Genomic DNA, 56,821 nt, shown 5'->3' on the forward strand with positions numbered 1-56,821 from the left:
CCAGCGGGAGGACACCCTCCGCGACCGGGATCTTCTCCTTGCCGCAGACCTCGCCGAGGTACTCCCGGAGCGTGCCGGGGGGCACCAGCCGGAACGGATAGTGGTGCGTACGCGACCGGATCGTGCCGATGACCTTCTCTGGCTCGGTGGTCGCGAAGATGAACTTGAGGTGCTCCGGCGGCTCCTCGACGACCTTCAGCAGCGCGTTGAAACCGGCCGACGTGACCATGTGGGCCTCGTCGATGATGTAGATCTTGTACCGGCTGCCCGCGGGCCCGAAGAAGGCCTTCTCTCGCAGCTCACGGGCGTCGTCCACACCACCGTGCGAGGCCGCGTCGATCTCGATGACGTCGATCGACCCCGGTCCGGTCCGTGCCAGGTCCTGGCAGGACTGGCACGTTCCGCACGGCGTCGGCGTGGGCCCCTGCTCGCAGTTCAGACACCGGGCGAGGATCCGCGCGCTGGTCGTCTTCCCGCACCCACGCGGCCCGCTGAACAGGTACGCGTGATTGACCCGGTTGTTCCGCAGCGCCTGCTGCAGCGGGTCGGTGACATGCTTCTGCCCGATGACCTCGGCGAACGACTCCGGGCGATAACGGCGGTACAGCGCGAGAGACGACACGCGTACGAGGTTATAGGCGCCCACTGACAACACGGACCGCCACCGAAGCGGACCAGGACCGAAGCGGCCCTTGAGGCGTGGCCGGGCCCCTCGGCGATCGGCCCGGGATCATCGGCTCCGGGCGGGAGCCATCGGCCCGGGGTGGTGGTCATCGGGCCATCGGCTCGGCGCGGGCCCGGACGCACAAGACCCCTCACGCACCCGCCAGAGCCAACCTACCCTTGCTGCCTTCCGGCCCTGGGGGAGTTCAGTCAGATAGCGCCGCGTGAGGGGCTGAGCCCAGCCTACCCGATCCCCGACGCCCGCCGACCCGCCTCCCCGCCCCTCCCTCCCGCATCGATCACCCGCCGCCGAACGGGTTCGCAACCACCCTCCGACGTCATGTAATGTTCCCGGCGGAGGATTCGCCTAGAGGCCTAGGGCGCACGCTTGGAAAGCGTGTTGGGTTCACACCCTCACGAGTTCGAATCTCGTATCCTCCGCCAGTGCCTCACCGGGCACGATGTCGAAGGGCCCCACCGTTCGCGGTGGGGCCCTTCGCTGTGCGCTGGTTGCGGTTTTGGTTGCGTTTATATCCGCCCATTAAGGATGTTTCGGCAGCGGGTAGCCAGTATCTTCTCCTGCCGCCGGGCTGGGCCCGCGGGACGAGCCCGGCGGGGAGGTGCCCGGGACTCTGTCTTCGTCCGGCATCCGCGGATCATGGAACTGCGCCATCCTTGACCTTGGCGCCGAAGCGGCTTCGGCCCGCCCGTGACGTTCCCTGTCTGTCGAGGTGCACCCTCATGAAGTCCCGATCGACGCTCGTGACCTGGCTGAGCGAACTCGACGGTTCCCGCCTGGCACGCGTACTCGCCAATCGGAAGGACGCAGCCTCCTCTCCGGAACCACGCTCGGTGGGGGAACTGGCGGACCGTCTCCAACGTCCGGGGTCCGTGGCACTCGCCCTGCCCCAACTCACGCTGCCGTGCTTGCAGGCCACTGAGGCGCTGGCAGTCCTGGGAGCACGAGCGACCCGGGACAGCCTCGCGGAGTTGCTCGGCTCAAGATCCCCTACGGCGGTACACGCGCTGGACGCGACCCTGGAGGCGCTGTCGGATCGGGCGCTCGTGTGGCAGGACGGAAACGAGGCACTGCGCATGCCCACGCCCTTGCGGCAGGCGTGGAGCACACCCCTGGGACTTGACGCCCCGCTGGGCGAGCTGCTGGCCGGCACCACCTCGGAGGAACTGCGCGGCATGCTGGCGGTCCTGGGTATCAAGCCACCCGGCACCAAGCAGCAGCGACTCGCGGCTCTGGTGGAGCATCACAGTGACGCGGAACGGGTCGCCGCGTTGGTGGCGGGGGCACCGGCCGCCACACGGAAGTTGCTTGAGCGGAGCGCCAGATCCACGCCGCGTCAGTCACTGTTCGTCGTGTTCGGGACTCCTGGCCGCGACCTCCAACCAGGCGCCCGATGGGCACTCGACCGCGGGCTTCTGCTCCAGGACCGTCACCGGTACGGGCCCGCCCGGATGCCGGTCGAGGTGGCCTTGGCTCTGCGGGGCCCCGATTGGCACGCTCCGTTCGAACCTCTGCCGCCTGTCACACAGTTGGTGCCCATCACCTCCTCGGAGGTGGAGCGGGAGGCCGCGGTGGCCGCCACCGCGTTCGCGGCCCATGCCGCCTCCGTCCTTTCGGCGTGCGCGACCGCTCCACCGACCCGGCTGAAGTCGGGCGGGATCGGCGCGCGTGAACTGGCCCGGCTCGGCAAGGCCGCCCAAGCGGACGACGCCGTCGTACGCATCGCCCTGGAGACCGCGTACGCCGCCGGACTGCTGGCCCGCGACGGCGATCGCGTACCTCCCACCGAGGCGTACGACGTCTGGGCCGAGCAGGAGCCCGCAGAACAACTCGCCGTACTGCTCCGGGCATGGCGGGACCTGCCGCTCACCCCCACCCGGGCACGCGACGAAGACAACAAGGCGCTTCCCGCGCTCGCCGGTGCGCCTGACTGCGGCGGCTGTCTGCAGGCCCGCCACGGGCTGCTCATCGCGGCGGCGGGGCTCCCGGCAGGACAGGGTGCGAAGGTCGCTTCGGAGCTGGGGCCGCTCGTGGCCTGGCACCGTCCGCTCGCCGACGACGCCTCGCCCCAGGACACGGCACCGTTCAGCACCGTGATCCGCGAAGGCGAACTACTGGGCGTGCTGGCACGGGGTGCGCTGTCCCCGCTCGGTGCGCACCTGGCGGCCCACACCGACGAAGAGCTCGACATCACGGCCCGGCGGCTGCTGCCCCCCGCGACCACGACGGCCCGGATCGGCGCCGACCTCACCGCCGTCGTCACCGGCACCCCGTCCGCGCGACTCGCGGCGCTGCTGGATTCGACGGCCGACCGGGAGACCAGTGGCACAGCGTCGGTATGGCGCTTCAGCGCCGGTAGTATCCGCCGGGCCCTGGACGCCGGCCGCACCCCGGACGACATCACGGCCGACCTGGCAGCCGGCTCCGCCACGGCCCTGCCACAGCCGCTGACCTATCTCATCGCCGACACCGCACGAGGTCACGGACGGGTGCGCATCGCCCCCGCGGCCTGTGTCATCCACGGCGACGAACCCGCGCTCCTGGCCGAACTCGCCGCCCACCGCGCACTGTCCAAGCTCGCCCTGCGGCGGCTCGCCCCGACGGTCCTGGTCAGCGGCAGCCCACCCGTGACGACTCTCGCCGCGCTCCGTGCCGCGGGCTACGCCCCGGTCGCCGAGACCGCCGGGGGAACGGTACGCATCGAAAAGCGCCTGCCGCAGAGGGCCGCCGCTGCCGTCCCACCCCCGCGAGGGAACGTCGGGCGGCGCGGCCCCAGGACCACCGCGACCCACGCCTCGGAGATGCTCATCGACGCCGGGACGGACGTGGACGTCCTGGCCGACCGGCTGCTCAAGGCCCCACCGAACGCCCCGGAACCCGACCCGTTCGGCAGCGGGGTGCCTTTCGCGACGGACACCGAGGAGATCGTCGCCGGATACGCGAAGCACTTGTCGTACAGCGACGTCCGCCAGGTCGCCCATGCCATCGACGCCGGTGCGGCCATCACGGTCGAGTACATCGCCACCTCGGGCAGCCGGACCGTACGCACCCTCAGCGACCTCGAACTCGACCCGCCCTACCTCAACGCCTGGTGCCACCTGCGCGAAGCGGAACGCGTCTTCACTCTCTCCCGCATCCATGGCGTGATGCCCGCCTAGGACTCGGCGGCCAAGGCCGGGTGCCCCGGCGAGCCACCCCCGCGGGCACCTCACGAGATATACTTGACTCCACATTTGATATCAGGAGGCGTAGATGAGTCGGACGGTTATCGACCTGGACGACGACCTGGTCGCGGACGTGGCGAAAGCCCTCGGGACGAACACCAAGAAGGAGACCGTCAACACCGCTCTTCGCGAGGTGCTGGAGAGCCGGCGTCGTGCCCTGGCTCTCGCCCGGCTGCGGGCCGCGGCGGGCGACGGCGCATTCGATCTGGAACTGTTCGAGAACAAGGAGATCTACCGCCGGTGAACGCGGCCCAGTTCCTGATCGACACCAGCGCGTTCGCACGGTTCATGCGCGGGGAAGCAGAACAGTACGGCTGGGACCAGGCCGCCGCGGCCGGACTCATCGCGACCTGCCCGATCACCGAGCTCGAGTTCTTCTACAGCGCACGGTCAGCCGCCGACCGGGCGCGCGGCATCGAGGACATGCGGCTGATCTTCGGCTGGGTTCCCGTCGACGACCGCGCCTACGACCGCGCCTGGCAGGTCCAGGAAGCCCTCACCAAGCAGGGGAAACACCGAAGTGCCGGACCTGTCGACCTGGTCGTCGCCGCGACCGCCGAGCTGCAGGGGCTCACCCTGCTCCATCGCGATCACGACTTCGAGTGCATCGCCGCGGTGACCGGACAAGCCCTCCAGTGGTACGGCCCGGAACACGGCAAGTAGGTCAGCGGTGGTTGCAGTTCTGGTTGCGTTCACCGCCGTACGACATCGTTCAGAAGCCCCACCCGAGTTGGCTGCACCGCAGGTCAGAACGCTCCCGCACATCCCCGTACCCCCGGACGAACATGTGGAAAGCGTGTTGGGTTCACACCCTCACGAGTTCGAATCTCGTATCCTCCGCCATTGCTCTCACCGGGCAATACGTCGAAGGGCCCCACCTCACGGTGGGGCCCTTCGATGTTGTCCGTCAGCCCTCGTTGTCCTGGTTTTTGTCCACAGCGGGTGTCTCCGGGGTTCCCCAGATGGCATCGGCGATCTTCCGGGCCACGTCCTTGAGCATGGCGTCCGGCACGTGGAGGTACCGGGCCCGCATGCCTGCGGAGGTGCCCGGCTCCCACCCCATGATCTGATCGATGACCCGGGCCGGGACACCGAGCAGCATGAGCACAGTGGCGGCCGTGTGCCGGGCGTCGTGCAGCCGACCGTCCCGAACCCCCGCCTCTTCCAGCAGACGCTTCCAGTCGTGGTAGTCCGTGTTCGGGCTCAAGGGGCCACCCAGGGGCTTGGTGAACACGTAGTCCGACTCGGCCCACAGGTCGCCGGCCACCTTGCGCTCGCGCTCTTGCGTCTCGGCGTGTGCCCGGAGCATGGCGACCAGCGGGCCCGGCAGGGGCACGGCGCGGCGGCCCGCTCGGGACTTGGTGTTCTTGGTCTCGCGCCGGACCTGCACCTTGGCCGGGCAGTACCCCGCCTTCCGGCCGCACGGTGAGGCATCCGGGCACCCGTGCTCGTACCGGGGGCGCAGACGGTTCCGGCGCAGCTTCAGGTACTCGTTGGCGAGGTCGACGTCAGACCAGCGCAGTCCGAGCGTCTCGCCTTGCCGAAGCCCGAGCGCCAGCGGCAGCGGCAGCGCCAGCGCCAGCGCCAGCGGCAACATCCAACGGGCGCTGTTCCGGCGCTTGTTGGCCTCCAACAGCAGGCACTGAACCTCTTTCGTGGGGATCCACAACGAACGCGGTCCTCGCCCTGCGGGAACACCTGCTCGCCGTGCAGGTGACACTGGGCAGCGAGCGTCTACGGCGTTCCGCGCGGCGGGCGTTGGCGAGGCAGCCCCGGGCCACGCCGTAGCACCAGGGCAGTACGGCGTCGGGGGCGCTCTCCGCCCTCACCTCCACCAGACCCGGTACGTCCTTGATGCGGCGCCACAGCACCAGCAGTGTCTCCGCGAGGACGTCCTCGACCTGGTCGGGAACCGCGCCCCCACCGCTGTACCGGCGCCTCTACACAGTGAAAGGTCAGCACACACACCGGCAACAGCACCACGTAGAAGGCCACTTCGACCACCACACTGTCCTGCCGCCACCGCCCGAACCTGTCGTCGCTCACCGCCAGCAGTACCGGATGTATCAGGTAGACCGAGTAACTGATCGTTCCCAGCCAGATCAGCGGGCGCGGTATCCGGCGGTGGCGCAGTGCCAGGCCCACGCCGAAGGTGAGTACGGCCAATAGGAACGCCGTGATCCAGCCGCGACGGGTGAAGTTGGACGTGTCACCGTGCCAGTACGCGCTTCCCACGGCGCAGAACAGCACCACGACCGTCGTCCACGCCGCGTACCGCCACGTGCTCTGGCCGTGCTCGGCCCGGTACGCGGCGGTGCCCAGGAACATCACGGCGAGGATGACCAGTCCCTCCCACATGGGGACGGTGCCGTTGAAGGCGACGAGGACGAGGGCCAGTACGCCGCCCAGCAATCCCCCGAGCAAGCGCAGTGCGGGCGATGCCGCGCTCGCGCAGCAGACGGCGAGCAGCATGGTGACGGCGGCGAACGCGATCAGTGGGCCCCTGCCGACCGTGTCGGAGACCGCGGAGGCCGGCAATGCGACCCCCACCGCCACGCTCGTGGCAGCGAGTACGGCGAGTGGCGGAGATCGCCGCCGACCGCTTGTGCAGACGGACCGTGAAGAGCGCCACGACCAGCACATAGAAGGCCATCTCGTACGAGAGCGTCCACGGGACGAGCAGGAGATTGGGCGTGTCCAGCAACTCCTGGAGCATGGTCACATGAGCGAGGGCGACCGCGGCGACGCTCTGCCCGTCGAACTGACGCCGCTGCGCGAAGCCCAGCATGTCGAGGGTGAGGAGAGCGGTGACGGCGACCGCCCACAGCGGGTACACGCGGAACAGTCGTCCGACCCAAAACGTCCGGACGCTGCCCCGGCGTTCCAGGGAGGCAGGGATGATGTAGCCGCTGACCAGGAAGAACACCATGATGCCGTAGCGGCTGGTGTTGAACTGCGGCATCAACTCGTGCCGGAACTCGGCCATATAGGAGTACGAGGAGTGGTCGAACACCACGACGAGTGCGGCGAGGCCGCGCAGCGCGTCCAGCCAGCCCAGCCGCGAGGGGCCGGCCGACGCGACGGACACGGGCCTTCGTGACCGAGCGGAGCTGAGCTCCTCCATCGGTTGAGGTGCGTGGCGTGGGGATCCCACACCAGTGATGACGTGTCTTCCCCTGTCGATGTTCAGCTGTTCGCCGATCACCCGCCGGCAGGTCTCGTCGCCGATGAACCGGAGAGTGTTCGGCGTCTTGCGGACGGCCGTAGCGCGGAACACGTCCCCTGGAAGTTCCTGTCGGCTCCTGGCGTGCCGGTTACTGGACCAGTTCGATGTGGGGATGGTCCGGTGATACCGGGCAGGCGTGGAGTTGCAGGCTGTAGGCGCCGGCGATGTCGAGAAGAGTGAAGTTCGAGGGCGGGGTGCCGATCAGGAGCGGAGTCGGGTTCGTCCGTTCCTCGTCGGGCATCCAGCTCTTGCTGCCGGAGTTCCATTCCGAGGACGCGATGGTGAGGAGCGGGGTCGCCTCGGTGCCGCATTCGGGGCAGGGGCGCGGCATGGGGTCGGTGAGGCCCCAGCGGGTCCAGCCGCCGGTCTTCCACCCGGGGGCGTGGCACAGGTTGCGGAAGTAGAACTCCTGCGGGTCCAACGCGCCGGTGCCGTCCCACGCGAATCCGGCCGTCTCCCACAGGTTCACGTCGCCCAACTGCTGCTGCAGTTCCTTGCTCAGCTCCAGGGGGCTGGGGTACTCGGTGACCTGTTCCGGTGCGAGCAGGCACGGCTCCGGGAGGTACCAGTCGAACTGGATCACGGGCGGCTCGGGCGGGGCCTCGAGGACGTCGGTGACGGAGGCGGAGGAACGCCAGACGAGGGCGGTTCGGGGGTGTGCAAACTCCTCGTGGTCGCAAGGGCACCACAGAACCTGGAGAAGATCGGCACCGGGAGGGCTGACCGGGAGGGGGACGTCGCGGGTGTAGATCTGGGCCACGGGAATCATGGGAATCGGGCCGTCGAACCACGGGTGGCCCTCGCGGAGCCGCTGCTCGATCTCCCGTTCCTCTGGCGTGATCGCGGGCGCCTGGGGGTCGCGGAGCCGGCGCTCGGCCGCCGCTGTACGGATGCGACGCAGGAGCCGGATCTCGTCCGGAGAGTGCATCTCGTCCGCCGCTTCAGTGTCGTGCGGCTCTACGCAGTGGGGCCATGGCTCGTCGGCGGGCCACAGGAGCGGCCCGCCGACCGAGTTGTCGTACACGGACGGAGACCCGGGCCGGGGATGCAACCGGGTCGCCGTGCGCGCCAGCGGGACCAGTTGAGGGAAGAGCGCGGTCACGTCGAACGGCCGCGGCGGGGTGGTGAAACTCATGCTGGCTCCCGATGGAACAAACTGACGGTAAATCAGTTACCCAGGTTGTACAACCCGGTGTTCTTCAGGGTGTTGGGAACATAGACGTTGGGGAACAGTTCCTCGGTCGTCCCATCCGCCTGTTCGATTTTAGCGTTCATCGTGACTCCCACCGGGATCGTGCTGGTGTCGTCGTTGTAGACGGGCGTCACCTGGTAGAAGACCGCGTCGTCCGTTCCGAGACTGGAGGAGGAGCCCCTGATCATTTTCTGCGCCATGGTCTCGAAGGTTCGCATGCTGGGCGTGCCGGTGTTCATCCCTGACTGCCAGCATGGGACGAGATTAACCTGTATACCCCTTCCGCCGGTGACCTTCGGAATCAGGTGACACCGGGCCTGCCCGTTGGTGAGCGAGTTGTCAGCCTTGAATTTCTCCGCGTCCTGCCAGCCCGGGATGTCTCCCTGTGCGTCGGTGCCCTCGGGAGCCGTCCTGTCCAGGCATGCCTGTGCCTGCGTCGGCCGCTGCCCGGGCGGGCCCAGCGGGGTGGTCGTCTTGTTGACGTGGGCGACCGGTTCGGTGGTGTTCAGGATCCACCCGTTGCCGTTGGGAAGCGCACCAAGCAACGTGGTGTCCAGGCAGCGGGCGTGCGGGCCGGTGTCTGGCAGAGTGAACTTCACCTCGAACTGGTCGGCGTCGATCACCCGTTGGTCCGCGAAGCCCTTGGTGAGCTGTGCGTCGGCGAACTGCTTGTCGGCGGCCGTGGCATGGGCACGCACACAGGGCGAGGTCCGATCCAGCTTCTTGCTGTTGCCGAGTACGTACGTGTCCCACTCGCCGTTGCCGAGGTTGGGGATCACCTCGACGCACTGGGCGCCGTCGGTTCGCCCTTCCTTCGTCTCGGCGAAGGGGAACTCGCTGCAGGTGTCGGTGCTGACAAGATCCGTCCGCGCCTTGAAGCTCCCGCAGGTACGGGCCGTGCGGTCGGCCACGCCGCTCGTCGACCGGGTCAGCGGCTTGCCCTTCTTCCCCCAGCCGCCGTCGAGGATCTCCAGATGGCGTCCCTCGGGCAGAGCGAAGGCATTACTGGGGTTTCGGTAGGAGTGCCCACCGTCGTTGATCCAGACGCCGTCTGCCGACCTCCAATGAGCTGGAGCCCATTGGCCCTGGTTCTCAAGGATCATCCGCGCGATTTCGGCGGGCTCCTCGAAGCGGATCGCCGAACTGTCCCGGTCGCGGATCGCGCGGGAGACGATGGCCGAGGTGCCGGGCGGACGGCCCGGGCGGGGCCGGTTCCGGATGCGGAGGCCGCGGCGCTGTCGGCGGGGCGGAGGTGTCCGGGGGGATGTGCCGGTGACCTCGGAGGCGTATCGGCGCCGGCCGGTACGCACGCCCGCGGAATCGCGAAACCGGCCACGATCAAGGCGCCTGGGCTCGTTCGCCAGGCCGGCGGCCACGTCAACGATCTGACCGGCGCCGGGGTCGGCCGTAGGCAGGTCGCCGAGTGGGCAATCGCCGCCTCGATCCGCGGCCGCCGAACAGGCCGGGATCGCCGTCGGCCACCTCAAAGGCATCGACGACGCCGTGGCCTACCTCACCGACAAGGCCGCCTACCTCCGCGACGACACCGCGTCGGCCGTACGGCCGGCCGGTCGCGACGGGCATCACCGAGGGAGCGTGTCGCCACCGGAGACCTCCGAGGCCTGGCCGGAGCCGGCGCCGTGCTGGGGCTCCGTGTCCGACACGCCGCCAACCACTGGGCCCGATACCGCAGCACCCTCATCCTGCCGCCTGATCAACCAGCACCCTCATCGCATACGCACCCTCACGTGCGGTGCGTGATGTCGGTCCAGCGCCAGGCTCGCAGGGACGAGTCGGTGAAGATGCGGTCCAGCGCCCTGCCCAGATCCGGGTCCGTCTCCGTCTCCGGGTCCGTCTCCGTCTCCGGGTCCGTGGGCCACCGAAGGCGAACGGTGAAGCGTTCGCCCGCGAACTCCGGTTCGTAGTCCCAGCCTTCGGGCAGCAGGGCGATGAACCGTACGGCTGCCAGTTCCGGGGCACCGGCCGCCTCGGTGGAGCGGGGTTCGATCAGGACGACGCGGCGGCCCGTCATGAGGGGCGCCGGCGGGAGGACGGGAAGAACGGCAGGCTCCCGCCCGAGCCCAGTGCCTCGTCAAGGGCGAGCAGGACTCCCGCTGTGCCGGTGGCGAGGTCGGTCGACAGGCGCAGGGTCTGGTCGCCGAGGAAGGCGGGGTGGCCCGCGTACGGGATGGCGTGCCAGCCGAAGGCCACCAGGTGGCGGCGTACTGCGGCCTCGGTCTCCGACTTCGGCTCCAACACCGACTTCGGCTCCGACCCCGGCTCCGGCTCCGGCGTTCTGTCGCGCAGGTGACGCAGGGCGAGCGTCGCCCCGGCGCGGCCCTGGAACAGGCCCGCCTGGGCTTGGTAGAGGGCCGCCACCGATGACTGGAGGAGGGGGAAGGAGTCGTTCAGCTCCGGCTCGGGGAAGGGGAGATGAGGGAGTACGTCGCTCACGACCATCGCCACTCCCGCCCCGCCCACCGCCAGGTACGGCATCCGGCTGATGCCCGGCCCGGCCGACAACTCGGCGAGGTCGTGACGCAGCGCCTCCACCGCCCCGTGCAGCAGCTTCCGGTCACCCGTCTTCTCGTACAGCCGCAGCAGGAACAGTGCCGCGCCCGTCGCCCCGTACAGCAGGCCCGGTCGTGGGCGGGCCGCGTAGCCGCCCGGGGTACGGTCCGCGACCAGCTCCGCGAGGCGTTCGGCCGCGTCGAGGTGGCCGAAGTGGAGCAGGGAGAGGCCGATTCCGGGGAGGCCGGCGAAGAGGGAGCCGTCCAGGTCGTCCAGCGGCAGGGCGAGGGCACGGTCCAGGACTTCACGGGCCTCGACCGTACGGCCCAGGGCGTCGAGGGCGTACGCGATGCCGTGCAGGCCGTCGTAGAAGCCGGGGCGGGGGTCGGCCCAGCGGCGTACGCGCTCGGTCAGCCAGTCCACGTGTGCGGCCGGGATCTCCGTACCCGCGCCGCCCAGCGCCCACAGGACTCCGGCGGCGCCGTGGGCGAGGTCGAGGCCGCCGCCCGGGTCGGTGAACTGGGCGATGTCGCCGGGGAAGAGGCGGTCCTCGCGGTCCGGGGTCGCGGTGGCCAGGATTCCGGCCGCGAGTGACGCGCGCAGGGACGGCCAGTCGGCGGGGGTGAGGGTCTCGGGCCAGACCGGGGCAGCGGCGCGCTCGGCGCTCACTGCGGCCTCGGTGTCCGCCTCGGTGTCCGCGTCGGTGTCCGCCTCGGTGTCCGCCTCGGTGTCCGCGTCGGTGTCCGCCTCGGTGTCCGCGTCGGTCTCAGCGTGCGCGTCGGCCGCGTCGGCCTTGGCGGCCTCGGTCGCCTCGCCGCCCTCCGGGCCCGCCAGATCCGCCGCCACCCGCTCCGCGAAGTCCGCCGGTACCGGGAAGTTCTCCGTCACCAGCGCGATCAGCTGCTGTGTCTTCTCCCGGCCCCAGCCCACCACCACCGTCAGCGGCAGGAACACCGCGAGCCGCAGGCAGCCGAGCGCGTACCGGTCGACCGCCGCGCCCACGTAACCGGCCGGGGCGCGGAAGCCGGGCGCGCCGATCGCCTGAGGTGCCTCGTCGTCTACCGGGGTCGCCGTCTCCAGGTCGATGAAGGCGATCGTGCCGTCCGGCCGGACCAGGACGTTGTTGGGGTGCAGATCACCGAAGACCACACCCCGGGCGTGCATGGCCCGCACGCCCGCGTCGATCTGGTCGATGACGGACAACGCCCACGAGGTGTACGCCGCGAACGACCCGGGGGAGGCGTCGGCATCCGGGTTCAGCAGTGGGTTGGACTCGTGGATGCGGGTATGGAGCGATGCACCGGGCACGAACTCCCGTGCCAGGAAGTAGTGTTCGCGGCCTTTTCGGTAGTCGATCAGCGGCGGTACGCAGTCCAGTCCCGCCAGCCGCTCCAGCGCCCAGCGCTCCCGCTCCAGCCGGGCCACCGCGTCCGCGCCCTCCTCGTCGAGGCCGGCCAGCGGGCGGGCCTCCTTGAGGAGCACGGAGGCGGAGGCCTCGGTACCGGGGCCCTGGCGCAGGTCCGCGGCCTCGTACACGCCGCCCCCGTTGGAGAAGTGCAGCGCCCTGACCGCGCGGAACGGGAAGTCGCCCATCGTGCTCGCGTTACGGGCCGCCAGCGACTCGGCGAGGCAGTCCGGCAGCGTCACCCACGCGGGCGGCCGGAACCCGGGGCCGCGCACATCGGGGACGAGGCGGCCGTCCGGGTCCTCGATGCAGTGCACCGGGTCGCCCTTCGCGTCCCGGCCGAGGCGTGCGACGAAGCCGCCGTAGCGGACGTAGAGCGGGCCGGAGCGCCAGCGCAGGTCGCTGAGGATGTACGGGCCGGGCTCGCCGCCTATCTCGGCGTCCAGCTCGACGAGCACCCGCTCCAGCTGGGGCTCGTCCAGCGGGTAGACGGTGATGAACTTGCCGCTCGCGCCGCGGTCGCCGTACTTGCTGTTGCGCCGGCTCAGGACCTTGGCGCTGCGGATGTACTTGAAGGTGAGCCGCTCGCGTACGCAGTAGGCGCGTACGACGTCGAGGATGTGGTCGGCGTTGTCCCGGGTCGCCGAGACATGGATCTTCCAGCCCTGGCCGGGGAGTTCGGTGCGCGGCGGGGTCAGCACCACCCAGTCGCTGTTGACGGTCCGGGTCCAGCCCGCGGGGGGTTCCGCCACGACGTCGGCGGGCTCGGTGGTGGCAGCGGCGGTCGCCGGGTCCTCGTAGAACGCGTTGCCCGCCTGGCAGTAAGTCACATACCGGAGATCCATGATCGTTCTTCCTGTCCCTCTCCGTCTCGGCTTCTCGGCTTCTCGGCTTCTCGGCTTCTCGGCTACCAGCGCCAGGCCGGCGCGACGTACTTGGTGTAGAGCCACTCCCAGCCCGGCCGGCTGCCCGCGTCCAGCTGGGCCGCGCCCGAGACGTCGGCGGGAGTTCGGCCCTGCCCATCACGTGTCTCCAGCGGAAGGCCGAGCGCCGGGGTCGGCAGGGCCTCGCTGCGGACCGGGATCAGGGCCGACAGCGGGGCCATGGCGTCCGTGCCGTCCGCCCCGTCGACGGCGACCGTCGCGGCGCCGGTCTGCTCGCGGGTCGCGATGCCCGCGCGGTAGAGGCGTACCGGGGCACCGGCCTCGATCAGCGAACGGTCGGTGGAAGGGGGCAGGAGCAGCGTGATCCGGCCGTCCTTGGCCGTCGTATAGCCGCCGTTGACGGTGTACGGGACCTGGACCAGCTGCCCGAGTACCGCGATGGCGGCAGCGGCGAGGGCTAGCACCGCGCCGAGGCGCCAGGGGAGCCCGCCCGCCGTACGGGCCTCGCGAGCGAAGCGGCGTACGCCACGCGCCAGGTGGTGGAGGAAGTAGCCGATGCCGCACAGCACGAGGAGCGCGCCCAGGGCGCCGAGGCGCTGGAGGCTGTCCGACCACAGGGTGATCGCGCCCGCCACGATGTAGAGCGGGAAGGTCATGCAGAGCAGGCCGAAGGGGACCGCCCAGCGCACGCCGGGCAGTTCGCGGCGGTAGCCGGTGCCGCCGGCCAGCAGGCGGGCCAGCCATCTGCGGGCGTCGGTCATCGCCCGGTCGCGCAGATGCGGGATGTCGAGGTGACTCATCAGCGCGATGTAGCCGTCCAGCTTCACGAACGGCAGGAGGTTGAGAACGCCGGAGAGATAGGTGACGACGGCGTACACGAGGACCCCGTCGCGCGCCGCCGAGTCGCCCATGAAGAGGGTGGCGAGGGCGGCGCCCCCGGCGATGACGGTCTGTGTGGCGATTCCGGCGAGTGCGACCCGTACCCGCTGTTCCTTGCGCGGCAGCCGCCACCCGTCGGACACGTCGCAGAAGAAGGCCGGCGACATGTAGAAGAGCATCATGCCCATCCGGGTCGGCCGTCCGCCGTAGTACGTGAGGACCGCGCCGTGGCCGATCTCGTGGACGGCGGTGGTGGCGAGCACCGCGCCGATCACGCAGAGGTAGAGCAGGGGCGCGAAGGGGCGCCCCAACGCGCCCTGGAGATCGGCCGTCTGGAGGGCCAGGGCGAGCAGTCCGCCGATCGTGACGGCCGAGGCGACCAGGGCGGCCTTACGGTTCGCGGCGGCCTCGACCAGCGGGGCGAGCCGGGCCAGCAGCCGGTCCGGCTTGAGGAGGGTGAACTGGAGGGTGAGCGGCGGGACGAACCGGAACCAGGAACTCCGGTCCTTCTTCGGCACCCCGTCGTCCAGCACCTTCGCCCCGGCGAGCGTCCGCACCGCCGAGCCGACATCGGCCTGGGTCCAGGGCGCGCCGAGGGCGTCGGCCAGGTCGTCGTGGTCGCGTACGCCGTCGACGGCCCGGACGAGGCGGGCCAGGTCCTCCTGGAGGCGGAAGTACTGGTGGCTGCCGCGCTGCACCACCCAGGGCGCACCCGGCTCGGCCGGCTCGTGGACCACCACGTCGGGGGCGAGGCGGGGACGGGCCAGCCGCTCGGGGGCCAGTAGTACGGCACCGGCGGGTGTGCTGGACATGCCTGGTTCTCTCCTCAGGACGGCGGGACGTGGCGGGTTTCAGCGGACTCGGACGACGCGGGATGTCGTCGGGCGGCATCGGGCGGCATCGGGCGACGTCAGTGGCCGCCAGGCGGACTCAGACAGCAACAGATGCCGTCGGGCAGCTCGGACGAACGTTGGACGAGGGCAGGCGGCATCGGACGACATCAGATGTCGTCAGGCAGCATCGGACAACAACAGATGTCGTCAGGCAGCATCGGACAACAACAGATGTCGCCAGGCAGCTTCGAACAAGGTCAGACGACGTCAAGCGGCTGCGAACGACGTTCAGACGACGTCGCGGGCGGTGAACAGCTTCCGGGCGAGCAGCCCTGCGGCCGCGAGCCAGCCCGCGATCACCAGCAGCGCGAGCGGCGTGGACAGCAGCTCGGGCTTCATGTCCCGGTAGACGGAGCTCTGGGCGATCGTCATCAGGTATTTGCCGGCGTCCGGCACCAGGACCTGCACCGCCGGATCGACGACCAGGGTCAGCGCGACGACGGTCACGACGGCCCCGACCTGGTGCCGGACGATCCAGCCGATCAGCGCGCCCCAGGGAGCGGCGAGCGTGTTGACGGCGAAGACGCCCAGCAGGATCAGCCAGGTCTCGCCGTGCCACGCGGGCTCGGTCCCGTTGGCCGCGAGTGCCCCCCAGGCGGAGGCGAGGGACAGCGCGGCGGTGAACAGCGCGGCGAGGGCGCCCACGGCGGTGGCGATCAGCACCTTGGCGGCGAGCAGGCGGGTACGGCCGCCGCTCATCAGCACGGAGCGGCCGATGGCGCCCGAGGTGTACTCGCGGGACACGAAGACCGCGCCGAAGAGGGAGGTGAACAGCGACATCATGAACCAGGAGCGGACGATGTCATCGGTGACGGCTGCCCGGCCCATGGTGCCCTCGTCGATGGCCGTGGCGCCCTGGGAGGCGTAGCCGAGGGCACCGAGCAGGGACATCAGGACGCCGCACCCGGCCAGGATCAGCCAGCCGCGGCCGGTCCAGGCCTTGGCCCATTCGCCGGCGAGCAGGTTACGCATGGTTCTGTCCTCCGACAGCGGATGATGCGGTCGTCGCCGTGCCGACCAGGGAGAAGAACCGGTCTTCGAGGCGTTCCCCTTCGCCCGCGCCGACGAGTCCGTCGAGCGGACCGGCGTACCGCAGCGAGCTCTGGATGATCACGACGTCGTCCACGGTCTGCTCCACCTCGGAGAGCAGATGGCTGGAGACGAGGACGGTCCGGCCCTCGTCGGCCAGGCCGCGCAGCAGGCCGCGCAGCCAGCGGATGCCGTCCGGGTCGAGGCCGTTGGCGGGCTCGTCCAGGACGAGGAGTTCGGGGTCGGGGAGCAGGGCGGTGGCGAGCGCGAGGCGCTGCTTCATGCCGGTCGAGTAGCCCTTGACGGGGCGGGAGGCCGCGCCGTCGGCCAGGCCGACCAGTTCGAGGACCTCCTCGACGCGCTGCTTGGGCAGGCCCAGGGTCCGGGCCCAGATGGTGAGTTCGCGTCGGGCACTGGCTCCCGGCAGCGGTCCTACGGCGTCCATGCTGACGCCCACCCGGCGAGCGGCGTGGGGCAGTTCGGCGTACGGGCGGCCGAAGACGGCCGCCTCGCCGGAGGTCGGCCGGCACAGGCCGAGGAGCATCCGCAGCGAGGTGGTCTTACCTGCTCCGTTGCGGCCTAGGAGGCCGACGATCCGGCCGGGCTGCACCTCGTACGTCAGGTCGTCGACCGCCGTGACCTCGCCGAAGCGCTTGGTCAGGCCGCGCAGGGCGACGACGGGGGCGGCACCGGTGCTTGAGGCGTTCGCGGTACTCAACGGCGCGCCTTACGGAGGTTGGCACCGATCCGGACCAGGCAGCTCAGCATGACGACACCGAGGCCGGCCATGACGAAGATCTCGAGGCCGCCCGTCAGCTGCGTGGTCGCGACCGCCATGCCGAGCGGGATGAGAGCGCAGGCGAAGGCGAGGTTCTTGTTCTCGGCCGCTGCCTTGTCTCGGCTGTTGGCCATGCTGGACTCCTTGGTGGGGCGAGGTGGTGGAAAACGAAGCGCGGATTCCGCGGTGGCGGCCCAGGGTCCTGTGAGGTCCCAGGGACGCCGCCGCGGAAATCCGTATGCGGTTCAGTCGCCGCTGATCAACTGGATCCGGTGGATCCGGTGGATCCGGTGGATCCGGTGGATCCGGTGGATCCGGTGGATCCGGTGGATCCGGTGGATCCGGTGGATCAGGTGGATCAGGTGGATCAGGTGGCGATGACCGCGCTGGCGACGGTGCTGATCACGACGCCGGTCTTGAAGCCGCTCCAGAAGCCCGGGGCTTCCATGGCCTCCAGCTCCTGCATGCCCAGCTCCAGCGATGCGTCGAAGCCGTTCGGCTCCTGCGTGACGGTGTCCTTCATATCCGTTCCCCTCCCGTTGAGTTGAGACTGAATCGAGTCGAGTGAATCAGGTCCACCAGCCGGGCCTTCATGGCCTCCTGCTGCACGACCACGGGCCGATCAGGTGATGATCGAGACGGCGACGCCCGTCGAGACACCGACGGCCGACACGACGGTCGCACCCACGACGACGCCACCGGCGGTCCACCAGCCCGGGGCCTCCATCGCCTCGAGCTCCTGCATACCCAGCTCCAGGTCGGAGCTGAAGTTGTTGTTGTCGAAGTTCTCCTGCATGGGAACTCCCCCTTTTCTCATGAGTGTCGAGAGCCGTTGCTCTCTTTTCCGCCCGCTCCCGGGATCGGGAGCGGAAGTCTCAGGTGTGCGCGGGATGCGCAGTGCGGGCGGTGTGCGCGGTGCGGGCGGTGTGCTTGGTGCTCGTGGGGTGCACGGTGCTCGTTTTGGTCGCGCCCAGTGCCGCGTCCAGCAGGCGGCGCACGTCCTCCGCCCGGAGCCCGCCGAGCATCGGCAGCCCGGCGCCCCAGGCCCGTACGGTCCGCTCGGCCAGGGCCTCGATCTGCCCCGGGCCGCCAGCGGTGAGCCGCCGGCCCACCCGCCAGTCGTCCATCAGGGCCTCGATCCCGTCGGCCGGGTCCGCGGGCAGGGCCTGCGCCCGGTCCCGCGGTGCGGCGTCGCGCAGCCCCGCCCACATCCGGTGCAGCCGCGGCGCGGAGCCCAGTCGTGGCTCCCCGTCGAGCACGGCCCGCCACAGGTGCGGCAGCAGCGCGGCGACGGCGGTCATCTTCCGTACGCCCAGGGCCGACGACATCTCGTTGGCGATGAGCCAGCCCTTGACCGCGTACGGGTCGCGGCCCTGGTGCAGCCATTCACCGTGCGTGAGCCCGCTGAGCTTCGCGATGTCGAGGCGGAGCGCGTCGCCCGGCTTTTCCTCCCGTACCGCCTCGTAGCCGAGTTGGACGAGCCGCCGGGCGACCGTCTCCGTCAGACGGTCCTCGGTGCGGCGGTCGTCCCGGTGGTCACCGGCGTACGGACTGACCGCCCGGAACAGCGCCTCCAGGACGCCCTCCACGACCAGTTCGCGGGGCAGTGTGGCGGTGGCCGACGGATCGAGCAGTGCCGCCTCCGGCCGCAGTACGCCGCCGAGGATCAGCCGCTTGCCCTGCGGGTACGCCAGGCAGGCGACCGCGCTCAGCTCGCTGCCGGTGCCGAGGGTGGTCGGTACGGCGAGCAGCGGGACGGTACGGGTGACCTCGCCCGGCAGGCCCATCAGACCGCCGCGCTGGGGCACGGTGAGGCGGGTGTACGCGACCGGGTTGGCCCGCAGCAGAGCCGCGATCTTCGCCTGGTCGAGCACCGATCCGCCGCCGATGGCGACCACCAGGCCGATGCCGGCGAGCTTGTCGGCGAGGCCTTCGGCGATCGCGGCAGCCGTGCCGAGATCACCGGGGCCGGTGGTCAGTGGTGTCTGGGTCGTCCGCCAGTGGGCCCGGCCGAGGCGGTCCCGTACCAGGGCCGTGATCCCCGCCGTCGCGACAGCGCTGTCCACGAGGAGGGCGGCCGTGCGGCCCGCCCCGTCGGGGAGCCATGCCGTGAGGGCGTCGGGACCGATCAGCGCCCGGGTCGGTCCGCCCCGGCCGTAGCTCATGCCGGTACCTCCGTGTGCGCTTCCGCCGGCGCCGACTGGCCGGTGAACAGGGCCAGTCCGGCGCGGATGCGGTCCATCAGCTCGGTCAGTTCCGCGTCGGTGTAGGTCAGCGCGGGGAAGAGCTGGATGCCGTGGACGCCGGGGTGCACGATGGCGCCCGCCGTACGGATCGCGGCGACCAGTTCCGGGACGCGTGCCTGTGGCAGCGGTTCCCCGTCCGGGGTGGTCAGCCGCAGCGAGCGGAAGCAGCCCAGACCGGTGGTGCCCGTCACCCAGGGGTGCTCGTCGACCAGCCGGGACAGCTCCGCGTCCAGCCGTTCGCCCAGGGCCCGGCCGAGGGCGACCGCGTCCAGGCGGCGCATCTCGGCGATGGTGGCCAGGATGGCGGCGCAGGTGGCGGGGGTGCCGGCCTGGGTCTCGCCGTGGGTCAGCATGGCGCCCGCCGTGTCGAAGGCGTCCGCGACCGTGTGCGAGGCGATGACGGCTGCGGCGGCGCTCGTACCGTTGGTGAGCCCCTTGGAGGTCACCAGGAGGTCGGGCCGGGCGGACCAGCGCTGGGAGGCGAAGAAGTCGCCGGTACGGCCGAAGCCGGTGGCCACTTCGTCGGCGACCAGCAGGAAGCCGTACTCCTCGCGCAGCCGCAGCAGTTCTTCGACGTACTCCTCGGTGAGCGGCACCGCCCCCGAGCCGAGCACCGGCTCGACGACGACGGCCGCGACCATGGCTCCCTGACGTTCCATCAAGGTACGGATACCGAGCGGGTCGTTGGGGTCGACGTGGCGGATGAGGCGCTGGTCGACGCCGTACACCTGTTGTCCGAGGTCCTCACCGGTCAGCGCGAAGCTGCCGTACGTCAGACCGTGGTAGCTGCCGCGCAGCCCGACCACGAGTTTGCGGCGATCCTCGCCGCGCAGTGCGTGGTAGTGGCGGGCGAGCTTCATGACCAGGTCGTTGGCGGCGCCGCCGGAGGTCGAGAAGAGGACCCGGCCGTAGGTGTCGGCGCCGCACAGCTCGACGAGGGCGGCGGCCGCGGCACGGGCGTAGCTGTTCTCGTAGCGGAAGACGCTCAGGTACGAGGCTTCGCGGAGCGCTTCCGCGGCGGCCTGGGCGATGGCTTCGTTGCCGTAGCCGATGTTGGTGTTCCACAACCCGCTGGAGGCGTCGAGGAGTTCACTGCCGTCGGCGTACCGGACCCGTACCCCGTGCGCGGAGACCGCGCAGAGCGCGTCCGAGCCGTGCAGGGCGGGGGCCAGGAGGGACGGCCACAGCGCGTGCTTCGTGCTCTTCGTGCTCTTCGTGCTCTTCGTGTGTACGGGACTCATGGCGTGACCTCCGTTTCGAGCAGTACTTCGAGCAGTACGTCGTGGTGGCGGGAGCCGACGGCCGGCAGCGGGTGCCGGGCGTGGACGGCGAATCCGGCGGCGCCCAGTTCGGCTTCGAGGAGGGCGGCGGGCAGCACGCCGACGCTGGTCGTGGTGACCTGGACGGGGCTGTCGTCGTCCGGGATCCGCGCCGGGAAGACGGTGACCGTGCGGGCGCTGTCGCCGACCGCCCAGTGCTCGTACATCCGGTAGGCGCGGCCGGCTTCGGCTTCCACCACCAGTTCGGCCTCGGCTGGCTGGCCGGAGTCCGTGTCCATGCCGACGGTCGACAGAAGGAACCGGCCGCCGGGCGCGAGGTGCTGGCGTACGGCCCGGTAGAGACCGGTCCGGCCGCGCTCGTCGAGGAGCGAGACGGAAGTGGTGCCGAGGACGATCACCGGGAAGGTGCGGCCGAGCGCGAAGGCGCTCATGTCGGCCTCGACGACCGTGCAGCGCTCGCTCAGGGCGGCGGGCGCGGCGGCCAGCCGGTCTTCGAGGAGCTGCAACATGTACGGGGAGAGGTCGAGGGCGGTGACCCGTCGGCCCAGTGCGAGCAGCGGCATGGTCAGCCGCCCGGAGCCGGCCGCCAGGTCGAGGACATCGCCGGGCAACGTCCTTACGAGGCTGGTCAGTTCACGTACTTCGTGGGTGCTGCGGCCGGCCACGTCGTGGTAGACCTGCGCGCCCGCTTCGGCGTAGAGGTCGCCGGTGACGGCTCGGGAGCCGAGTTCGGCGAGCAGCTCCCCGGCCCGTCCGGGGATGGTGACCGGGCTGGTCGGTGTCGTCGGGGTGGTCAGGGTGGTGGTCATCGTGGTCACACTCCGGCCCGTGCGAGGAACCGCTCGATGCGTACGGTGTGGTCCGGATCGGCGAACTCCGCCGCCGCCTCGGCCGAACCGCAGGCCAGCAGTGCCTCGACCGGCGTGGCGGCTGCCCGTTCCACACTGAAGGTCCTGCCGGGGGCAGGAGCGTGGACGTACACGTCCTGGTCGGTCCACAGGAGGAGCGGCGCGTCCGCGTCCCGCAGGTCGGCGTCGGCGCCGGCGCCGGCGGCCAGCGCGTCGGTGATCCGCCCGCCGAAGCCGGAGACCCGGATGCTGCCGTCCACACCCCGGGCGCGCAGGGCCCGGATCGCGGCGAGGGCGGCCAGGTAGCGCCCGAGCCAGGGCCGGGCGGCCAGTTCGGTACGCCGAAGGTCGTGGTCCACAGCCGTCCCCAGGCACACCGCGCATGTTGTCCGTGCGCCGCTGTTGAGCCGCTGCCACTGTGCGTCGAGGAGTTCGGGCCCGTCGCCCGCCGTACCGAGGCGGGTACCGCCCGGCGTGGTGGAGACGGCTCCGTCCGCGTCGACGTACAGCCGGTACCGGGGTCCGGCGGCCGGCGTGCGGTCGGCGCCGAGGCCGGGGAGGTCGGCGAGCTGGATGGCGGGGTGGGTGAGGAAGTCGGGGAAGGTGCCGTCGAGCAGGGCCCGGTCGGCGTCGGCGAGGAAGACGTCGAAGTCCGTGTCGTCGGCGATCCGGACGAGGGTCGGCCCGGCGACGGACATGTACTCGCTGATGCCGTAGCCCTGGATCTGGAGGTAGAAGCCCGCGCCTGGCGAGAACTCGCCGCCGGCCCCGGCCAGCGACCCTTCGTACCCGACGATGCGGCGGCCGTCCGTCGTCGTGTCCTCGCCGGGCACACCGGGCACGAGTACCAGCGTGTCCGTTCCGACGACACCGGAATTCATCATCGCCGTAAGGTGCTCCCGGTTTTCCAGTACGACGGTTTCCACACCGTCGTACGAGAATTCACCGGTAGTGGTGCCGGCACTGGCCGTACCAGTCCCCCAGCGGATGAGCCGCTCTTTCAGATCAGCCATTGTTTCGTCTTCCCCCACGGTCAGGCGGCCAGGGCGGCCAGAATTCGCTTCGTTTCGTCCAGGGCCGCTTGTGGGCCGTACAGATTACAAACGCCGGTCAGGTTCAGGACGACCTCGTCCACCCCTGCCTCGCGGAACGCGCCCAGTTTTCCGACGAGTTCGTCCGGGTCTCCGCTGAGGAACGCCCCGCCGTCGACGAGCGCCTTGGCGTTCGCCGCCGGGTCGTCACCGGCAACATCCGTTCCGGACCGGCGCAACATGTCGATGTAGTGGGCGCCCTGGAGATGGGCGGCGTTGCTCGCGAGCGCCAGTTCGGCGGGTTCGCGGTCGGGCCGGGCGAGGGCGAGCGGCACGATGGCGGTGAGCCTCGGGGTTCTGCGCCCCCTGCCCCCCTTGCCGTCCGCCGCGTTCACCGCGTCCGCCGCTTTCACGGCGTTCACCGCGTTCGCCGCGCCCTCGCGCATCGCCGGGAGCACGGTGTCCCGCAGGTAGTGCGCCGGAGTCAGCCAGGTCACGGCGACATCGGCAACCTCACCTGCGAGCTTCGCCATGCCGGGCCGCAGCACACCGAGCCCGATCTCCACACCCGGCACCGGGTAACGAGGCATCTCGGCCCGGCAGCTGAAGTACTCGCCCCGGGTGTCGACGGTCTCGCCCGCCAGCAGTCCGCGCACGATCGAGAGGTACTCGCGCGCCGCCGTGAGCGGACTGCGGTACGCCTCGCCGAGCAGCGACTGCTGCAACTGCCGGCCGCCGGGCCCGAATCCGGCGATCACCGGCTGCCCGGTGGCCATCGCCAGCGAGCGGGCCTGGAGAGCGGCCTCGTACGGGTGGCGGAGCGGCATGAGCGTGACGCCGAGTCCGGTCGGCACGCGGAATCCCGCTCCCGCCGCCGCGACGAATCCCTGGTGCGGCTCGATCATCACGGACTGCCCCTGCCAGAGGCGGCTCGCGTTGCTCCAGTGCACCAGTCCGGCGTACGGAAGGATTTGTTCCGGCCGGCGCGGGAGAAAGGGCAGGAGTACGGAATAAGAAGTCATGCCCTGTCCTCCATTTCGCGACGTAATTGGTTGATGCCGGCAGGTACTGCTTGTCCTGCGTTTCTCTTTCTTCTGTCGGCGTTCGTTCGTTCCGACACAGAGAACAATGCCAAACCGGAGCACGTCATCGGGCAGTTCCAGGGCGCTACTTGCTGCCAGTGACCGTGCAGCTTGTTGCAGGTACCCTCACTGTGATCACACCGCCGGATTCAGGCCGTCCTGCGCGCCTGACCAGCGCGCCGACTTGCGACCGGCGACCGATTGCGTTCTGTACGGAGGCACCATGGGGGAATTGTCCGTACTCGGGCTCACCGATACGGAAGAGGGCATCTACCGGCACTTTCTACGGAACCCCGGCACCACCGCCGAGGACATCCAGCTGCTGCTGCATGTCCCGTTGGACGAGATCGGGAGCGCGCTGGAGCACCTGTCCGAGCTCGGCCTGCTGCACGAGACGGAAGGGACCGGAACCGGAACGGACGGCGGGCCCGGGGCGATGTCCGCCGCCGACCCCGAGATCGCCGTGGACCGGCTCACCGACCTGCGGCTGCGTGAACTCCACCAGCAGCTTCAGCAGGTCACCCAGTCCCGGCACCTGATAGCCGGCCTGCGCGCCGAGCAAAGCGTGAAGGAGCAGCCGGACACCGGGAGAATCGAGCGCCTGGAAGATCTCGGCCAGATCCGGGGCCGAATCGACGACCTGGCGTTCTTCGCCCGCGAGGAGATCCTCTCGGTCGAGCCGTACACCGAGCTGACTCCGGCGAACATCGCGCACGCCCGGCCGCTCGACACCCGCTGTCTGCGGCGCGGGGTACGGATACGCAACGTCGTCCTGCGCGAAGCCCTGGACCATCCGCCGACCGTCGGCTATCTGCGCGACCTCACCTCGCTCGGCGCGCAGATCCGGGTCGCGGACACCATCGCGGAACGGCTCCTCGTCTACGACCGCCGCACAGCGCTCGTCCCGGTCGACCCGGCCGACACCCGGCGCGGGGCTCTGCTCGCCCGGGAGGCGGGGCTGGTCGCGAACATCCTCGCGCTGTTCGAGAAGATCTGGGACCAGGCCACCGATCTCACCGTGCTCATCGACGAGCGGGCGGGGGCGGAGGGCGGAGGGCTCTCGGAGATGGAACAGCAGGTCCTGGAAGCGATGTGCCACGTCGGCAAGGACGAATCGGGGGCACGCTCGCTGGGTGTGTCGGTGCGGACGTACCGCCGTCATGTCGCCGACGTACTGCGCATCCTGGGCGCGAGCAGCAGGGCGCACGCGGCGCTCCTTGCACGGGAGCGCGGCTGGGTGTGAGCCGAGGTAGGACCCTGGGCGCAGCAGCAGCAGTAAGTAGCAGCAGTACAAAGGGGGGTGCCCCGGCGGTCTGACCGCCGGGGCACCCCCCTTTGTACTGCTGTCGACTACTGCCGACCTTTGTACTGCTGTACTGCTGTACTGCTGTCGACTGTTCTCGCTGTCGCTACGCCTTCGGCTTCTCGATCTGCCACCCGTTGACGGGCTTCCCGGTGTCGCCACCCTGCTCGCCGCAGAGCGGCAGCCGCACCGGCAGCGGAGTCGCGCAGACGCGCTCGGCGATGGAATCGACGACCCCCAGAGCAGTCACCCCCGACTGCGCGGCCTGAACCTGTGCCTGAACCTGTGCCTGTGCCTGTGCCTGTGCCGGCCCCTGGCCACCCACCACCGCGAACGCGAGCGCCGCACCCGCCACCACGGCGGCCTTCTTGAACCCGGTGAACGCAGTGAATCCCTTGAACCCCATGACGTACTCCCCCGTTTGCTGTTCCCACGTGTTCCGGGCCGGTCGTGCCCCCGCGGTGTTCCCCACTCTGCCAACGGAAGCCGCGGACAGGGCGGCGAATCCTGTCAGCTTGCTGCACACGCTCACTCAGCTTCATGCCATGCACGCGCGACAGCGACGCCGCCCCTGGTCGCGCACGTCGTGACCGGGCGGGACAGCCCCCGCTCATCAGTGGGCCGGGGGCCAGTCCGGCAGCTCGGGCGTGGTTGGGGGCGGCTGGGCCGTGGTGAGGCGGCGGTAGGCGGCGCGGGCCTGGAGAAGGCGGGCGAGGGTCGTGCCGGTGAGGGCCGCGGTGAGGAGGCAGACCAGCCAGAAGGTGTCGCGCGGACTGGTCCAGGTCAGGACGCCGGCGGGTGGGATGGCGAACCCGTTGAGGAAGAGCCAGCACAGGGCGGCCGTACCCGGGGCCGCGGTGAAGCGGGCGTGCACGCCCAGGAACGCGGCGAGCAGGGACAGCGCGGTCAGCGCCAGGCCGGGGCGGTCCGTGCCGACCAGCGCGTTGAGAACGGCCACCAACGACATGGCGCCCGCGAAGGCCGTGGCCCACACCAAGGGGGTTGCCACAGGCTGGGGGACGGGGCGGGGGCCGGTCCCCAGGGAAACCCACTGGATCACGGGCACGCTCCGGGGGTCTTGGGGGCGTGGGCTCCGGAGGGCGTGGGACCTACAGACGTCGCGGGGCCTACAGACGTCGCGGGGCCTACAGGCACCGTGAGTGCTCCGGGGGGCGTGAAGCCACCGAGCGCCGCAGGCCCTCGGGCGGGAACGGGGCCTCCGGGGGGCGTGAGGTCTTCTGCCACGGAGGGAACGGGTATCACCGTGGCCTGGGGCTTGCGGACACCCACGCCACGGGTCGTGAGGGCATCCACGCCGCAGGCCCTGGGGGCACCCATGCCACGGGTCGTGAGGGCACCCGCGCCGCAGGTCGTGAAGGCACCCACGCCACGGGCCCTGGGGGCACCCACGCCGCAGGCCCTGGGAGCACCCACGCCACAGGTCGTGAGGGCACCCGCGCCGCAGGTCGTGAAGGCACCCGCGCCACAGGCCCTGGGGACACCCGCGCCACAGGCCGTGAGGGCACCCGCGCCACAGGCCGTGAGGGCACCCACGCCACAGGCCCTGGGGACACCCACGCCACAGGCCCTGGGGACACCCGCGCCGCAGGCCCTGGGGGCATCCGCTGCAGCCGGTCCGCCGGTCGTCGGGGTGCCCGGGCCGCGGGCCCTGAAGGCAGTCGGTCCACTCGTTGTCGGGGCGCCCGCTCCGCGCACCGGGAAGGCGTCCGCCGCACGGGTTGTGGGGGCACCCGTTGGGATCATGAGGGTGGTTCCTTTCGGTCATCCCGGGTGGCGGGTCGGGAGGCCGGTCCGGGGTTGAAGGGGGATTGTTCCATCGGGGTGCCGACCTCACGGCCGGCAGCCGGTTTCCGGGGTCTCGTTAGGGTGGCACCGACGGTTGTCCGATGACATATCCGAATCAGACAGGGGGCCAGCCGTGGGTGCTCCGCGCCTCAGTAGTACGCCGTTGCCGGGGATCGGGGTCCGTTACGACCTCACGACCAAGGAGCAGCGGCGGATCTCGGTGGTCGCCCATCGGGACGGTGCGCGCACGTTGAGCGCGTACCGGCAGGACGATCCGGACGCGTGTGCGCTGTCGGTGCGGCTGACGACGGGAGAGGCGACCGCCCTCGTCGACGCGTTGACGCCGGACCACCACAGCCCGAACCTGTTGTCCACCACGGAGCTGGGGCTGGTCGCGGAGCGGATCGAGCTGACGTCGACGTCCCACTGGAACGGGCGCGTGCTGGGCGACACCCGGATGCGGACCGAGACGGGCGCGTCCATCGTGGCCGTACTGCGGCGGGCCGAGGCGATTCCGTCGCCGACGCCGGACTTCCGGCTGGCCGGCGGTGACACGCTCATCGTGATCGGCACCCGGGAGGGTGTGGAGGCGGCCGCGGCGATACTCGGGCGGGAGTGAGCGGTTCGTGTACGCCTCCGCTCAGGCCGCAGCCCAGTCCGCCGGGCAGTCAGCCGCGCAGTTCCTCGCTCAGTCGTCCACCACGCACTCCTCCGCCGTCTTCCTGGTCGAGTTCGGCGCGATCATCCTCGGGCTGGGGCTGCTGGGGAGGTTCGCCGGGCGGTTCCGGCTCTCGCCGATACCGCTGTATCTGCTGGCCGGGCTGGCGTTCGGGGAGGGCGGGCTGCTGCCGCTGGGGACCAGTGAGGAGTTCGTGGCGATCGGCGCCGAGATCGGCGTGATCCTGCTGCTGCTCATGCTCGGGCTGGAGTACACGGCGAGCGATCTCGTCTCCAACCTCAAGACCCAGTACCCGGCCGGCCTCGTCGACGCCGCCCTCAACGCCCTGCCCGGCGCCGCCATGGCACTGCTGCTCGGCTGGGGACCCGTCGCCGCCGTCGTACTCGCCGGCGTCACCTGGATCTCCTCCTCCGGCGTCATCGCCAAGGTCCTCGGCGACCTGGGACGGCTCGGCAACCGCGAAACACCCGTCGTGCTGAGCATCCTGGTCCTGGAAGACCTCTCCATGGCCGTCTACCTGCCGATCGTCACCGCGCTGCTGGCCGGGGTCGGTCTGGCGGCGGGCAGCGCGACCCTGGCCATCGCGCTCGGTACGGCCGGGGTCGTGCTGCTGGTGGCGGTGCGCTACGGGCGGCACATCTCCCGCTTCGTCTCCAGCGACGATCCCGAGAAGCTGCTGCTCGTCGTGCTGGGGGTGACGCTCGTCGTCGCCGGGCTCGCGCAGCAGTTGCAGGTGTCGGCGGCGGTGGGCGCGTTCCTGGTGGGCATCGCGCTGTCGGGTGAGGTCGCCGAGGGCGCGCACAGTCTGCTGGCGCCGCTGCGGGACCTGTTCGCCGCCGTGTTCTTCGTCTTCTTCGGCCTGCACACCGACCCCGCCAGCATCCCGCCGGTGCTGCTGCCCGCGCTCGTCCTGGCCGTCGTCACCGCCCTGACGAAGATCGCCACCGGCTACTGGGCCGCGCGACGGGCCGGCATCTCCGTCAGGGGCCGCTGGCGGGCGGGCGGCACGCTGGTCGCCCGCGGCGAGTTCTCCATCGTCATCGCCGGCCTCGCCGTCACCGCCGGCATCGAACCGTCCCTCGGCCCGCTGGCCACGGCATACGTCCTGATCCTGGTCATCGCCGGCCCGCTGACCGCGCGATGGACCGAGCCGGTGGCCGTCCTGCTCACCGGCCGCCTGCGCCGCCGCCCCGCGACGGCCGACCCGGGAGCGGGAACCGCAGGTGGCACCGGCGGAGCGGGGGGCACGTCACCGTCGGCTCCGGCGGGAGCGCACGAGGCGCTGGACGAGCGGAACGCGGCCGACCGGGCCTGAGGGGCGCGGTCGGACGTCGCGTCGGCGCATCGATGTTCCGCGCCTTGACCGCCCCGCCGAGCGCACCCGTCCGAGCGGCCGGGGCGGTCGCATCACCCATGTGCGCCCGCGTCCACATCGCCCGCGTCCTCGTCGAAGCTGGCGAAGTACGCGGCGGCCATGTCCTCGTCGGCGTGGCCCTGGGCGGCGGCACGGGTGAGGCGAGCGGCGCCGGCCTCGGCGACGTCGAGGCGTACGCCGTGTCGCCGGCCGGCCTCGACGATCAGGCGGGCGTCCTTGGCGGCGGTGGAGACGGCGAAGGAGGCCGGCGAGAGGCGGCCGTCGAGGATGAGCGCGGACTTGGCGCGCAGGTAGCCCATGTCGAGCGGACCGCCCTCGATGATCGCGAAGAAGGACTGCGGGTCGACGTCGAGGGCCTTGGACAGGGCCAGAACCTCCCCGGCCGCGTTGGTGGCGGCGAGCACCCAGCAGTTGGCCACCAGCTTGAGCCGGGTCGCGGTACCCGCCGCGCCGTCCTCGCCGGTCCAGACGGTACGGGCGCCGACGGCGTCGAAGACGGGGGTCACCGTCCCCCGCCCCTCGACCGGCCCCGCGGCCAGCACGGTCAACTGCCCCGCCTCCGCGGGCTGCCGCGTGCCGAGGACCGGGGCGTCGAAGAAGACCAGCCCGTGCTCGCCGGCCCACGCGGCCAGTTCGGCGACACCCTCGACACCGGCGGTGGTGGACTGGACCCAGGCCGTGCCCCGGCTCAGCGCGGGCGCCGCCGCACGCATCACGTCCAGGGCGGCGGCCCCGTCGTACAGCACCGTCAGCACCACATCGGCACCCCGCACGGCCTCCGCCGGGCTGTCGACGACCTGTGCGCCGTCCGCGGCGAGCGGCTCGGCCTTCTCCCGGGTCCGGTTCCACGCCCGTACGGCATGACCGGCGCGGACGAGGTTGCGGGCCATCGCGGCGCCCATGATGCCGGTACCCAGGACACTTACGGTGAGCTTGTCGGTCATGACGTCAACTTCCTGCCGCGTACAGTGCGTTGGCAGTTTCGCAGCCCGGGGTGGGCCAGGAGGCGGTACGACACCGGGCAGTACGACCAGGACGCGGCGCCTGAGCGCAGGAGGGGTTGAAGGGGCGCAGCCCCTGGGGAGGGAACGGGTAGGGGCGGCGGGGGCGGAACAACCGGTGTGACCGACACGGTGAAGGGTGAGCGATGACGACCATCGACGCAGTGGGACCCCCCGGCGGCCTCGACGTGCGCCCGGCCTCCGGGTACATCGGCGCCGACATCCACGGTGTGGACCTCGCCGGCCCGCTCGACGACGGGACCGTCGCCGGTATCCACGCGGCGCTGCTCCGCTGGAAGGTCGTGTTCTTCCGCGGGCAGAAGCTGGACCACACCGGCCAGATCGCGTTCGCGCGCCGCTTCGGCGAGCCGATCCGGCTGCGTTCACGGGGCTCGGTGTCACCCGCCGGGCACCCGGAGATCGAGACGACGGCCGACCGTCAGGAACTGGGCCGCAAGCACGGCATGGACCAGGCCGAATGGCTGGAGCGCCGCCGCCACTCCACCCTCCGCGGCTGGCACGCCGACCACACCGCGCGCATCGACCCGCCCGCCCTGACCCTGCTACGCGCCGAACACGTGCCCCCGTACGGCGGCGACACCACGTGGGCCAACCTCGCCACCGCCTACGCGGGCCTGTCCGAGCCGGTGCGCCGGTTCGCCGAGGGGCTGCGCGCCGAACACCGTCTCGGCGTCGGCTATCTCGCCCGCTCCGGCCCCGACCCGTACCTCCGCCACCTCCAGGACCACCAGGTCGCGTCCGTCCACCCGGTCGTCCGCGTCCATCCCGAGACCGGCGAACGCATCCTGTACGTCAACCCGTACTACGTCGAGAACATCGTCGACGTCACCCGGGCCGAGAGCCGGCTCCTGATGGAGATGTTCGTCGAGCAGATCACGCGCCCCGAGTACACGGTCCGCTTCCGCTGGGAGCCGGGTTCCGTGGCCCTCTGGGACAACCGTGCCACCGTCCACCTCGCCCCCAACGACACCGCCCACTTGGACTTCCCGCGCATCATGCACCGCGTCATGGTCGCCGGGGAGCCTCCCGTCGGCGTCGACGGCACCCCGTCGAAGTCGCTCTGCGGCGGGCCCCTGCACGAGCGGAGCGAGTAGCCCCCGCCGAGCGGGGGCCAGGACGCCGACTCCGGGTGCCCGGCACCTCATTCATGGGTGACCTACTCGTCGGAACCTGCTCCTGGACCGTGGACAGCCGGACTGCCGGACTGCCGGACTGCCGGACTGCCGAACTACCGGACAGCCGAACTACCGGACTGCCGGACAACCCGACGGCCGGACAGCCGAACTACCGGACTGCCGGACAACCCGACGGCCGGACAGCCGAACTACCGGACTGCCGAACTGCCCGACGGCCCGACGGCCGGACTGCCGGACTGCCGGACTGCCGGCCCGATGACCCGGCCCGGCTAGCTCACCCGTACCGACTTCTCCACGGTGACCTGGTCGATCTCCGTCGTACGGACCGTGAGCTTCATCGTCCACTTGCCGGGCAGGGGGAGCTGGAGGTCGTCGGTGACCCAGTAGCCGCCGCGGTCGGTGAGCTTCGCGTCGATCGGGCCAATCTTCTGGGCCCGCAGGGTGAAGGTGAGACGCAGTTCGGGGACGGTCGCGATGCCGTCGTCGGGGCCGAAGACCACGGCCTGCACGGAGTTCTTGCCCACGCGCCCGGGACCCAGGTCGATCTGGACCTTGCCGTGTCCGTTCGGCGTGCCGACGTCGAACGGGATCGTCGTCGAGGAGGCCGTGACCCCACCGGCCGCCGCGCCCGCGCTCTCCTTCGCGATCTCCGCCGCCGCCCGGCCCGGCAGGGTTCCCGTCAGCACGGTGGTGATCACCAGCACGACGACCGCGACAGTGAACTCCGCGAGCACGGAACGCCGGAGGCCCTGCCGCAGGGGATCGGCCGCCGAGGCGTCCTCGGCGGCCGGGCGCTCCCTGCCGCCCTGGACGGCGTCGCCCAGGCCACCGGAGGGCACGTCGGCGCCACCATCCGAAGCCTCGCTGTCGGTGGCCCTGACCCGCTCGGGCCCACGCGCCGCCACCGCCACGGTCGCCCGAGCGGTGACCTCGGCCCGGTCGGCGGCCTGCACCGACTCGCCGGCCCGCACCGAGGCAGCCTGCACCGGCTCGACGACCGTCGTCGACGCGACGACCTCGGCCGACCCGACCGCCTCTGCTGAAGCGGCAGCCTCTGCTGAACCGGCAGCCTCATCCACCGCACCGGCCTCCGCCGAAGCCTCCCCCAGTCGTCCCGTCCAGCGCCGTGAGAACGCCGCCGCCACCAGCAGGAGCAGAACCACGACCAGCTTGGCGACGAGGACCTCCCCGTACGCCGTGGAAGTGAAGGCGGACCAGGAGCCGAGACCGCGCCAGGACTGGTAGACGCCGGTGACGACGAGGACGATCACCGAGACGAAGGCGAGCCGGGAGAAACGGTTTACCACGGCGGCCGACAGGGTGTTCGGCGCCCGATACAACACGGTGAGCAGCGCGGTCAGCCCGCCCAGCCAGACGGCCATGGCGAGCAGGTGCAGCACCGAGGAGGTCATCGCGACCGGCACCTGGATACCGGCGGAGGCGTGCTCGGCGACCGCCCAGGTGCCGGCGAGACCGATGGAGAACAGCGCCCCACTGACGAGCGCGCCCTTCCCCCACTGCTCCCGCCCCTGCTCTCCCTGTTGTCCTTGCCCACGTACGCGGACCAGGAGGAAGGCCGCCACCGCGAGCAGCGCCAGCCGGGCCAGCAGGGCGAGGCCCGGCCGACTCACCATGGTGTCGCGCAGGACGGAGAGGTCGAGGGCTGCTCCGACGCCGGTGCCCCGCTCGTACGGTCCGCGGAGCAGCAGCAGAACAGCCGAGGCCAGCAGCAGCGCCAGCCAACCCGCCATGAGCAGCTTGCGCAGCACCTCGCTCGGGCCCCCGAGCACGACCGCCAGGAAGAAGGTCACGCCGATGAGCAGGGCGAGGGCGCCGTACGCGAAGTAGCGGGTGATGTCGTAGAGGGAGGAGGTGAGCGGGTCCTCGGTGAGGTCGGCGGGGAGGACCGCGGCGGTCGCGGAGGGCTCGCCGATCGAGAAGAGCAGGGCACCCGAGATGGGGTGGCTGTCGGCCGAGACCACGCGCCAGGCGATCGTGTACGTGCCGTCGTCGAGGCCGGTGGGCAGCGTGACGCTGGCCGTGTCGGCCCGGCCGCCCGCGCGCCCCGGCTTGCCCGTGTCGACGGCCCGGTTCTCCGGGTCGAGGACGCGGATGGAGTCCTCCAGGAGGCTTACCGACTCGGTGAAGCGGAGGGTGATGTCCCGGGGGGCGGCGTCGAGGACGCTTCCGTCGACGGGGTCGCTTCCTTTGAGAGCGGCGTGCGCGGACGCGGTACCCGCCCCGCCGAGGAGGAACAGGACCAGCACGGTGCCCAGCAGCACCAGGCGCTGAACCCCTCGGCCCCGGCCACCGGCGGTCCGGCGTCCGAGTCCACCGGTTCCGCCATGTCGCCTCGTGCCTCTGTCCCTGTCTCTACTTCTACCGCTGTTCCCGACCTTGTCCATGGCCCTGTCCATAACCCTGTCCATGGCCCTGTCCTCGACTGGGTAGCTGTAGCTGCCTCGGTCCACGTAGTGCTCCGGATCCACGGTCGCCGGCTCTCGGACTCCTCGAACAGGTACGGACGGCACGAACGCCGCGTTCAACGCGATCCGCACCGGCCCACCCTGCTCACCCTGCCCACCCTGCCCACCCTGCCCACCCTGCCCACCAAGCATCCCCGGGGCTACGCCCGCCCCAGCACCCCTACTTCGGCGGCCCGGTCCGGGTACAGCCGCGCCAGCTCGGCGGCGTCCCCGTGCTCGTACCCCTCGAACGTGAATCCCGGCGCCATGGTGCACCCGAACAACGTCCAGCCCGAGCCACCGTCCTCGCCACCGCCGGCGCGCAGCACCCTCGCCCCCATCCAGGTCCCCGCGGGCACGACGTACTGCACGTGTTGCCCGTTGAGCACGTCCGGCCCGAGGACGACGACCCGCGAGGACCCGTCCGGGGCGAGGAGCAGCATCCGCAGCGGATCGCCGAGGTGGAAGTGCCAGATCTCGTCGCCGGGCAGCCTGTGCAGCGCGGAGTAATCGCCGGGTTCGGTGGTGAGCAGGGCGACGATCGCGGTCCCCTCCGGCCGCCCGTCGACCCGCTCGGGCCCCGCCCAGGTCTGACGGAAACGGCCGCCTTCGCGCGGTATGGGCTCCAGCCCGTAGTGGGCAATGAGGTCTTCGGGAGTCATCCGCCAGAGGCTACGCCCACCACCCCGGACCACCGATCGAAGTCACGGCCGAAGTCACAGCCGAAGTCACAGCCGAAGTCACAGCCGAAGTCACAGCCGAAGTCACGGCCGAAGCAACTGCCGACGTTACCGCCGAAGCTCCTGACCGCACACGGTCTCTCTCCGCAGGAACGCCAGCCGGGCCCGCTTCTCGGGCAGATACACCTCCGGCAGATCGATCTCCGGCAGTACGACGACCGGCCCGCGCTCGAACCCGTGCCGCGCGAACCGCGCGATCGCCCTCTCGTTCCGCTCGTCCGGATCCACGACGACCCGCGGCCGGTCCAGCCCGACCAGGACGTACGACGTGAAGACCGCCAGCACCGAGGACGACCATCCCCGCCGCCCTCCACCGTCCCCGGCGGGCGCCAGCAGCACATGGACACCGATGTCTCCGGGCTCGACCTCGTAGCACTCGCCGACCCGGTCGGCCTCCGGTTCGTACGTCTGCAGCAGCCCGACGGGCTCGCCGTCGTGCACCGCGAGGTAGGCGTGGTGGGTGTCGAAGGCCTCCAGACCCTCGTACACCTCCCGCACCTGCTCCATCGTGAGCCCGTTCATGCCCCAGAACTCGGCCCTCGGTTCGCTCACCCAGCCATGGACCACCTCGGCATCGGCCCTCGCGTCCAACGGCAGGATCCGCACGGTTCCGAACCCGTCGACCACCTGCTCATGCACGGCCGCACGGCCGCCGTACGACTCAACGGTCATGGCACTTCTCCTCGCAGTCCTGCTGGTTCTTGCTGCTGTGGTTGCTCTGGTTGCTCGGATTGCTCGGGTTGCTCTGGTTGCTCGGGTTGCTCTGGTTGCTCGGATTGCTGTGGTGGCTCTCGTCGTCCTTGGTGAGGCGGTTCCAGTCCGTGACGACCGGTGCGAGGTCTCCCCTGAGCCACAGGGGGAGCTGATCGCGGTGGTGGGCCGATCCGCCCACACCGGACGCCCCGAACGGCACCACCCAGAGGCTGTCCTCGCGCCGCGCCAGGTCCCAGACGTAGCGGGCGGCGGGGCCGCGAGCGCTGAGGTCGGTGATGCCGGGGACGGCAGAGGTACAGAGCACGCAGTCGTGGTCACCGGCGAGACCCGGCTCGTAGGGGGCGTCCGGGTCGTCACCCGGGAGCGCGCGCCACGGCACGAGCCGGTGACGGTCGCCCCAGCGTCCGGCCCCGGCGCCGGCGACCTCCTCCAGCGCCTCCCGCACGAGCCCGGCGCGGTCGATCCCGTACAGCTCCTGCGCCCTGAGCAGATGTTCGAGCGCGAAGCCGATCCGAACGGTGAGCGAGAGCCACGGCCGGAAGACCTCGGGGTACGTCGGCGGAACCGTCAGCGCCGCGAAGGCTGGCTCCGCCGCGAGCCGCCGCACGACCGCCCCGCGCAGCGCCGCGTACGCCGCCGCCTCGACGCTGTCGGTCTCCATCCGCCGGTCCCAGCACAGGAGTCGGTCTCGCAGTTCGGCTGCGGCCGGTGTGAGTTCCGCAGGTCCCTCGGGGCCACCCTCGGCGGTGTGGGTGGTGCCGGTGGTGTCAGTGGTGCCGGCGAGGTCGGTCAGATGGTCCAACAGGGGCCCGGCGGAGGCCAGATGGGTGTCCATGTGGATGGCGGGCATGTCGGAGGCGGACCACACCCGCTTCTCGTTCAGCAGCGTACGGATGCGTTCGGCCCGGTGCGGCGGGGCGAACTCGACGCCCAACGGGGTCGCCGGACCACGCTGGTTGGCCATCACCGCGACGCCGTCCTCGAACGTGCCGTACGGCGGCTCGTGCCACCCTTCCCACTCGTGCCCCGGCTCCCAGGCCGCGACCACCCGCGTCCGGTTGTCCCGGCTCCGCACCGGCACCCGTCCCGCCACCCGGTGCAGCACCCCGCCCCGCGTGTCCGCCGCCTGTACGACGTTCACCGGCTCGGCCCACCGGTCGAACGCCCGGTCCACGTCCGCGACTTCCCGGGCGCGGAGGAGGGGGAGCAGCGCGCCGAGCCCGAGGTCCTCGGTGACGCGGGGCGGGTAACGGAGGCTGAGGGGACCGACCGGGTCGAGGGCACGGGGATCCAGGCCCCCGATGACGACCGGCCCCCGGGTGGTCTCGATCACCTCCACCTCGACGGGCTCCCCGCCCGCGACCTCGACGACCTCCACATGCCGGTGCACGGTCCGCCACACCCCGTCCGGATCGAGCGCCTCGACCGCGCCCCCGTTCCCGCGCCGCAGCCGCTCCCGGTACAGGTCCTGGTAGTCGGCCATGGCGTTGGTGATCGCCCAGGCCACCTCGCCGGTGTGGCCGAAGTGGGCGATGCCGGGCAGGCCCGGGACGGCGAGGCCGACGACGTCGAACTCGGGGCAGGAGAGGTGGATCTGCTGGTAGACACCGGGCTCCTCGATGAACCGGTGCGGATCACCGGCGATGACGGCCTGGCCGGTGGCCGTACGGGACCCGTCGACGAGCCACCCGTTGCTGCCGGAGGTGGCGGGCCCGTCGGTGGCGAAGAGCCCGACCGCGTCGGCACCGAGATGCCGGACGGCCTCCTCGCGCCAGAGTTTGGCGGGGAACCCGGCGAACAGGATGTGCGTGGCGAGCCAGACCCCGAGCGGATGCCAGGGCTCCCAACGCCCGGGGACGAGCCCGGCGCGCTCGAACTCGGGCGCGCGCCGACCGCCTTCGGCCAGCCCGTCGTTCACACCCTCGACGTACGCCCGGACCCAGTCGGCGGTCTCCGGATCCGTTTGCTCCAGCCGGGCGAAGCATCTTCGAGCCGTGTCCTCCAGGCGGGCCCGTCGCGCGAACCGGTCCCAGCCGAGGGAATCGACGCCGAGGAAGGCGGCCGAGGTGCCCTGGGCGCGGTGGCGTTCGACCTCCAGCTGCCAGGCACGGTCGAGGGCGGTGACCCGGCCCTGCGCGTGGGCGAGCGATCGGACGTCGGCGGCGCGAAGGTGCGGGATACCCCATGCATCGCGATACGTCCCGTATGCCGTGTGGCTCAAAACGATCCCCTGGGCCTGCCCCTGCGCACCACTGTCCCGCATCTCCGCACCCGCCTGTGAATTAGGTTAGCCTCACCTAAGCAATCCGTGATCAAAGCGTACGTGAAGGGTGCAGAAGCCATGGGGCAGGGGCACGGTTGGGAGGGAGCGGTCCTCAAACTGCTCCGCGGGAAGGACTTCGTCTTCACGGTGACCGGTGCGGAACAAGTCACCGAGCACTACCGCCGACTGCACCTCGGCGACGGCGGCATGCTCGCGGTGACCGGCGTCCACCCGACGATGTGGGTACGCCTCTGGTTCGACGCCGCCGGCAAACCGCACCAGCGGGCGTACACCCTCGTCGACCCCGACCCGGCCGCCGGCACCTTCAGCCTGGAGTTCGCCCTCCACGACGGCCACGCCAGCGACTGGGCCCGCGCCGCGCAGCCCGGCGACACCATCGAGGCCACGGTCCACGGCACCGCCTTCACCGACCCCGACCCGGCCCCCTCCCACATCCTCGCCATCGGCGACCCGGCCTCCCTCCCAGCCCTCAACTCCCTCCTCGACGCACTCCCGTCAGCCCCGGCGACGATCTGGTTCGAGACGTCGACGGAGACGAAGACCGAGGAGGAGAAAGGGGAGGTGGAGGTTACTGCGGCTGCGGTTGCGGCTGTGGCTGTGGCTGTGGCTGTGGACCCGAAGGCGGACACCGACCCGGCACACGGGGCCTCCATGACAGGCGAGGCCTCCATGACAGGCGAGGCCTCCATGACAGGCGGGCTCCCCCTCCGCCTCGACCCCACCCGCCACGACTTCCGCCCGGTCCCCCGCCAGGACGCCGGCGACCGTCTCCTCACCCAGGTGAAGACCGACGCCCCCGCGCTCCTGGAGAACACCCCCGATCCCTACGTCTGGATCGCCTGCGACACCTCGACGACCCGCTCCCTGACCGCGTACTTCCGTAAAGAACTGGGCTTGCCGAGGCACCGGATGCACGCGCTGGGCTACTGGCGCCCGTAACTCCACGGCGCACGCCCCGCCCCACCCCACCCCCGGACAGAACTGCAGGACTACGGCGCGGCCTCCGCCCCGGCTCCGCCACGCGGACCGGGGCCGGGGGCCGGGACCGGGGACCGGGACCGGGGGCCGGGGACCGGGGGCCGGGGCCGGGGGCCGGGGCCGGGGGCCGGGGCCGGGGGCCGGGGCCGGGGGCCGGGGCCGGGGGCCGGGGCCGGGGGCCGGGGCCGGGGCCGGGGCCGGGGGCCGGGGCCGGGCTGCGGCGCACCGCCCGGCGAGCGATCATCAGGGCATGAACGTCACCCTTCACCTCGCCCAGGACCCCGAGGCGGACGAGCTCCTCGGGCGCAGTCCGCTCGCCGCGCTGGTCGGCATGCTGCTGGACCAGCAAGTGCCGATGGAGTGGGCGTTCAAGGGCCCGCGGACCATTGCCGAACGGCTCGGCGCGGACGACCTGGACGCCCACGAGATCGCGGCGGCCGACCCGGAGTCCTTCGTCGCACTGCTGTCCACGAAACCTGCGGTACACCGCTACCCCGGTTCCATGGCCAAGCGGATCCAGCAACTGTGCCAGTACCTCGTCGACCACTACGACGGCGACGCGAGCGCGGTCTGGCAGGACGCGACGACGGGCGAGGAGCTGCTCTCCCGCCTCGAATCCCTCCCGGGCTTCGGGCGGCAGAAGGCCCAGATCTTCCTCGCCCTGCTCGGCAAGCAACTCGGCGTCCACCCCACCGGCTGGCGCGAAGCCGCCGGCTCCTACGGCGACCCCGACTCCTTCCGCTCCGTGGCCGACATCAAGGGCCCCGACTCCCTGGCCAAGGTCCGCGCCCACAAACAGGAAATGAAGGCAGCGGCCAAAGCGGCGAAAGCCTCCGGCAAGTAACCGACAACAGGTCCCCCCGCCCCACACGGGCGAGCCCTGCCGACACGGGCTCCGCCCCCCGGCGGGGGCCCGCGTCTACACTCCCGGGCGACAACGCCTCGCCCCTCCGGAGACGTCCGGACGAAGCGCCGAGGAAACCCCGAAGAAGCCCCGAGCGAGCCCCGAGCGAGCCCCTGGAGAAGCCGGAGCTCGCCCCCGCTAAATCCCCGGCGGCGTCTCGCGGCGCACTCCCCGTCCCCCGAACGGACCCCGCCGAGCACCCACGACCGCCACCGGACCCTCACAGAATTACTGCTTTGCCCCACTTCGCGACGGCTTTCCGGGGTGGCACTCCGTCGCCATGGCTGCGCCCGGAACGTCTCGACCGGTAGGCTTTCCGTGTGATCTTCAAGCGCATCGGAAACGGCCGGCCGTACCCCGACCACGGCCGGGAAAGCACCCGGCAGTGGGCGGACGTCGCACCGCGCCCGGTCCGCCTCGATCAGCTCGTGACGACCAAGGGGCAGCTGGACCTGGAGACCCTCCTCGCCGAGGACTCCACCTTCTACGGCGACCTCTTCGCGCACGTGGTGAAGTGGCAGGGCGATCTGTACCTGGAGGACGGCCTCCACCGCGCGGTCCGCGCGGCCCTCCAGCAACGCCAGGTGCTCCACGCCCGCGTCCTCGAACTGGACTAGCCCTTCCACCGGAAGCCGCCGCGGGGGTCGCCGTGCCACCGCCGCAGGCGGCTTCGACCCATGCCCGGACAGTCGCCCGTTGGCCCTTTCGGGTTGGACTGCAGCGCGGTGAATGATCATCTAGTAGGCATCGCCGTCCAACGGCACTACGCTGCGCCCATGAGCATGCTGACTCCTCCTGGCATGGGCGGCCAGTACCGGATCACGGGGGACAAGTACCCGAGGCTGCGCCGGCCCAAGAGGCGTCGCAGGCTCGTCCTCTCGGTCGTCGCGTCCGTGACCGCGCTGGGCCTCGTCGGCTGGGGAACCCTGCAGCTCATCGATGTCTTCACCGGTGACGAGGACCAGGCCGCCGCGGCCGGACCCAAGGCGGACTGCGCGTCCCGGGTGAGCCCTTCCCCGAAAGCGAGCGGGCCGGCCGGGAAGTCCCGGGCGTCCGCCAAGGGCTTCCCCGCACCCGGCAGGATCACCGTCAACGTCCTCAACGCCACGCCCCGCGCCGGCCTCGCCAAGGAGACCGCCGACGAGCTGAAGAAGCGCGGCTTCCGTATCGGCAACGTGGGCAACGCGACCAAGGAGTACGACAAGAAGGTCAAGGGCGCCGCGATACTGCTCGGCGCGAAGGCCGCCGAGAGCGCGGCGCTGCCCGTCCTCAACACCCAGCTCACCGGCGCGCAGCTGAAGACCGACGGCCGCAAGAAGGCCACTGAGGTGGACCTCGTCATCGGCACCGGCTTCAAGGCCCTCAGCAAGCAGAAGGACGCCGACAAGGCCCTGGCCACCCTGACCAGTCCCGAGCCGACGCCCACCGCTGCGAAAACCTGCTGACCTGCTGACCTGCTGCCTGTGACCGAGCCCCGTAGGGAGCTCTTCCCCTTACGGGGCTATTCGGCGGCGCCGTACAGGCGGTCGCCCGCGTCTCCCAGGCCCGGCACGATGTAGCCGTGCTCGTTGAGGCGCTCGTCGACGGCGGCGGTCACGACCGTCACCGGGGAGCCCGCCAGCTCGCGCTCCATGATCTCGACGCCTTCGGGGGCGGCGAGGAGCACCACGGCGGTCACATCGTCGGCGCCGCGCTTGATCAGCTCACGGATCGCGGCGACGAGGGTGCCGCCGGTGGCGAGCATGGGGTCGAGGACGTACACCTGGCGCCCGGAGAGGTCCTCGGGCATGCGGGTGGCGTAGGTGGAGGCCTCAAGTGTCTCCTCGTTGCGGATCATGCCCAGGAAGCCCACCTCGGCGGTCGGCAGCAGCCGGACCATGCCGTCGAGCATGCCGAGGCCGGCCCGGAGGATCGGCACGACGAGCGGGCGCGGGTGGGAGAGCTTGACGCCCGTGGTCGAGGCGACCGGCGTCGTGATGTCGACCAGCTCGGTGCGCACGTCCCGCGTGGCCTCGTAGGCGAGCAGGGTGACCAGTTCGTCGGCGAGGCGCCGGAAGGTCGGGGAGTCGGTGCGCCGGTCGCGCAGCGTGGTGAGCTTGTGAGCGACCAGAGGGTGGTCGACGACGTGGAGACGCATGTCCACAACAGTAACCGGGGCAACAACCCCGAGCGCCCTCGCGCCGTCCACCACCCACCGCACCCTTCCGATGGCATCAAACCCCCCGTCGGAGGGAAAGTGGGATGAACGGAGCGGCGACGGAACGACCCGACGCCTGACGGTGGTGAGCCCATGCCAGACCCGAACAGCGCTTCCCGACACCTACGCGGCGCCGACAGGGCGCCCGACCGGAAATCGGCCGCCGACCAGCGACCGCCGGCCGAGCGTGGACACCCGCCCGACAAGCCGACCCGCACGAGCGGCGCGACGACGCGGACGGCCAACAGGGCGACACGCACGAGTGGCGGGGCGTCCCGGACGGCAGGCGGTCCGGCGCAGACGGGCGGCAGGGCGGCGCGCACCGGCGACGGGGCGGCGCAGACGGCCGGTCGGACGACACGGGCATCCGGCGGGACGCTACGGGGAAGAGCCGAAGACACGGCGCAGGCGCCTGGTGGAGCAGCACGGACAGCCGAAGACACGACACGGGCCTCCCGCGGATCAGCAGCACGGACAGCCGAAGAGGTGGCACGGGCCTCCCGCGGATCAGCAGCACGGACAGCCGAAGAGGTGGCACGTACGGCTGATGGGGTGCAGGGCGGCGGCCGGGAGAGCGATGCCGCGCGTCGACGGCGACGGGCGCAGTTCCTGCGGGAGCTGACAGAGGCGCGGGAGTTGCGCGACCGGGTCCAGCCGCGCCGCGCCAAGGCCGCCCGACTCCGCCACGCCATGCGCATGCGCACCTTCCGCTGGTGACCTCCGCTCACCGGCTCCCGCCACCGTCGGCCCGCCCCGGCGCCTCCGCGCAGCCGGACTTCCCTGACCGCCTTCCCTCCTTCCCCGGCCTCTCCCTGTGGCCCCGTCACCCCGTTCCCCGGCATCGACCTGCCCTTCCACACCCCTCTCTCCTCGACGTCCACGCGCGCGCCACCCCCTCCCTCCCCATCCGGTTTCCCGTCTCCCCCCGTCTCCCCCTGTCGCCGCCGCCCCCGCCCCGTCCTCCCCGCGAGACCCATCTGACAGGTTCGTGGGGTATGTGTGGAGCGTTCACGGGGTGGTCGTGCATATGCGGCCGGGATCTCCGCGTACGATCCGCTGGTGGCGGCAACGGGTGCGCAGGTGGACGGCGGATCCACCGGCGATCAAAAGAGCCGGACACAGGGAGCCGAACATGTCCCCTGAGCGCTCTGTTTCTGCCACGATTCCGAGTGGGTGGGGCTCGGACCGCAAGCCTCCCCACCCAAAGCCTCCGCCGGGGGGACCCCCAACCGGCACACCTATGACCAGTGGGAGAGTCACGGTGTACTTCGCCGCACTGCTCGCGCGCACCGAAGACGGGTGGAAAGCGAGCGACACAGAGCTCGACGATGTGGAAACCCTGTCGGATCTGGCCGACCTGGCCCGTGAAGCCTCGCCCGGCGACGACACGGTGCTGGTGCTCATCGAGCAGGAGGACGCCTGGTTCGGCGTCGTCCGCATCGATGGCGAGGACGACCCTCGTATCTATGTCTCGGACGCCGCCGCCGCTGCCCGCAGCAGCTACGGCGAGATCCTGCTCACCGACGAACTGCTCGGAAGGGAGCCCGGCGAGGACGAGCCCGACCTGGACTCCCTCGACCTCGACGGCACCGAGGACGGCGAGTCCGACACCGACGACGATGACGATGACGACACGTCCGCCGAGGCCGTGCCGCACAGCCCCGTCGGCGACATCGAGATCCTCGACGACCTGGGGGTGGGTGAGAAGGAGCTGCGCGCCCTCGACGCCGACGACGCCCTCGGCTCGATCGCCGACGCCCTCGGAGCGTCGGAGGTCCTGGAGACGGTCCGCTGAGTCCGCCTGGTCTGCTGAGTCCGCCGAGTCCGCCTGGTCCGCTTGGTCCACTGACTGCATCGGCTGCGTTCCCCCGGTGACCGACGCGACCGACGCGGAGGCACCGGGCGGGCCCGATCCGGTGCGCGGCCCCTGGCGGGCCGCGATGCGGCTCGCCCTGGCCGAGGCCGGCCGGGCCGCCGAGGGCGGTGACGTCCCGGTCGGTGCGGTCGTCCTGTCCCCGGACGGCACGACCGTACTGGCCACCGGGCACAACGAACGCGAGGCGACCGGCGACCCGACCGCCCATGCCGAGGTGCTGGCCGTCCGCCGGGCCGCCGCCGTTCTGGGAGAGTGGCGGCTGACCGGCTGCACCCTGGTCGTCACCCTCGAACCCTGCACGATGTGCGCGGGCGCCCTCGTTCAGTCCCGGGTCGACCGGGTCGTCTACGGCGCCCGCGACGAGAAGGCCGGCGCCACCGGCTCCCTCTGGGACGTCGTACGCGACCGCCGCCTCAACCACCGCCCCGAGGTGGTCGAGGGCGTCCTCGCCGACGACTGCGCCAGGATTCTCACCGACTTCTTCCGGACCCGCTGACGACTCGCCGGCATCCCCTCGGCGCCGACCGCGCAGCCCGCCCGATACCGATTTCAAAGCACGCCCCACCTTGTTGTAAGGTCTCTCTCGGTAGCGTGTCCGAGCGGCCGAAGGAGCTCGCCTCGAAAGCGAGTGTGGCGCAAGTCACCGAGGGTTCAAATCCCTCCGCTACCGCCGAAGAAGGGTCCCGTCGTCAGACGGGGCCCTTCGTGCGTTTCCCGGGCTCTGCCGTCTCTCCTGCGAACGCATGATCGGGTTACACTCGCCGCCGACAAAGAGGGACCCATAGGGCCCACGGGGCACAGGAGACGGGGGAGGCCGCGGTGGCGGTGCAAGGGAAGAAGATCGCACTGTATGTGCTCGTGGTCTTCGTGCTCTACGTGATCATCACGGACCCGGAAAACGCCGCCGGCTACGTCCAGATAGGGTTCGAGGGCGTCTCGAACGCGGCCCAGGCCGTCGGCGACTTCTTCACCTGGATCGCCGACGGGGCCCAGTAGCCCCCGCACGTCGTACGACCTTCCCGGAGCGCCCATGATCCGCCACCTGGTCCTCTTCAAGCTCAACGAGGGCGTCGAGCGCGACGACCCGCGAGTGGTGAAGGGCGTGGACGCCTTCCGCGCACTCGACGGCACGATCGAGGAGATCCGCTCCTGGGAACTGGGCTGGAACTTCAGCGACCGCCCCATCGCCTACGACTTCGCGATCAACTCCGCGTTCGACGACACGGACGCGCTGCGCACCTACGCCGAGCACCCGGACCACCAGGCGGGCGTGGCACTGTGGCGCGAGTTCGCCACGTGGATCATCGCCGACTACGAGTTCTGAGGCGCACGCCGGACTCCGAGCCCTACGCCGGACTCCGAGCCGTGCTCCGAAGTCAGTCCGAGCCGTACGGCTGCTCCTCCCGCCCCGCACTCGAACGGTGCGGGGCTTTTTACACCCGATTGCGCCTCACGTCTTCAACTCTCGCTCAACACGGCGATATGCGGTGCTTGCTCACAGTGCACATGTCTTGTGATGCTATGACCGCTTTTGACGGTTGAGTTGATGGATGAAGAGGTGGCGTTGACCTTGTCGGCCAGTACTGCGCCTCCCCAGGAAGAAGTCCCGGCCCCCGACCCCGCGTCGGCCCAGGTCACACCCCAGGCCACCGCTCCCGCCCCGGAGAAACGTCGCGGCGCGGACACCCGGGCCCTCACCCAGGTGCTGTTCGGCGAGCTGAAGCACCTGGCGCCGGGCACTCCGGAGCACAACCGCGTGCGGGGGGCGCTCATCGAGGCGAATCTCCCGCTCGTGCGCTATGCGGCCGCCCGTTTCCGCTCCCGCAACGAGCCCATGGAGGACGTGATCCAGGTCGGGACCATCGGGCTGATCAACGCCATCGACCGGTTCGACCCGGACCGGGGCGTGCAGTTCCCGACGTTCGCGATGCCGACCGTCATCGGGGAGATCAAGCGGTACTTCCGCGACAACGTCCGCACGGTCCACGTCCCGCGCCGGCTGCACGAGCTGTGGGTGCAGGTGAACAGCGCGACCGAGGACCTTACGACCGCCTTCGGGCGCACCCCCTCCACCGCCGAGATCGCCGAGCGGCTGCGCATCACCGAGGAGGAGGTCCTGTCCTGCATCGAGGCGGGCCGCTCGTACCACGCGACCTCCCTGGAGGCCGCCCAGGAGGGCGACGGGATGCCGGGGCTGCTCGACCGGCTGGGCTACGAGGACCCCGAGCTCGACGGCGTCGAGCACCGCGACCTCGTACGGCATCTCCTCGTACAACTCCCCGAGCGCGAACAGCGGATCCTGCTGCTTCGCTACTACAGCAACCTCACGCAGTCGCAGATCAGCGTGGAGCTGGGGGTCTCCCAGATGCATGTGTCACGCCTGCTGGCCCGGAGCTTCGCGCGGCTGCGTTCGGCCAACCGGATCGAGGCGTAGGCGCTCCGCTTGATGCCGGGCGCCTACTCGTCTGCCGGGTTTCTCCGGTTCGCGGGTGCGGGTTCGGTCGTGGCCGGTCGCGCAGTTATCCGCGCCCCTTCGGGGCGCTGCACCCGGAGCGGGGTGGGTGACCTTCGGTAACCAGAAGCCCCCGCACCTTCCCGGATGGACCATGGGGCACGCGGGGCGCACGATGGCAGCCGGGGCGCACAGAATCGGCCAGCGGTACGCGTGCGCAGGCCATGGGCGTGACCGAATGCGCTGTCGAGATGTCACCGGTGCGAGCGAATCGCTTATTGACGGTCTTTCCGACAGAACTGGGCTGAAAGCCCGTCATACCACCTGTTTCCAGGGCCTATTCACCCTCTCCATGTCGACATGTCACTACATCGCGTTGCCGACGTGTGACATTCTCTCCCCAGCGCGTTTGCCGTGGCCTCGCCGCCGGTATTCAGGTGGAGGCTGCGTTCCTTACGACGGAGCGTCCGCCGCGACCGTCCGCGACCCAAAGGGGGTGGCATGTCCGCAGACCAGGGCAGCTCGAAGGTGCTCACGCTCGACAAGAGCGAGACCGCGCCCGACGCTCTCCAGGCCCCTCAGGACCCTCGGGCGCTTGAGGACCTTCCCGGTCCCCAGGCCCCGCCGGTGACTGACCTTCCGGCCTCGTCGGCCTCGGCGAACATCGACACCCGCACCCTGTCCCGCTCCCTGTTCCTGCGGCTGGCCGCACTTGACGAGAACAGCCCCGAGCGTGCCTATGTGCGGGACACCCTCATCGAGCTCAACCTCCCGCTGGTGCGTTACGCCGCCGCACGTTTCCGGTCGCGCAACGAGCCGATGGAGGACATCGTCCAGGTCGGCACGATCGGCCTGATCAAGGCGATCGACCGCTTCGACTGCGAACGGGGCGTGGAGTTCCCGACGTTCGCGATGCCGACGGTCGTGGGCGAGATCAAGCGGTTCTTCCGCGACACCTCGTGGTCGGTCCGGGTTCCGCGCCGCCTCCAGGAGCTGCGTCTGGCCCTCACCAAGGCCAGCGACGAGCTGTCCCAGAAGCTCGACCGCTCCCCGACGGTCGCCGAACTCGCCGCCGTCCTGGGCGTGTCCGAGGAGGACGTCGTCGACGGCCTCGCGGTCGGCAACGCCTACACGGCGTCGTCACTGGACTCCCCGGCCCCCGAGGACGACGGCGGCGAGGGCTCCCTCGCGGACCGCCTCGGCTACGAGGACACGGCGCTGGAGGGCGTGGAGTACCGCGAGTCCCTCAAGCCGCTGCTGGCCAAGCTGCCGCCCCGCGAGCGCCGGATCATCATGCTCCGGTTCTTCGCGAACATGACGCAGTCCCAGATCGGCGAAGAGGTCGGCATCTCCCAGATGCACGTCTCCCGCCTCCTCACCCGGACGCTGGCCCAGCTCCGCGAGGGCCTGATCTCGGACTGAGTCCGGCCACGCGTTGACACGTGACCGCCGGGGTGCCGGGTTCCAGGGCAGCCCGGCGGTCAGTCGTGCATCGGGGCGCATAGGGGTGCATAGGGGTTGGGTGGGCGAGTGCGGGTCGTGTGTGGTTGCTCGCGCAGTTCCCCGCGCCCCTGAAAAGCCGGGGCTGCGCCCCGCGCTTTCAGCCCGCAGGCCCAATAACAGTCAAGCCTGCGGGGCCATCGCCTTCAGGACCGCGGGGCGTGGTCCTTCAGGACCACAGGGCGGGACCTTCAGGGGCGCGGGGCATGGTCCTTCAGGGGCGCGGGGCGTGGTCCTTCAAGAGCGTGGGCAACCGCGCGACCAGCCCCACCAGCCCCGCAGCCGCGGGATCACAGAACCCGGCGGACGAGTAGGCACCCGCCCACAGGGCCGGCGCCTACATCAACGCGAGCCACACCACGGCGGCCACCACAGCCACCGCGGCGATCACACCGACGATCACACCCACCCGCGGCCCGGAGGACCCGGCCGCACGGCCGCCGGAAGGCGTCTCGTCGACGAAGGCGCGGAACATCTGCGTGCTGCCCGCGGGGTCGTGGGTGCCCTGGGGGCCCTGGTTGTCAGCCATGGCCCGAGACCTTAGCGAATCGGGGAGGACGCGCCCAAGCGGGGTCGTCCGCCCGCGTCCGTCCGACTGTTCTCCTTTGCCAAGACTTGGGCCGCAGAGCCCCGATTTAATTTGCCTGCAGCAACCATCAACTCCTATGGTTGCCCTAAGCAACAAAAGCGGGAGGGGCTCCATGGCCGGGCAGGCGCACTACGAGGAGCTGGTTCGTCAGCTCAGTGCCATCGGGGCCGTGAAGCGGGAGCTCACCAGGATGCTGCCGCACCAGTGTCCCGGCGGATCGGCGGGAGTCCTGACCCTGCTCGGCCGGCACGGCGAGATGCGGATGAGCAGGCTCGCCGAACTGCTCGCGGTGGACATGTCCGTGACCAGCCGTCATGTCGCGCACGTCGCAGAGCGGGGCTGGATCGAACGCCTCCCCGACCCGGTCGACAAACGCTCACGCATCCTGCGCCTGACCACCGAGGGCCGGGCCGTGGTCTCGGAGCTGGACCGGCGCAGCGGTCGGCTGATGGCCGACCGGCTGAGCGCCTGGTCCGACGACGAGGTCGCCCAGCTCGCCCGGCTCCTGGGCCGGCTGCGCGAGAGCTTCGACGCCACCGCGCCGACCCGTACGGCCGCACAGCCGACCGGGACGCCCACGTAGCCGACCGGTACCCGCGTAGCGGCCACCACCACAACCCGTACACCCGCAAAGACCCGTAGGAAAAGGAAGCCCCATGGCAACGACCACACCAGCCGGTGTGCGGGCTCACGCCAAGCACGGAGGAGGCCCCGTCAAGGGTGCCCCCCACAGCGGTGGCGACCACGCCCCGATGACGCACCGGCAGATCATGGAAGCGCTGACCGGGCTGCTGCTCGGCATGTTCGTGGCGATCCTGTCGTCGACGATCGTGTCGAACGCGCTGCCGGACATCATCAAGGACCTGGGCGGCGGGCAGAGCGCGTACACCTGGGTGGTGACCGCGTCGCTGCTCGCGATGACCGCGTCCACCCCGCTGTGGGGCAAGCTCGCCGACCTGTTCTCCAAGAAGCTGCTGATCCAGCTCGCGCTGGTGATCTTCGTGCTCGGGTCGGCCGCCGCCGGACTGTCCCAGAACGCCGGGATGCTCATCGGATTCCGCGCGGTCCAGGGCATCGGCATGGGCGGGCTCTCCGCGCTGGCCCAGATCATCCTCGCGGCGATGATCTCCCCGCGTGAACGCGGCCGCTACAACGGCTACCTCGGCGCCACCTTCGCGACCGCCATGGTCGGCGGCCCGCTGGTCGGCGGTGTCATCACCGACACCGACTGGCTCGGCTGGCGCTGGTGCTTCTACGTCGGTGTGCCCTTCGCCGTCATCGCCCTGATCGTGCTCCAGCGGACCCTGCACCTGCCGGTCGTCCGGCGCAAGGTCAAGGTCGACTGGGCGGGCGCATTCCTCATCACCACCGCGGTCAGCCTGCTGCTGGTCTGGGTGACCTTCGCCGGTGACAAGTACGACTGGGTGTCGTGGCAGACGTACGCGATGGTCGGTGGCACGGTCGCGCTGCTCGCGGTGTTCCTGTTCGTCGAGTCCAGGGCGAGCGAGCCGATCATGCCGCTGCGGCTCTTCCGCAACCGGACGATCGCGCTGGCCTCGCTGGCCTCGCTCTTCGTCGGTGTCGCGATGTTCGCGGGCACGATCTTCTTCAGCCAGTACTTCCAGCTGGCCCGCGACAAGTCGCCGACCATGTCCGGCGTGCTGACCATCCCGATGATCGCCGGCCTGTTCGTCTCGTCGACCGTCTCCGGTCAGGTCATCACCCGCACCGGCCGCTGGAAGGCCTGGCTGCTCGCCGGCGGTGTGCTGGTGACCTCCGGTCTCGGACTGCTGGGCACGCTCCGGTACGACACCGCGTACTGGCACGTGGCGATCTTCATGGCGCTGCTCGGGCTCGGTGTCGGCATGATGATGCAGAACCTGGTGCTGTGCACCCAGAACCAGGTCGCCCCGAGCGACCTCGGTGCCGCCAGCTCGGTCGTCACCTTCTTCCGCTCCCTCGGCGGCGCGATCGGCGTCTCCGCGCTGGGCGCGGTCCTGAGCCACCGGATCACGCACTACGCCGAGGAGGGCCTCGCCAGGCTCGGTGTCTCCGGCTCCTCCACCGGTCACGGCGAGATCCCCGACCTGGACGCGCTGCCCACGCCGATCCGCACGGTCATCGAGAGCTCCTACGGCCACGGCATCGGGGACGTCTTCCTCTACGCCGCCCCCTTCGCCGCCCTCGCGCTCGTCTTCTCCTTCTTCATCAAGGAGGTCCCGCTGCGGACCACCGGGGCGCTCGCCCAGGCCGCGCAGGGCAGGGCGACGGGGACGGACGGGGCGACAGACGTCCCGGACGCGTCGCCCGCCCCGGCCATGGCCATGGCTTCGGTGGCGGCGACCTCCGCCGAGACCGAGGCTCCGGCCACCGCTTCGGGCGCCGCTTCGGCCGCCGTTCCGGTATCCGGCGACGGTGGCGGGATTCCCGTACGGGGTCACGTCCGCGGGGCCGAGAGCGCGCCCGTGCCGCGGGCCGCCGTCACCCTGATCTCGCTCGGCGGGCGGCAGCTCGGCAGTTCGGTCGCGGGCACCGACGGGGCCTACGCGGTGGACGCGCCCGCCGCCGGGTCGTACGTCCTGATCGCGGCCGCCGACGGGTTCCAGCCGCAGGCGTCCACCGTGGTCGTGAACGGCGAGCCGGTCGCGTACGACATCCTGCTGAGCGGGACGAGCCGGCTGAACGGTGTGGTGCGGGCCGCCGGGACCGGGCGGGCCGTGCGGGACGCCATGGTCGTGGTGACCGATGTGCGCGGGGACGTGCTGGCCGGCGGGGTCACCGGTGAACAGGGCGAGTTCGGCTTCGGCGAGCTGGTGCCGGGCGGGGTCACCGTCGCGGTGAACGCCGCCGGGTTCCGGCCGCGTGCCCTGCCCGTCGAGATCGGAGGCACCGGAGTCACCCGGATCGAGATCGACCTGGAGGCCGGGGCCCGGCTCCAGGGGACCGTACGGGCGCCGGGCGGGGCTCTGGCCGACGCCCGCGTGACCCTCGTGGACGCGGCGGGCAACGTGGTCGGCACGGCCACCACCGGCGCGGACGGGGCGTACGCCTTCACCGACCTGGGCGGCGGCGAGTACACGGTCATCGCGACCGGCTACCCGCCCGTGGCCACGGCCCTGACGGTCGCCGGACCCGGCGTCGACGGCCACGACATCGAACTCGCCCACCCCGGCGAGTAGCCCGGCGAGTTGTCGGACCACCGGCCGGTGGAGCCACCCCGCTCCACCGGCCGGTTCGCATGCTGAGGAGTTGGACGGACATGGACTGACCGCGAGGATCCGTACCGGGACGGATGGGCTGTGTCGCACGCGGTCGTCACGGTGACCGATGGGGTATCTCCCGCTCGATCGAAGCCGAGAGTGGGGGAGACCGGTACGCAGGTGCTGCGGGCCGAGGCGGACGCCGAAGGCGGCGTGCACGACCCCACGGTGCTCGCGCCCGGCGCGTACACGGTGATCGTCACAGCGGTCGGCCACGCGCCGTTCGCCGCCGGCGCCCTCGTGACCGCGAGCGGCCGGGTGGAGATCGGCACGGTCACCCTGTCCCGGCCGGGCGGCACGGAACTGCCCCCACCCGGCGCCCCCGGACCGTCGACCCCGACCACTCCTCCGTCGCCGCCGTGGCCCGGCACCTCGGCATCTCCAGCGTCCGCGGCCGCTTCACCGACTTCTCGGCCTCCGTCTGGATCGGCACGGTCACCCTGTCCCGGCCGGGCGGCACGGAACTGCCCCCACCCGGCGCCCCCGGACCGTCGACCCCGACCACTCCTCCGTCGCCGCCGTGGCCCGGCACCTCGGCATCTCCAGCGTCCGCGGCCGCTTCACCGACTTCTCGGCCTCCGTCTGGATCGGCACGGTCACCCTGTCCCGGCCGGGCGGCACGGAACTGCCCCCACCCGGCGCCCCCGGACCGTCGACCCCGACCACTCCTCCGTCGCCGCCGTGGCCCGGCACCTCGGCATCTCCAGCGTCCGCGGCCGCTTCACCGACTTCTCGGCCTCCGTCTGGATCGCCCCGGCCCCGGACGAGGGGACCAAGTCCCGGGTGGAGGCGGTGGTCCGGGCCTCCTCCATCGACACGGGCAACGCGACACGGGACCAGCATCTGAGGTCCCCGGACTTCCTGGACGCCGAACGGCACCCCGAGATCACCTATGTCTCGACGGGCCTGACCCTCGCCGCCCAGGACCACTGGACGGTCCACGGCGAGCTGGGCATGCACGGGGTCGTACGACCGGTCGACCTGGACCTGGCGTACCTCGGCACCGGCGCGGACCCGTGGGGCGGCACGCGCGCCTCCTTCCTGGCCACCACCGAACTCCGCCGCGAGGACTTCGCCATGCACTACAACCAGGTGGTGCAGGCGGGGATCGCGGCGATCGGTACGGCGCTCAGGATCGAGCTGGACATCCAGGCCGTGCGGGGCGAGACGGTGCCGCAGGCGCAGACGTGCGGCGTGGGCACGTACGTGGGTGGCGCCCGGATGCGTGGGCGTCCGGATGCGTGGGCGTCCGGATGCGTGGGTGCGTGGGTGCGCATGACAGGGTCAGGCTCATGGGCCCGGTGAGGGCCTACGCTGACCGCCATGGCACGGAACATCGCGACCAACACCTCGGTCTCCCTCGAAGAGCTGCTCGACTTCGTACGCCCCCGGCACCGGGCGCTCCTGCTCACCCGGCGGGCCGACGGCAGCCCGCAGGCATCACCGCTGACCTGCGGCGTCGACGACTCGGGCCGGATCGTGGTCTCCACGTATCCCGAGCGCGCCAAGACACGTAACGCCAAGCGGGACGAGCGCGTGAGCGTCGTCGTGCTGAGCGACGACTGGGACGGCCCGTGGGTCCAGATCGACGGTACGGCGGAGGTCATCGACTCGCCGGACTCGGTCGAACCCCTGGTGGAGTACTTCCGGAACATCTCGGGCGAGCACCCGGACTGGGACGAGTACCGAGCCGCCATGGTCAAGCAGGGCAAGTCGATCATCCGGGTCACACCGGAGAGGTGGGGGCCGGTGGCGACCGGCGGCTTCCCCGCGCGCATGGTCCACAACGACTGACCCAGCGTCTCCGCACAACCGACTCCGCACACCGGCTCCGCATACCAGCTCCGCATACCAGCTCCGCACACCGGGCCCGACGGGCGGGTTCCCGGCGCGGCCGGGGTGCGGGGCCGGGTCAGCCCCGCTGTGCCATCACCTCGATGCCGGCGACGAGGGTGTCCAGGGCGTAGGTGAAGTCATAGGCGCGCATCTCCTCGACCGTGTCGCCGCCACGGGCCTCCATGAGGTCCGCGGAGTGCTGGATGACCTCGTGGGGTTCGGGGGTGTCGGACACCGCGCTCATGGCGTGCCGGAAGTACTCCTCCTGGGTCATGCCGGCCGAGGCGCAGCGCTGGACGAAGTGGCCCTCGATGGTGCCGAAGCCGTACACGAACTGGAAGACCGCCGAGATGGCACCGGCCTGGCCGCGCGCGGGCAGGCCGGTGCGGCGGATCACGCGCTGCACGGCGAGCGAGAAGTCGAGCGCGTGCGGGCCGATGTTGAGGAAGGTACCGGCGAGGGGCGACACCCAGGGATGGCGGACCAGGACCGCCCGGTACTCCCCGGCCAGTGTGCGCAGTTGGTCCCGCCAGTCCTCGTCGGAGTCCGCCGCCGGCAGCCGCATCTCGTCGAACGCCTGGTCCAGCGCCAGTTCCAGCAGGTCGTCCTTGGTGTCCACGTACCAGTAGACCGACATCGCGGTCACGTTCAGCTCGGCGGCCAGCCGGCGCATCGAGAACTTGCCCAGCCCCTCCGCGTCCAGCAGCCGCACGGCCGTCGCGGTGATCCGCTCCCGGTCCAGCCCCGACGGCTGCCGGCCCCGCCCGTCCCGCGCCTTGCCCTCCAGCCAGACACTGGCTCGCGCGGCCCCCTCGGCCCGACCGGTTCCCCGCACCATGACCGCACCTTCCGAGACACGTTTCTCCGCCGGTGACGATGCTAGGCGCGCGGCGCGCCTCTCAGGGGCGCGGGGAACACCGCGAGCAACCGCGAACCATCCGCAGCCCCCACGCACAGAACCCCCGCGCTATGAGGCGCCCACCAGCGCCACATCCCCCTTCTCCGCCCTGCGCAGCAGCCCCGCCGCCACCAACCCCCCGAGCAACACGGCCACCGCCCCCACCAGCAGACTCGTCTCCAGCCCGGAGGAGAAAGCGGACATCACCTCGGCCCTCTCCGCAGCCGTGTCCGCCGCCCCCAGCGCCGCGGGCAACGACGACGCCGCCACCGGGATCAGCGCCGCGAACCGGGAGTTGAGCACCGCCCCCAGCACGGCCACCCCCAAGCCCGTCCCGAACTCCACGAGCGTGCCGTTGATCCCGGCCCCCACCCCCGCCTTGGCCGGCGGAATCGCGCTCATGATCGCGTGCGCCATCGCGGGGTTGGCGATCGCGCAGCCCACCCCGATCAGCACCAGCCCGAGCAGAGTCCCGGTGTAACCGCCGGAGGCCATCGTCGCGATGGAGACCAGTCCGCCGGACGTCAGCACCATGCCCAGCGCGATCGACACCGGCGTCCCGAGCTTCGCCGTCCACTTCGCCGACAGCCCGGAGAAGTTGAGCGCGACGACGACCAGGGCGAGGGGCGCGGTCCGCAGCCCCGCCTCCAACGCGTCGTAGCCCAGCACGAACTGCAGATGCTGGGTGAGGAGGAAGAGCGCGCCACCCATGCCGAAGGTGATCAGGACCACGCCGGCGACGGCGCCCGTGAAGCGGCGGTCGCGGAAGAAGTGCGGGTCGAGCATGGGGTAGGGAATGCGGCTCTCCCAGCACCCGAAGGCCGTGAGGACGACCACGGCGACGGCGGCCGGGGCGAGCACCCGGCCGGACGTCCAGCCGTGCTCGGGGCCCGAGATGATCGCGTAGACGAGGGCGGTCATTCCGATGGTCGACAGCAGCGCGCCCAGCAGATCCGGCCGGTCCCCTTGCGGGTTCTTGGACTCGGGGACCAGGGCGATCACGGCCACCACGCCCAGTGCGGCGACCGGCAGGTTGATCAGGAAGATGGCGCCCCACCAGAAGTGGCCGAGCATGAGGCCGCCGAGGAGAGGTCCGGCCGCGAAGCCGAGCGCGTTGACCGCTGCCCAGATGCCGATCGCCTTCGGCTGCTCCTCGGGCGCGAAGATCTGCATGGCGACGGCGAGGGTCGTGGTGAGCAGCAGCGCGCCGCCGACACCCATCCCGGCCCGCGCGGCGATCAACTGCCCGGTGGACTGGGCGAGTCCGGCCATCAGCGAGCCGATACCGAACAGCACCAGGCCCGCGATCAGCATCTTCTTGCGTCCGTAGCGGTCGGCCGCGCTGCCCGCGGTGAGCAGCAGGCCCGACTGCACCAGCGAGTACGCGTTGATCATCCACTGGATGTCCGACGTGGCCGCCCCCAGCTCCTCCGTGAGGGAGGGGATCGCCACGTTCAGCACGGTGTTGTCCAGCAGGACGGTGAGCTGGGCGAGACAGATGACGCCGAGGATCAGCCAGCGCTGGGGGTGGCCCTGGGGAGAGAGGCCGGAGGGGTCGGAGGGTGTGGGGACGGTGGGAGCGGCGGAGGGCGACATGCTGTACACCGTAGAACAGTTCCCATACACCGTACAACGACAGGCGCACGGACGCACGAGAAGGGCGGACGCACGAGCGGGGCGGACGCACGAGCGGGGCGGACGCACGAGCGGGGCGGTGGCCCGGGGGTTCGTCCGCACCCCCGGGCCACCGCCCCGCTCGCACCGCGGTCTTGGCTACTTCGCCTGCGTCAGGTCGTAGAACGTCGTGCCGTCGACCGTCACCGACTCGAAGTTCTCCTGGACCCAGGAGCTGATCTGCGAGGAGGTGCCGTCGCCGTTGCCGCCCATGCCTCCGCCGGAGCCACTGGCGATGAAGTAGTGGATCTTGCCGTCCTCCACGTACTTCTTGAACTCCGCGAGGGTCGGGGACGGGTCGGTGCCGTTGAAGCCACCGATCGCCATGACCGGGTCGCCGGTGGAGAGCTGGTAGCTCGCCGCGTTCTGGGCGCCGATGGCGGCTGCCGCCCAGGTGTAGTCACCGGCGTTCTTCTCCAGCAGTTCCTTGGCCTCGTCGCCGACGGAGGTGCCGTTGATCAGGCCGCCCATGCCGCCACCGCCTCCGCCACCCATGCCGCCGCCGTCACCGTTGCGGGTCTGGCCGTTGCCCTGGCCCTGCTGCTGGTTCTGGGTGGAACCGTTGCCGTTCTGCCGGCCCTGCTGGTTGTTCTGGCCGCCACCGAAGCCGCCGGTCGGGGGTTGGCCCGTCTGACCGTTGCCGTTCTGGCCGTTCTGGCCGCCCTGCTGGTTCTGGCCGTTGCCCTGCTGGTTGTTCTGGCCCGGCATACCGCCACCGCCGCCACCAGGACCGCCGCCCATGCCGCCACCGCCGCCGGGACCGCCGCCCCGGCCGCCCTGGACGGACGGGCCGGCCGTGACGATCGAGCCGGTGTGGCCCTCGCCCAGCGTGGTGAGCGTGTACGCCGTCGGGCCCGCCACCGCGGTGACGAAGCTCAGGCCCACGACGGCCAGGGCCAGCTGCCGGCCGAGCCTTGCCACGAAGACCAGGCCGAGCGCGGCGACCAGGCCGCCGACGAGCACGACCCACTTGAGCCAGGGCAGGTAGTCGGAGGAACGGTTGAGGAGGACGTAACCCCACACGGCCGTGGCCGTCATGGCGGCCGCCATGGTGATCGACGCCCAGAACTTGGTCCGCTGGTCCCAGAGCAGAGCCGCGCCCATACCGGTCAGCGGCGCGATGTAGGGGGCCAGGGCCACGGTGTAGTACTCGTGGAAGATGCCCTGCATGAAGCTGAAGACCACCATGGTGATCAGCAGCGCGCCGCCCCAGAGGAGGAAGGCCGCGCGGGTGGTGTCGGTGCGCTTCAGCTTCCGGGTGGCCCAGATCGCGGCGCCGAACAGGATCAGCGCGGCCGGGATCAGCCAGGAGATCTGGCCGCCGATGGAGGAGCTGAACATCCGGTCCCAGCCGGTCTCGCCCCAGTTGCCGCCACCGCCGCCTCCGCCACCGCCGACACTGCCGGTCTCCTCGCCGTTGATACGGCCGAGACCGTTGTAACCGAAGGTCAGTTCAAGGAAGGAGTTGTTCTGCGAGCCGCCGATGTACGGGCGGGACGACGCGGGCCACAGCTCCACGATCGCGACCCACCAGCCACTGGCGACGACCATCGCAAGCCCGGCGAGCAGCACCTGACCGACCCGCTTCTTCAGCGGGGCCGGCGCGAAGACGACGTACACGATCGCCAGGGGCGGCAGGATCAGGAAGGCCTGCAGCGTCTTGACCAGGAAGGCGACTCCGATGGCGACACCCGCCCAGACCAGCCACTTCGTCTGCGCCTTCTCCATCGCGCGCTGTGTGCAGTAGACCGCGGCGGCCATCAGCAGCGCGAGGGCCGCGTCCGGGTTGTTGAAGCGGAACATCAGCGCGGCGACGGGCGTGAGAGCGAACACCGCCATAGTGAGGAATCCGGCCGTGGCGTTGAAGCGACGGCGTACGGCCGCCCACAGCACCCCGGCGGTGGCCACGGCCATCAGGACCTGCGGGAACAGGATGGCGAAGG

The 56,821-nt window shown here is 71.0% G+C and carries 49 protein-coding genes, 2 tRNA genes, 1 other RNA gene and 4 pseudogenes (2 of these 56 only partly in view); 25 read left to right on the forward strand and 31 right to left on the reverse strand.

From position 1 onward, the window contains the following. Positions 1–622, reverse strand: partial view of a DNA polymerase III subunit gamma and tau gene (locus tag OG858_RS22120; protein ID WP_328544558.1) — the start only. The gene continues 1,841 nt to the left of window position 1, outside the view; 622 of the gene's 2,463 nt are visible here — the first part of the coding sequence; its start codon is at positions 620–622; its stop codon lies off the left edge, out of view. 181 nt (positions 623–803) lie between these two features. After that, positions 804–900, reverse strand: an RNA gene (ffs, locus tag OG858_RS22125) — signal recognition particle sRNA small type. Between the two features lie 119 nt (positions 901–1,019). On the opposite strand from ffs, the gene OG858_RS22130 reads away from it, so the two are divergent. The 4 genes from OG858_RS22130 (at position 1,020) to OG858_RS22145 (ending at position 4,569) form a co-directional block, all read left to right on the forward strand. Then, positions 1,020–1,107: transfer RNA gene (locus OG858_RS22130), tRNA-Ser, on the forward strand. Between the two features lie 297 nt (positions 1,108–1,404). Further along, positions 1,405–3,840 carry a helicase-associated domain-containing protein gene (locus OG858_RS22135; protein WP_328544557.1) on the forward strand — a complete coding sequence of 812 codons (2,436 nt, stop codon included), beginning with the start codon at positions 1,405–1,407 and terminating at the stop codon, positions 3,838–3,840. 94 nt (positions 3,841–3,934) lie between these two features. Beyond that, positions 3,935–4,150, forward strand: a complete 216-nt coding sequence (locus tag OG858_RS22140; RefSeq protein WP_327724392.1) for a type II toxin-antitoxin system VapB family antitoxin — start codon at positions 3,935–3,937, stop codon at positions 4,148–4,150. Then, a complete protein-coding gene (locus OG858_RS22145) occupies positions 4,147–4,569 on the forward strand; it encodes a PIN domain nuclease (protein WP_086746650.1) in 423 nt (140 codons plus the stop codon). The genes OG858_RS22140 and OG858_RS22145 overlap by 4 nt, the downstream gene beginning before the upstream one ends. A gap of 244 nt (positions 4,570–4,813) precedes the next feature. Here the strand turns inward: OG858_RS22145 and OG858_RS22150 are convergent. From OG858_RS22150 to OG858_RS22240, 17 genes and pseudogenes are all read right to left on the reverse strand, one after another. Further along, positions 4,814–5,560, reverse strand: a pseudogene (locus OG858_RS22150) (tyrosine-type recombinase/integrase); the annotation flags it as partial. Positions 5,561–5,820: 260 nt separating this feature from the next. Further along, positions 5,821–6,946, reverse strand: a pseudogene (locus tag OG858_RS48185) (acyltransferase family protein); the annotation flags it as partial. A 274-nt stretch (positions 6,947–7,220) separates the two neighbouring features. Then, entirely contained in the window at positions 7,221–8,267 is a 1,047-nt protein-coding gene (locus tag OG858_RS22170) for a hypothetical protein (RefSeq protein WP_328544556.1), read from the reverse strand. A gap of 32 nt (positions 8,268–8,299) precedes the next feature. Then, positions 8,300–9,634 carry a DNA/RNA non-specific endonuclease gene (locus OG858_RS22175; protein ID WP_327724394.1) on the reverse strand — a complete coding sequence of 445 codons (1,335 nt, stop codon included), beginning with the start codon at positions 9,632–9,634 and terminating at the stop codon, positions 8,300–8,302. A 434-nt stretch (positions 9,635–10,068) separates the two neighbouring features. After that, positions 10,069–10,356, reverse strand: a complete 288-nt coding sequence (locus tag OG858_RS22180; RefSeq protein WP_328544555.1) for a hypothetical protein — start codon at positions 10,354–10,356, stop codon at positions 10,069–10,071. After that, a complete protein-coding gene (gene lanKC, locus OG858_RS22185; protein ID WP_328544554.1) occupies positions 10,353–13,085 on the reverse strand; it encodes a class III lanthionine synthetase LanKC in 2,733 nt (910 codons plus the stop codon). Before lanKC ends, OG858_RS22180 begins: the two co-directional genes overlap by 4 nt. A gap of 62 nt (positions 13,086–13,147) precedes the next feature. Next, positions 13,148–14,815 carry a daptide biosynthesis intramembrane metalloprotease gene (gene mpaP, locus OG858_RS22190; RefSeq protein WP_086746653.1) on the reverse strand — a complete coding sequence of 556 codons (1,668 nt, stop codon included), beginning with the start codon at positions 14,813–14,815 and terminating at the stop codon, positions 13,148–13,150. 309 nt (positions 14,816–15,124) lie between these two features. Then, positions 15,125–15,868, reverse strand: a complete 744-nt coding sequence (locus tag OG858_RS22195; RefSeq protein WP_086746654.1) for an ABC transporter permease — start codon at positions 15,866–15,868, stop codon at positions 15,125–15,127. Next, complete coding sequence (locus OG858_RS22200) at positions 15,861–16,643, reverse strand: ABC transporter ATP-binding protein (protein WP_086746655.1); 783 nt, start codon at positions 16,641–16,643, stop codon at positions 15,861–15,863. The genes OG858_RS22195 and OG858_RS22200 overlap by 8 nt, the downstream gene beginning before the upstream one ends. Further along, positions 16,640–16,837: a hypothetical protein gene (locus OG858_RS22205; RefSeq protein WP_037689383.1), complete on the reverse strand. Its 198-nt coding sequence runs from the start codon at positions 16,835–16,837 to the stop codon at positions 16,640–16,642. The genes OG858_RS22200 and OG858_RS22205 overlap by 4 nt, the downstream gene beginning before the upstream one ends. Before the next feature lie 233 nt (positions 16,838–17,070). Then, positions 17,071–17,226 carry a daptide-type RiPP gene (locus OG858_RS22210; RefSeq protein WP_162948414.1) on the reverse strand — a complete coding sequence of 52 codons (156 nt, stop codon included), beginning with the start codon at positions 17,224–17,226 and terminating at the stop codon, positions 17,071–17,073. 99 nt (positions 17,227–17,325) lie between these two features. Then, positions 17,326–17,499: a daptide-type RiPP gene (locus tag OG858_RS22215; protein ID WP_162948415.1), complete on the reverse strand. Its 174-nt coding sequence runs from the start codon at positions 17,497–17,499 to the stop codon at positions 17,326–17,328. A 79-nt stretch (positions 17,500–17,578) separates the two neighbouring features. Next, on the reverse strand, positions 17,579–18,868 hold the full coding sequence (gene mpaC, locus OG858_RS22220; protein ID WP_256960193.1) for a daptide-type RiPP biosynthesis dehydogenase: 1,290 nt from the start codon (positions 18,866–18,868) through the stop codon (positions 17,579–17,581). Beyond that, entirely contained in the window at positions 18,865–20,190 is a 1,326-nt protein-coding gene (gene mpaD / locus OG858_RS22225) for a daptide-type RiPP biosynthesis aminotransferase (protein WP_328544553.1), read from the reverse strand. Before mpaD ends, mpaC begins: the two co-directional genes overlap by 4 nt. Next, complete coding sequence (gene mpaM / locus OG858_RS22230; RefSeq protein WP_319068940.1) at positions 20,187–21,038, reverse strand: daptide-type RiPP biosynthesis methyltransferase; 852 nt, start codon at positions 21,036–21,038, stop codon at positions 20,187–20,189. The genes mpaD and mpaM overlap by 4 nt, the downstream gene beginning before the upstream one ends. 5 nt (positions 21,039–21,043) lie before the next feature. Beyond that, complete coding sequence (mpaB, locus tag OG858_RS22235; RefSeq protein WP_086751880.1) at positions 21,044–22,090, reverse strand: daptide biosynthesis RiPP recognition protein; 1,047 nt, start codon at positions 22,088–22,090, stop codon at positions 21,044–21,046. A gap of 20 nt (positions 22,091–22,110) precedes the next feature. After that, positions 22,111–23,130: an LLM class flavin-dependent oxidoreductase gene (locus OG858_RS22240; protein WP_319068942.1), complete on the reverse strand. Its 1,020-nt coding sequence runs from the start codon at positions 23,128–23,130 to the stop codon at positions 22,111–22,113. Between the two features lie 283 nt (positions 23,131–23,413). Between OG858_RS22240 and OG858_RS22245 the strand changes: the two genes are divergently transcribed. Further along, a complete protein-coding gene (locus OG858_RS22245) occupies positions 23,414–24,433 on the forward strand; it encodes a helix-turn-helix domain-containing protein (RefSeq protein ID WP_086751885.1) in 1,020 nt (339 codons plus the stop codon). 166 nt (positions 24,434–24,599) lie between these two features. Here OG858_RS22245 and OG858_RS22250 read toward each other — a convergent pair whose 3' ends face one another. Together OG858_RS22250 and OG858_RS22255 are read right to left on the reverse strand one after the other, a co-directional pair. Further along, positions 24,600–24,899 (reverse strand): hypothetical protein, encoded by a 300-nt coding sequence (locus OG858_RS22250; protein ID WP_086751888.1) that lies wholly within the window; start codon positions 24,897–24,899, stop codon positions 24,600–24,602. 207 nt (positions 24,900–25,106) lie between these two features. Next, the gene (locus tag OG858_RS22255; RefSeq protein ID WP_086751890.1) at positions 25,107–25,553 is read right to left on the reverse strand and encodes a hypothetical protein; all 447 of its coding nucleotides are present in this window, start codon (positions 25,551–25,553) and stop codon (positions 25,107–25,109) included. An 879-nt stretch (positions 25,554–26,432) separates the two neighbouring features. On the opposite strand from OG858_RS22255, the gene OG858_RS22260 reads away from it, so the two are divergent. Then, entirely contained in the window at positions 26,433–26,918 is a 486-nt protein-coding gene (locus OG858_RS22260) for a cation:proton antiporter regulatory subunit (protein ID WP_179201341.1), read from the forward strand. A gap of 103 nt (positions 26,919–27,021) precedes the next feature. Continuing rightward, a complete protein-coding gene (locus tag OG858_RS22265) occupies positions 27,022–28,293 on the forward strand; it encodes a cation:proton antiporter (RefSeq protein WP_327745850.1) in 1,272 nt (423 codons plus the stop codon). A 92-nt stretch (positions 28,294–28,385) separates the two neighbouring features. Here the strand turns inward: OG858_RS22265 and OG858_RS22270 are convergent, their stop codons facing one another. Then, the gene (locus tag OG858_RS22270) at positions 28,386–29,297 is read right to left on the reverse strand and encodes an NAD(P)-dependent oxidoreductase (RefSeq protein ID WP_327744311.1); all 912 of its coding nucleotides are present in this window, start codon (positions 29,295–29,297) and stop codon (positions 28,386–28,388) included. A 203-nt stretch (positions 29,298–29,500) separates the two neighbouring features. On the opposite strand from OG858_RS22270, the gene OG858_RS22275 reads away from it, so the two are divergent. Next, entirely contained in the window at positions 29,501–30,469 is a 969-nt protein-coding gene (locus OG858_RS22275; protein ID WP_319269957.1) for a TauD/TfdA dioxygenase family protein, read from the forward strand. Positions 30,470–30,780: 311 nt separating this feature from the next. On the opposite strand, the gene OG858_RS22280 is transcribed toward OG858_RS22275, so the two are convergent. The 4 genes from OG858_RS22280 to OG858_RS22295 form a co-directional block, all read right to left on the reverse strand. Further along, a complete protein-coding gene (locus OG858_RS22280) occupies positions 30,781–32,793 on the reverse strand; it encodes a copper resistance CopC/CopD family protein (RefSeq protein WP_328544552.1) in 2,013 nt (670 codons plus the stop codon). 344 nt (positions 32,794–33,137) lie between these two features. Continuing rightward, positions 33,138–33,638: a cupin domain-containing protein gene (locus tag OG858_RS22285; protein ID WP_327724405.1), complete on the reverse strand. Its 501-nt coding sequence runs from the start codon at positions 33,636–33,638 to the stop codon at positions 33,138–33,140. 126 nt (positions 33,639–33,764) lie between these two features. Next, the gene (locus OG858_RS22290; protein ID WP_086752719.1) at positions 33,765–34,388 is read right to left on the reverse strand and encodes a GNAT family N-acetyltransferase; all 624 of its coding nucleotides are present in this window, start codon (positions 34,386–34,388) and stop codon (positions 33,765–33,767) included. After that, positions 34,378–36,693: a penicillin acylase family protein gene (locus OG858_RS22295; protein WP_328544551.1), complete on the reverse strand. Its 2,316-nt coding sequence runs from the start codon at positions 36,691–36,693 to the stop codon at positions 34,378–34,380. The genes OG858_RS22290 and OG858_RS22295 overlap by 11 nt, the downstream gene beginning before the upstream one ends. A gap of 78 nt (positions 36,694–36,771) precedes the next feature. On the opposite strand from OG858_RS22295, the gene OG858_RS22300 reads away from it, so the two are divergent. From OG858_RS22300 to OG858_RS22315, 4 genes are all read left to right on the forward strand, one after another. Further along, a complete protein-coding gene (locus tag OG858_RS22300; RefSeq protein WP_328544550.1) occupies positions 36,772–37,653 on the forward strand; it encodes a siderophore-interacting protein in 882 nt (293 codons plus the stop codon). 289 nt (positions 37,654–37,942) lie between these two features. Next, complete coding sequence (locus tag OG858_RS22305) at positions 37,943–38,536, forward strand: HhH-GPD-type base excision DNA repair protein (protein ID WP_086754597.1); 594 nt, start codon at positions 37,943–37,945, stop codon at positions 38,534–38,536. Positions 38,537–38,916: 380 nt separating this feature from the next. Further along, a complete protein-coding gene (locus tag OG858_RS22310) occupies positions 38,917–39,213 on the forward strand; it encodes a type II toxin-antitoxin system VapB family antitoxin (RefSeq protein ID WP_003999914.1) in 297 nt (98 codons plus the stop codon). A gap of 183 nt (positions 39,214–39,396) precedes the next feature. Continuing rightward, positions 39,397–40,041: a LytR C-terminal domain-containing protein gene (locus tag OG858_RS22315; RefSeq protein WP_319069022.1), complete on the forward strand. Its 645-nt coding sequence runs from the start codon at positions 39,397–39,399 to the stop codon at positions 40,039–40,041. A 56-nt stretch (positions 40,042–40,097) separates the two neighbouring features. On the opposite strand, the gene upp is transcribed toward OG858_RS22315, so the two are convergent. Beyond that, on the reverse strand, positions 40,098–40,733 hold the full coding sequence (upp, locus tag OG858_RS22320; RefSeq protein WP_086752507.1) for a uracil phosphoribosyltransferase: 636 nt from the start codon (positions 40,731–40,733) through the stop codon (positions 40,098–40,100). 591 nt (positions 40,734–41,324) lie between these two features. Here upp and OG858_RS22325 point away from each other — a divergent pair. The 8 genes from OG858_RS22325 to OG858_RS22360 all read left to right on the forward strand — a co-directional run bounded on the left by OG858_RS22325 (position 41,325) and on the right by OG858_RS22360 (position 46,543). After that, entirely contained in the window at positions 41,325–41,510 is a 186-nt protein-coding gene (locus OG858_RS22325; RefSeq protein ID WP_319068952.1) for a hypothetical protein, read from the forward strand. A gap of 544 nt (positions 41,511–42,054) precedes the next feature. Beyond that, positions 42,055–42,588 (forward strand): tRNA adenosine deaminase-associated protein, encoded by a 534-nt coding sequence (locus tag OG858_RS22330; protein WP_319069024.1) that lies wholly within the window; start codon positions 42,055–42,057, stop codon positions 42,586–42,588. Positions 42,589–42,733: 145 nt separating this feature from the next. Further along, complete coding sequence (gene tadA, locus OG858_RS22335; RefSeq protein ID WP_037690285.1) at positions 42,734–43,165, forward strand: tRNA adenosine(34) deaminase TadA; 432 nt, start codon at positions 42,734–42,736, stop codon at positions 43,163–43,165. 89 nt (positions 43,166–43,254) lie between these two features. Beyond that, positions 43,255–43,339, forward strand: a tRNA-Ser gene (locus tag OG858_RS22340). Positions 43,340–43,488: 149 nt separating this feature from the next. Further along, positions 43,489–43,665: a hypothetical protein gene (locus tag OG858_RS22345; protein WP_086746168.1), complete on the forward strand. Its 177-nt coding sequence runs from the start codon at positions 43,489–43,491 to the stop codon at positions 43,663–43,665. Positions 43,666–43,699: 34 nt separating this feature from the next. Beyond that, positions 43,700–43,993, forward strand: coding sequence for a Dabb family protein (locus OG858_RS22350; RefSeq protein WP_046707328.1), 294 nt, complete (start codon positions 43,700–43,702; stop codon positions 43,991–43,993). Positions 43,994–44,215: 222 nt separating this feature from the next. Further along, on the forward strand, positions 44,216–45,103 hold the full coding sequence (locus tag OG858_RS22355) for an RNA polymerase sigma factor SigF (RefSeq protein ID WP_086746169.1): 888 nt from the start codon (positions 44,216–44,218) through the stop codon (positions 45,101–45,103). Positions 45,104–45,622: 519 nt separating this feature from the next. After that, entirely contained in the window at positions 45,623–46,543 is a 921-nt protein-coding gene (locus OG858_RS22360; protein WP_086746170.1) for an RNA polymerase sigma factor SigF, read from the forward strand. A 415-nt stretch (positions 46,544–46,958) separates the two neighbouring features. On the opposite strand, the gene OG858_RS22365 is transcribed toward OG858_RS22360, so the two are convergent. Then, a complete protein-coding gene (locus OG858_RS22365) occupies positions 46,959–47,150 on the reverse strand; it encodes a hypothetical protein (protein ID WP_328544549.1) in 192 nt (63 codons plus the stop codon). 172 nt (positions 47,151–47,322) lie between these two features. Here OG858_RS22365 and OG858_RS22370 point away from each other — a divergent pair, with 172 nt between their 5' ends. The 5 genes and pseudogenes from OG858_RS22370 (at position 47,323) to OG858_RS22390 (ending at position 52,264) form a co-directional block, all read left to right on the forward strand. Further along, positions 47,323–47,793 carry a MarR family winged helix-turn-helix transcriptional regulator gene (locus OG858_RS22370; protein ID WP_086748868.1) on the forward strand — a complete coding sequence of 157 codons (471 nt, stop codon included), beginning with the start codon at positions 47,323–47,325 and terminating at the stop codon, positions 47,791–47,793. Positions 47,794–47,866: 73 nt separating this feature from the next. Further along, positions 47,867–50,389, forward strand: a complete 2,523-nt coding sequence (locus OG858_RS22375) for an MFS transporter (RefSeq protein ID WP_328544548.1) — start codon at positions 47,867–47,869, stop codon at positions 50,387–50,389. A 189-nt stretch (positions 50,390–50,578) separates the two neighbouring features. After that, positions 50,579–50,833: pseudogene (locus tag OG858_RS48190) on the forward strand (hypothetical protein); the annotation flags it as partial. 223 nt (positions 50,834–51,056) lie between these two features. Next, positions 51,057–51,649, forward strand: a pseudogene (locus tag OG858_RS22385) (YceI family protein); the annotation flags it as partial. A 144-nt stretch (positions 51,650–51,793) separates the two neighbouring features. Continuing rightward, positions 51,794–52,264, forward strand: coding sequence for a PPOX class F420-dependent oxidoreductase (locus tag OG858_RS22390; RefSeq protein ID WP_037689449.1), 471 nt, complete (start codon positions 51,794–51,796; stop codon positions 52,262–52,264). 118 nt (positions 52,265–52,382) lie between these two features. On the opposite strand, the gene OG858_RS22395 is transcribed toward OG858_RS22390, so the two are convergent. The 3 genes from OG858_RS22395 to OG858_RS22405 all read right to left on the reverse strand — a co-directional run. After that, a complete protein-coding gene (locus tag OG858_RS22395; RefSeq protein ID WP_319068958.1) occupies positions 52,383–53,144 on the reverse strand; it encodes a TetR/AcrR family transcriptional regulator in 762 nt (253 codons plus the stop codon). Between the two features lie 129 nt (positions 53,145–53,273). Next, positions 53,274–54,800 carry an MFS transporter gene (locus OG858_RS22400; RefSeq protein ID WP_327724409.1) on the reverse strand — a complete coding sequence of 509 codons (1,527 nt, stop codon included), beginning with the start codon at positions 54,798–54,800 and terminating at the stop codon, positions 53,274–53,276. A 177-nt stretch (positions 54,801–54,977) separates the two neighbouring features. Next, on the reverse strand, positions 54,978–56,821 hold the 3' portion of the coding sequence (locus OG858_RS22405; protein WP_319267928.1) for an ArnT family glycosyltransferase. It continues 421 nt past the right edge of the window; 1,844 of the gene's 2,265 nt are visible here — the last part of the coding sequence; its start codon lies beyond the right edge, outside the window — the gene reads right to left on this strand; the stop codon is at positions 54,978–54,980.

It is taken from the genome of Streptomyces europaeiscabiei (assembly GCF_036346855.1).
GTDB classification, from domain to species: Bacteria; Actinomycetota; Actinomycetes; order Streptomycetales; family Streptomycetaceae; genus Streptomyces; species Streptomyces europaeiscabiei.

Coding starts and splice junctions, on each gene's coding strand:
- OG858_RS22365 (WP_328544549.1), bottom strand. CDS start 47,150: ATGGCTGACAACCAGGGCCCCCAGGGCACCCACGACCCCGCGGGCAGC.
- OG858_RS22195 (WP_086746654.1), bottom strand. CDS start 15,868: ATGCGTAACCTGCTCGCCGGCGAATGGGCCAAGGCCTGGACCGGCCGC.
- mpaB (WP_086751880.1), bottom strand. CDS start 22,090: ATGGCTGATCTGAAAGAGCGGCTCATCCGCTGGGGGACTGGTACGGCC.
- OG858_RS22350 (WP_046707328.1), top strand. CDS start 43,700: ATGATCCGCCACCTGGTCCTCTTCAAGCTCAACGAGGGCGTCGAGCGC.
- OG858_RS22275 (WP_319269957.1), top strand. CDS start 29,501: ATGACGACCATCGACGCAGTGGGACCCCCCGGCGGCCTCGACGTGCGC.
- OG858_RS22245 (WP_086751885.1), top strand. CDS start 23,414: ATGGGGGAATTGTCCGTACTCGGGCTCACCGATACGGAAGAGGGCATC.
- OG858_RS22210 (WP_162948414.1), bottom strand. CDS start 17,226: ATGAAGGACACCGTCACGCAGGAGCCGAACGGCTTCGACGCATCGCTG.
- OG858_RS22360 (WP_086746170.1), top strand. CDS start 45,623: ATGTCCGCAGACCAGGGCAGCTCGAAGGTGCTCACGCTCGACAAGAGC.
- OG858_RS22395 (WP_319068958.1), bottom strand. CDS start 53,144: ATGGTGCGGGGAACCGGTCGGGCCGAGGGGGCCGCGCGAGCCAGTGTC.
- OG858_RS22295 (WP_328544551.1), bottom strand. CDS start 36,693: ATGCGGGACAGTGGTGCGCAGGGGCAGGCCCAGGGGATCGTTTTGAGC.
- OG858_RS22305 (WP_086754597.1), top strand. CDS start 37,943: ATGAACGTCACCCTTCACCTCGCCCAGGACCCCGAGGCGGACGAGCTC.
- mpaM (WP_319068940.1), bottom strand. CDS start 21,038: ATGACCACCACCCTGACCACCCCGACGACACCGACCAGCCCGGTCACC.
- mpaP (WP_086746653.1), bottom strand. CDS start 14,815: ATGTCCAGCACACCCGCCGGTGCCGTACTACTGGCCCCCGAGCGGCTG.
- OG858_RS22400 (WP_327724409.1), bottom strand. CDS start 54,800: ATGTCGCCCTCCGCCGCTCCCACCGTCCCCACACCCTCCGACCCCTCC.
- tadA (WP_037690285.1), top strand. CDS start 42,734: ATGCGGCTCGCCCTGGCCGAGGCCGGCCGGGCCGCCGAGGGCGGTGAC.
- OG858_RS22270 (WP_327744311.1), bottom strand. CDS start 29,297: ATGACCGACAAGCTCACCGTAAGTGTCCTGGGTACCGGCATCATGGGC.
- OG858_RS22140 (WP_327724392.1), top strand. CDS start 3,935: ATGAGTCGGACGGTTATCGACCTGGACGACGACCTGGTCGCGGACGTG.
- OG858_RS22375 (WP_328544548.1), top strand. CDS start 47,867: ATGGCAACGACCACACCAGCCGGTGTGCGGGCTCACGCCAAGCACGGA.
- OG858_RS22355 (WP_086746169.1), top strand. CDS start 44,216: ATGGATGAAGAGGTGGCGTTGACCTTGTCGGCCAGTACTGCGCCTCCC.
- OG858_RS22290 (WP_086752719.1), bottom strand. CDS start 34,388: ATGACCGTTGAGTCGTACGGCGGCCGTGCGGCCGTGCATGAGCAGGTG.
- OG858_RS22315 (WP_319069022.1), top strand. CDS start 39,397: ATGGGCGGCCAGTACCGGATCACGGGGGACAAGTACCCGAGGCTGCGC.
- OG858_RS22370 (WP_086748868.1), top strand. CDS start 47,323: ATGGCCGGGCAGGCGCACTACGAGGAGCTGGTTCGTCAGCTCAGTGCC.
- mpaD (WP_328544553.1), bottom strand. CDS start 20,190: ATGAGTCCCGTACACACGAAGAGCACGAAGAGCACGAAGAGCACGAAG.
- OG858_RS22170 (WP_328544556.1), bottom strand. CDS start 8,267: ATGAGTTTCACCACCCCGCCGCGGCCGTTCGACGTGACCGCGCTCTTC.
- OG858_RS22240 (WP_319068942.1), bottom strand. CDS start 23,130: ATGACTTCTTATTCCGTACTCCTGCCCTTTCTCCCGCGCCGGCCGGAA.
- OG858_RS22390 (WP_037689449.1), top strand. CDS start 51,794: ATGGCACGGAACATCGCGACCAACACCTCGGTCTCCCTCGAAGAGCTG.
- OG858_RS22205 (WP_037689383.1), bottom strand. CDS start 16,837: ATGGCCAACAGCCGAGACAAGGCAGCGGCCGAGAACAAGAACCTCGCC.
- OG858_RS22180 (WP_328544555.1), bottom strand. CDS start 10,356: ATGACGGGCCGCCGCGTCGTCCTGATCGAACCCCGCTCCACCGAGGCG.
- lanKC (WP_328544554.1), bottom strand. CDS start 13,085: ATGGATCTCCGGTATGTGACTTACTGCCAGGCGGGCAACGCGTTCTAC.
- OG858_RS22300 (WP_328544550.1), top strand. CDS start 36,772: ATGGGGCAGGGGCACGGTTGGGAGGGAGCGGTCCTCAAACTGCTCCGC.
- upp (WP_086752507.1), bottom strand. CDS start 40,733: ATGCGTCTCCACGTCGTCGACCACCCTCTGGTCGCTCACAAGCTCACC.
- OG858_RS22285 (WP_327724405.1), bottom strand. CDS start 33,638: ATGACTCCCGAAGACCTCATTGCCCACTACGGGCTGGAGCCCATACCG.
- OG858_RS22250 (WP_086751888.1), bottom strand. CDS start 24,899: ATGGGGTTCAAGGGATTCACTGCGTTCACCGGGTTCAAGAAGGCCGCC.
- mpaC (WP_256960193.1), bottom strand. CDS start 18,868: ATGAGCTACGGCCGGGGCGGACCGACCCGGGCGCTGATCGGTCCCGAC.
- OG858_RS22215 (WP_162948415.1), bottom strand. CDS start 17,499: ATGCAGGAGAACTTCGACAACAACAACTTCAGCTCCGACCTGGAGCTG.
- OG858_RS22135 (WP_328544557.1), top strand. CDS start 1,405: ATGAAGTCCCGATCGACGCTCGTGACCTGGCTGAGCGAACTCGACGGT.